The 44,781-nt window shown below is 45.9% G+C and carries 34 protein-coding genes and 2 tRNA genes (1 of these 36 running past the window's edge); 16 read left to right on the top strand and 20 right to left on the bottom strand.

Annotated features, from left to right (window positions below; all coding sequences use genetic code 11):
- Positions 1-65: 65 nt before the first annotated feature.
- Positions 66-659 carry an imidazoleglycerol-phosphate dehydratase HisB gene (gene hisB, locus GY843_RS16480; protein ID WP_297311186.1) on the bottom strand — a complete coding sequence of 198 codons (594 nt, stop codon included), beginning with the start codon at positions 657-659 and terminating at the stop codon, positions 66-68.
- Between the two features lie 143 nt (positions 660-802).
- Between hisB and GY843_RS16475 the strand changes: the two genes are divergently transcribed.
- The 10 genes from GY843_RS16475 (at position 803) to GY843_RS16430 (ending at position 11,432) form a co-directional block, all read left to right on the top strand.
- Positions 803-1,708 (top strand): GGDEF domain-containing protein, encoded by a 906-nt coding sequence (locus tag GY843_RS16475; RefSeq protein ID WP_297311184.1) that lies wholly within the window; start codon positions 803-805, stop codon positions 1,706-1,708.
- A gap of 134 nt (positions 1,709-1,842) precedes the next feature.
- A complete protein-coding gene (locus GY843_RS16470) occupies positions 1,843-3,948 on the top strand; it encodes an AsmA family protein (RefSeq protein ID WP_297311182.1) in 2,106 nt (701 codons plus the stop codon).
- Positions 3,949-3,954: 6 nt separating this feature from the next.
- Complete coding sequence (mutY, locus tag GY843_RS16465) at positions 3,955-5,004, top strand: A/G-specific adenine glycosylase (RefSeq protein ID WP_297311180.1); 1,050 nt, start codon at positions 3,955-3,957, stop codon at positions 5,002-5,004.
- An 18-nt stretch (positions 5,005-5,022) separates the two neighbouring features.
- Complete coding sequence (locus tag GY843_RS16460) at positions 5,023-5,295, top strand: oxidative damage protection protein (protein WP_297311178.1); 273 nt, start codon at positions 5,023-5,025, stop codon at positions 5,293-5,295.
- 63 nt (positions 5,296-5,358) lie between these two features.
- A tRNA-Phe gene (locus GY843_RS16455) sits at positions 5,359-5,434 on the top strand.
- A gap of 62 nt (positions 5,435-5,496) precedes the next feature.
- Positions 5,497-5,572: transfer RNA gene (locus GY843_RS16450), tRNA-Phe, on the top strand.
- An 895-nt stretch (positions 5,573-6,467) separates the two neighbouring features.
- The gene (locus GY843_RS16445) at positions 6,468-8,045 is read left to right on the top strand and encodes a PAS domain-containing methyl-accepting chemotaxis protein (protein ID WP_297311176.1); all 1,578 of its coding nucleotides are present in this window, start codon (positions 6,468-6,470) and stop codon (positions 8,043-8,045) included.
- 393 nt (positions 8,046-8,438) lie between these two features.
- The gene (locus tag GY843_RS16440; RefSeq protein WP_297311174.1) at positions 8,439-9,770 is read left to right on the top strand and encodes an arylsulfotransferase family protein; all 1,332 of its coding nucleotides are present in this window, start codon (positions 8,439-8,441) and stop codon (positions 9,768-9,770) included.
- A 13-nt stretch (positions 9,771-9,783) separates the two neighbouring features.
- A complete protein-coding gene (locus tag GY843_RS16435; RefSeq protein ID WP_297311173.1) occupies positions 9,784-10,023 on the top strand; it encodes a hypothetical protein in 240 nt (79 codons plus the stop codon).
- On the top strand, positions 10,020-11,432 hold the full coding sequence (locus GY843_RS16430; RefSeq protein ID WP_297311172.1) for a sulfotransferase: 1,413 nt from the start codon (positions 10,020-10,022) through the stop codon (positions 11,430-11,432). Before GY843_RS16435 ends, GY843_RS16430 begins: the two co-directional genes overlap by 4 nt.
- A 33-nt stretch (positions 11,433-11,465) precedes the next feature.
- Here the strand turns inward: GY843_RS16430 and GY843_RS16425 are convergent, their stop codons facing one another.
- From GY843_RS16425 to GY843_RS16370, 12 genes are all read right to left on the bottom strand, one after another.
- Positions 11,466-12,563, bottom strand: a complete 1,098-nt coding sequence (locus GY843_RS16425) for an acyltransferase (protein WP_297311171.1) — start codon at positions 12,561-12,563, stop codon at positions 11,466-11,468.
- Positions 12,564-12,709: 146 nt separating this feature from the next.
- The gene (locus tag GY843_RS16420; protein ID WP_297311170.1) at positions 12,710-14,440 is read right to left on the bottom strand and encodes a BatD family protein; all 1,731 of its coding nucleotides are present in this window, start codon (positions 14,438-14,440) and stop codon (positions 12,710-12,712) included.
- On the bottom strand, positions 14,434-16,266 hold the full coding sequence (locus GY843_RS16415; RefSeq protein WP_297311169.1) for a VWA domain-containing protein: 1,833 nt from the start codon (positions 16,264-16,266) through the stop codon (positions 14,434-14,436). Before GY843_RS16415 ends, GY843_RS16420 begins: the two co-directional genes overlap by 7 nt.
- Positions 16,266-17,249: a VWA domain-containing protein gene (locus tag GY843_RS16410; RefSeq protein WP_297311168.1), complete on the bottom strand. Its 984-nt coding sequence runs from the start codon at positions 17,247-17,249 to the stop codon at positions 16,266-16,268. The genes GY843_RS16415 and GY843_RS16410 overlap by 1 nt, the downstream gene beginning before the upstream one ends.
- Positions 17,242-17,715 (bottom strand): DUF4381 domain-containing protein, encoded by a 474-nt coding sequence (locus GY843_RS16405; RefSeq protein ID WP_297311165.1) that lies wholly within the window; start codon positions 17,713-17,715, stop codon positions 17,242-17,244. Before GY843_RS16405 ends, GY843_RS16410 begins: the two co-directional genes overlap by 8 nt.
- The gene (locus GY843_RS16400) at positions 17,715-18,656 is read right to left on the bottom strand and encodes a DUF58 domain-containing protein (RefSeq protein WP_297311163.1); all 942 of its coding nucleotides are present in this window, start codon (positions 18,654-18,656) and stop codon (positions 17,715-17,717) included. Before GY843_RS16400 ends, GY843_RS16405 begins: the two co-directional genes overlap by 1 nt.
- 10 nt (positions 18,657-18,666) lie before the next feature.
- Positions 18,667-19,674, bottom strand: coding sequence for a MoxR family ATPase (locus tag GY843_RS16395; RefSeq protein WP_297311161.1), 1,008 nt, complete (start codon positions 19,672-19,674; stop codon positions 18,667-18,669).
- Between the two features lie 338 nt (positions 19,675-20,012).
- On the bottom strand, positions 20,013-22,079 hold the full coding sequence (locus GY843_RS16390) for an EAL domain-containing protein (RefSeq protein WP_297311160.1): 2,067 nt from the start codon (positions 22,077-22,079) through the stop codon (positions 20,013-20,015).
- Positions 22,080-22,592, bottom strand: a complete 513-nt coding sequence (locus tag GY843_RS16385; protein WP_297311158.1) for a YfiR family protein — start codon at positions 22,590-22,592, stop codon at positions 22,080-22,082.
- 89 nt (positions 22,593-22,681) lie between these two features.
- Entirely contained in the window at positions 22,682-24,664 is a 1,983-nt protein-coding gene (locus tag GY843_RS16380) for a TonB-dependent receptor (protein WP_297311157.1), read from the bottom strand.
- Between the two features lie 284 nt (positions 24,665-24,948).
- Entirely contained in the window at positions 24,949-25,272 is a 324-nt protein-coding gene (locus GY843_RS16375; RefSeq protein ID WP_297311155.1) for a thioredoxin domain-containing protein, read from the bottom strand.
- 11 nt (positions 25,273-25,283) lie between these two features.
- Positions 25,284-25,874, bottom strand: coding sequence for a carboxymuconolactone decarboxylase family protein (locus GY843_RS16370; protein ID WP_297311154.1), 591 nt, complete (start codon positions 25,872-25,874; stop codon positions 25,284-25,286).
- 153 nt (positions 25,875-26,027) lie between these two features.
- On the opposite strand from GY843_RS16370, the gene GY843_RS16365 reads away from it, so the two are divergent.
- From GY843_RS16365 to GY843_RS16350, 4 genes are all read left to right on the top strand, one after another.
- Entirely contained in the window at positions 26,028-26,804 is a 777-nt protein-coding gene (locus GY843_RS16365) for a LuxR family transcriptional regulator (RefSeq protein ID WP_297311153.1), read from the top strand.
- A gap of 310 nt (positions 26,805-27,114) precedes the next feature.
- Positions 27,115-27,597, top strand: a complete 483-nt coding sequence (gene purE / locus GY843_RS16360; protein ID WP_297311152.1) for a 5-(carboxyamino)imidazole ribonucleotide mutase — start codon at positions 27,115-27,117, stop codon at positions 27,595-27,597.
- On the top strand, positions 27,597-28,697 hold the full coding sequence (locus GY843_RS16355) for a 5-(carboxyamino)imidazole ribonucleotide synthase (RefSeq protein ID WP_297311151.1): 1,101 nt from the start codon (positions 27,597-27,599) through the stop codon (positions 28,695-28,697). Before purE ends, GY843_RS16355 begins: the two co-directional genes overlap by 1 nt.
- A 205-nt stretch (positions 28,698-28,902) precedes the next feature.
- Positions 28,903-30,486 (top strand): methyl-accepting chemotaxis protein, encoded by a 1,584-nt coding sequence (locus tag GY843_RS16350; protein WP_297311149.1) that lies wholly within the window; start codon positions 28,903-28,905, stop codon positions 30,484-30,486.
- A 188-nt stretch (positions 30,487-30,674) separates the two neighbouring features.
- Here the strand turns inward: GY843_RS16350 and GY843_RS16345 are convergent, their stop codons facing one another.
- Positions 30,675-33,176: an EAL domain-containing protein gene (locus GY843_RS16345; protein ID WP_297311148.1), complete on the bottom strand. Its 2,502-nt coding sequence runs from the start codon at positions 33,174-33,176 to the stop codon at positions 30,675-30,677.
- A 312-nt stretch (positions 33,177-33,488) separates the two neighbouring features.
- Between GY843_RS16345 and GY843_RS16340 the strand changes: the two genes are divergently transcribed.
- On the top strand, positions 33,489-34,763 hold the full coding sequence (locus tag GY843_RS16340) for an HD domain-containing phosphohydrolase (RefSeq protein WP_297311146.1): 1,275 nt from the start codon (positions 33,489-33,491) through the stop codon (positions 34,761-34,763).
- A gap of 4 nt (positions 34,764-34,767) precedes the next feature.
- Here GY843_RS16340 and GY843_RS16335 read toward each other — a convergent pair whose 3' ends face one another.
- The 4 genes from GY843_RS16335 to GY843_RS16320 form a co-directional block, all read right to left on the bottom strand.
- Positions 34,768-37,722 (bottom strand): ATP-binding protein, encoded by a 2,955-nt coding sequence (locus GY843_RS16335; RefSeq protein ID WP_297311144.1) that lies wholly within the window; start codon positions 37,720-37,722, stop codon positions 34,768-34,770.
- A 14-nt stretch (positions 37,723-37,736) separates the two neighbouring features.
- The gene (locus tag GY843_RS16330; RefSeq protein WP_297311142.1) at positions 37,737-38,471 is read right to left on the bottom strand and encodes a hypothetical protein; all 735 of its coding nucleotides are present in this window, start codon (positions 38,469-38,471) and stop codon (positions 37,737-37,739) included.
- Positions 38,472-38,615: 144 nt separating this feature from the next.
- The gene (locus GY843_RS16325) at positions 38,616-40,238 is read right to left on the bottom strand and encodes a methyl-accepting chemotaxis protein (protein WP_297311140.1); all 1,623 of its coding nucleotides are present in this window, start codon (positions 40,236-40,238) and stop codon (positions 38,616-38,618) included.
- Between the two features lie 275 nt (positions 40,239-40,513).
- Positions 40,514-41,113 (bottom strand): acyl carrier protein phosphodiesterase, encoded by a 600-nt coding sequence (locus GY843_RS16320; protein ID WP_297311138.1) that lies wholly within the window; start codon positions 41,111-41,113, stop codon positions 40,514-40,516.
- Between the two features lie 84 nt (positions 41,114-41,197).
- Between GY843_RS16320 and GY843_RS16315 the strand changes: the two genes are divergently transcribed.
- A complete protein-coding gene (locus GY843_RS16315) occupies positions 41,198-42,205 on the top strand; it encodes an HDOD domain-containing protein (RefSeq protein ID WP_297311136.1) in 1,008 nt (335 codons plus the stop codon).
- Between the two features lie 60 nt (positions 42,206-42,265).
- Here GY843_RS16315 and GY843_RS16310 read toward each other — a convergent pair whose 3' ends face one another.
- Positions 42,266-44,023, bottom strand: a complete 1,758-nt coding sequence (locus GY843_RS16310) for a sugar phosphorylase (protein WP_297311135.1) — start codon at positions 44,021-44,023, stop codon at positions 42,266-42,268.
- Positions 44,020-44,781, bottom strand: partial view of a glycosyl transferase gene (locus GY843_RS16305; RefSeq protein ID WP_297311134.1) — the 3' portion only. Its footprint extends 465 nt past the window's final position; 762 of the gene's 1,227 nt are visible here — the last part of the coding sequence; the start codon falls outside the window, past its right edge; its stop codon occupies positions 44,020-44,022. The genes GY843_RS16310 and GY843_RS16305 overlap by 4 nt, the downstream gene beginning before the upstream one ends.

Below are 44,781 nucleotides of genomic sequence, written 5' to 3'. Positions count from 1 at the left end.
AGTGCTTTGGCAACCGAGTGTAGGTTGCCCATGCCATAGTCGATTACTGCAACAGTCGACATAACTTACAAACACCCCTTAGTGGATGGCATTACATCCGCTGCGCGCGCATCAATTTCCAACGCAAAACGCAGGGCACGACCAAACGCTTTAAAGATTGTTTCCGCCTGGTGGTGCGCGTTAAAACCTTTCAGATTATCGATGTGCAAAGTCACGCCCGCGTGGTTCACAAAACCCTGGAAGAATTCCCAGAACAGTTGCGTATCCAGCTTGCCAATACTGGCACGGGTGAATTCCACATCCATCTCCAACCCCGGACGGCCAGAGAAATCGATTACCACACGAGACAGCGCTTCATCCAATGGGCAATATGCGTGGCCGTAACGCATGATGCCTTTACGATCACCTACCGCTTCTTTGAATGCCTGACCCAGAGTAATACCGATATCTTCCACTGTGTGGTGATCGTCGATGTGTGTGTCACCTACCGCATGGATATCCAGATCGATCAGACCGTGACGGGAGATCTGCTCCATCATGTGCTCTAAGAAAGGCACACCGGTTTCTGCCTTAAATTGGCCAGTACCATCAATATTTACCGACACAGTAATCTGTGTCTCCAATGTATTTCGGCTTACCTTGGCTGTACGTTCCGCCATGGTTATCTCCCGCTAGTTTGAACAGAGCGCCGATTATACAACCATCCCCAAATTCATGCACTTTTCAGCATACAAATAGAAGCAAAGCCCTCATCTCTGCACTATCTTTTAAGTAATCTTAATTTCCACGTAGAGCTTTGCCGATGGATGAAGTAAGCCTTCAGCAACTCCTTAAAGGCAATCACCGGGCTCTGTTATTGGTGATTGATGCCTTGCCTTTTCCCATTTATTACAAAGATCGGGAGGGATTCTATCTCGGTTGTAATAAAGCTTATGAAGAGTATGTCGGCGCAAAACGCGAAGAGATTATAGGTAAACAGGTCTACGATCTGTTCGACAAAGTTCCAGCCTCTATTTTTGATGCTTCAGATAAGGAACTGATCGACAATCCCGGTGTTCAAGTTTACGAAACTCCTGTACACCGCTCCAAGCAAGAAACCCGCTACGTTAAATTTGAAAAAGCCACATTTGTGAATGAGAAAGGAGAAGTGGCAGGTTTAATCGGGGCAATCATAGACATCACCGAGCAGAAAAATCTGGAGGCCAAACTCAAACGCCTCGCCTCTTATGATGATCTAACCGGCATCTACAACCGCCGAGAGGGTCGTAAACAGCTTAAACGTTTGTGCAAAGATGCCGCCCGTAAAGAACGCCCCATCTCCGCTATCCTACTGGATCTGGATAATTTCAAAGCGATCAATGATGGCTACGGTCACGACACTGGTGACATCATATTAAAAACCGCTGCTGAGTGCCTAAACCGTTACTCACGAGCGAATGATGTACTCTGTAGGTATGGTGGAGAAGAGTTTTTAATCATTCTTCCAGAAACCTCGCTGGAAGATGCTGCCGTTATTGCAGAGAGGTACAGAGAAAAGCTATCCCAAATCGAAGTTCAGATAACCAGCTCCGAAACCCTGCGAGTAACCGCCAGTTTTGGTGTAGGTGAACTTGATCTTGAGTTCACTGATCGCGACCTGATGCTAAAACAAGCTGACCTAGCTCTTTACCGCGCCAAAGACCAAGGCAAAAACCGGGTCTGTTACTAGCTTAGCTGTAACAATTGCCAGACTTTTTCACAGATTGCCAAAATATTCATTCCCCCTTCAGCCTGTAGCGTTGAAACTTCATCAATTCCGTTTATGCTTCCTCTTATCTTTCAGTCTTACCAAGGAGAGAATTAATGAAAGGTTTACTGAAACTCGTCGCAGGGCTCGCCGCACTGATTGTTGTGGTCATTGTTGCTGGCGGCGCTATTCTCGGTGCTTTTTTTGACCCGAACGAATACAAACCAGAAATTGAAACCGCAGCACTGGATCAAGGTGGGGTTGAGTTAAAAATCAACGGTGATATTGGCTGGTCTGTTTTTCCTTGGTTAGGCCTGGAAGTTAATAAGATTGACGTTAAATTCCCGGGCAAAGCTGACCTTGCAAGTCTCAATCAGGCTCGTATATCTGTTCGCCTACCGGCACTTATGTCTGGCAACGTTGAGATGGAAAGCGTTGTCGTTGATGGTTTAAAACTGAATCTGGTTAAAGAGAAAGATGGTTCTGCTAACTGGGCTGCAGAAGTAAGCACCAATCAGGGTAAAACCGCAGCCGAAAGCAAACCTGCAAACGCGGGTGAAGCAGCAGGCGGCGCCGCAATCGCTCTGGATATCGACAGCATTCAGATCACTAACGGTTTTATCAACTATCAGGATAAGACAACTCAGACTGAAGCCACTCTGAACGACTTCAACATGACCTCCGGTCAGGTGGTAACCAATGCATTCTTCCCAGCCGAGCTTAGCTTTAACGCAGTGCAGTCGGTTAAAGGTGAAGAACAGATCAAAGCCAACGCTAAACTGTCTGCTGAATTCTTTCTTGATCTGGAAAACCAGCTGTACAAGATCAAAGGTCTGGACAGCAACCTGACCGTTGGCGGCAAACCATTCGGTGGCAAATCTCTTGAGCTGGCAACTGCAGCAGATATTGAGGCAGATCTGGCTAACCAGTCTGCTCAACTGAATAATCTTAAATTCTCTGTAGCTAACCTGAATGCAACCGGCAACGTAACTGTTAAAGATTTTGCAGCTCCGCAGATCAGCGGTAAGTTGGATGTGGCCTCATTTGAATTGAACAAACTCCTGACCGCTGTTGGTCAGGCAGAAGTTAAAACCACTGATCCTGCCGTACTTAAAGCGATCAGCTTTAATACCGTTCTGGAAGGCCCTGCAAATACAGTTACAGCAAAAGCGATCACTCTTAAACTTGATGATACGACCTTTAACGGGTCTGCAGGCTTTAACCTGGCCAACGGAGCGATCACGCTAAACCTGCAAGGTGACAAGATAGATGCTGATCGTTATATGCCACCTGCAACGGAAGGTTCTTCCGAGAAAGCCACATCGACTACTGGTCAAGGTTATTCAAAAGCTCCGGTTATCCCGGTTGAGGCACTAAAAGCACTAGAACTCGATGCAAAACTAGGTCTTAAAGCTCTGCACGTATCCAATATGGATGTAAGCAACATTGCATTGCAGGTAAGTGCTCACGGCGGGCTGATCAAGGCTAGCAAAATCGATGCAGACCTATATGGCGGTTCGGTACGTAACAACGTAACTGTAGATGTTCGTAACAAAACACCGCTCATAAAATCCAACAAAACCATCAGCGGAATTCAGATTGGCGATATGCTGAAGGCCGCTGCACAGGTTGAACAGTTAACAGGTACATTCAACTCAAAATCCAATCTGACACTACGCGGCAACTCGGTTCACGACTTTGTGAACAGCGTAACCGGTACCGCAAATGTGAATATGAAGGATGGTGAGGTGCATGGCATTGATATGGCTCAGACGGTTTGCCAAGGCATGAACAATGTTAGCTCTTTGGGTATCAATACCAAGGAAGTTGACCGCTCTACGCCATTTGCCAATATGGGCGCTTCTGCAAATATCAAAAACGGTGTTATCAGTAATAAAGACCTAAAAGCAGCACTGGATGCGATGGTCTTGAGCGGCAAAGGCACTGTCAACCTGCCAAAACAGCTTCTGGATTACCGTCTAGGCTTTATGGTTGAGAAGAACCTGTTCAAAGAAACCTGCTCCTTCCCGGATAAACTGGAAGGTGTAGAGATTCCAATCGACTGTAAAGGTAGTTTCAACACTCCACCAGCTGAGCTGTGTAAGCCTGACTTCAGCTTCATTACTAACGCAATGAAGAAACAGGTTAAAGAGAAAGCGAAGAAGAAAGTGGAAGAGAAGCTGAAAGGCAAACTAGGCGACAAACTTAAAGGGCTGTTCTAACCGCAAATGACACCTGAGCAATTCTCCAACGCCGTGCTGGAATGGTTTGACCAGCACGGCCGTCATGACCTGCCCTGGCAGGAAAAGAAAACAGCCTATAACACCTGGATATCCGAGATTATGTTGCAGCAAACTCAGGTTGCAACTGTGATCCCCTATTACCAGCGTTTTATGGAACGCTTCCCTAACGTAGAAGCATTGGCAGAAGCCGAGCAGGATGAGGTGCTGCACCTCTGGACCGGTCTGGGCTACTACGCCCGTGCCCGTAATCTGCACAAGACAGCTCAAATAGTCGCTTCAGATTTTCACGGCTTGTTCCCGGAAACCGTTGACGAATTGGAGGCCTTACCCGGTATCGGCCGCTCAACAGCTGGCGCAGTATTGTCTATCAGCACAGGAAAGTGGGCCCCAATACTGGATGGTAATGTAAAGCGAGTGCTGGCCCGTTTCTACGCACTGGAAGGTTGGCCAGGAACCACTGCGAACCAGAAACTGCTCTGGGGGTATGCAGAACAAAACACGCCTCGTGACCGTACAGGCGAATATACCCAGGCGATGATGGATCTAGGGGCTACGCTCTGCACCCGAAGTAAACCCTCTTGCCTACTCTGCCCTCTTCAGAAAAATTGTGAAGCGCTGAAGCAAGGTAAAACCGATCAGCTACCGGCCCCTAAACCAAAGAAAACCATCCCGGTAAAACAAACCTATATGCTGATGCTGCAACAAGGCAATCCAAAAGAAATCTTGCTCTATCAGCGTCCACCTACAGGGTTATGGGGAGGTCTATGGAGTTTTCCACAGGTTGCAGATCTACGTGACACACTAAATGAAACCGGACTAGAACTGGATGAAGATAGCATCCAGACACTGGAACCAATGCGCCACACCTTCAGCCACTTCCATCTGGATATAACCCCAGTCAAAGCCAGGGTAAATACCCCTACAGACTCTGTCATGGAAGGAAAACCGTTGCTCTGGTATAACATAGAGCAACCAGAAAACGTTGGCCTGGCAGCACCAGTAAAAAAACTGCTGCAACAACTGGCTGACTCTTGATAGTTTGGAGCAAGACACATGAGCCGCACCGTTTTATGCCGTAAGTACAAAGAGGAACTGGAAGGTCTGGATCGTCCTCCATATCCAGGTGCTAAAGGCCAGGAGATCTACGACACAATTTCTAAAAAAGCTTGGAAAGAGTGGACTGATCACCAGACCATGATCATCAACGAAAAACACCTCAGCATGATGGACCCATCTACCCGTGAATTCCTGCAATCCGAAATGCAAAAATTCATGGATGGCGGCGATTACGAAAAGGCTGAAGGCTACGTTCCACCATCAAAATAGTTTTTTTGTAACAAGTGGTTGACAGTTTTCAATGAAGACGGTTTAATACGCGCCACTTGAGTTGCCCAGATAGCTCAGTCGGTAGAGCAGGGGATTGAAAATCCCCGTGTCCGTGGTTCGATTCCGCGTCTGGGCACCACTTACTTTCCAAGGCTTGTAGAGATGATTGCAGGCCTTTTTTGTCTCTGGAAGTACTCATATGCCCAGATAGCTCAGTCGGTAGAGCAGGGGATTGAAAATCCCCGTGTCCGTGGTTCGATTCCGCGTCTGGGCACCACTTCCTTGCTTAGTAATTCCCCATTCTTATTTTTAACATATCTCTGCTTGAAATTTATCTGGGCGGAACGAACACGTTCGATTATTCGAGCATTGCGCTTACCCTTCGGGCCATTGCCTACCCGGCAATGTTGTAATGACTTTCGGTCATTGCTCCGCGTCTGGGTACCACTTATTCCCTTCTAGATTCTCTCTTGAGTTAAGTACCTAGCAAGTTTGTATTTCTCAGGCGTCATCGAACCTAGTTAGATTATTCGCTTCGCTCACCCTTCGGGCTATCGTCGTTGCACTCCGATGTGTGAATGCCTACGGCATTGATCTGCGTCTGGGCACCACTTTCCTGCTTAATAACTCCCCATCATTATTTTGACTTTTCTTTACCTGAAATTTATCTGGGCGGAAAGAACACGTTCGATTATTCGTGCATTGCGCTTAGCCTTCGGGCCATTGCTTAACCGGTAATGTTGTAATGACCTTCGGTCATTGCTCCGCGTCTGGGCACCACTTTTTTAAAGCCTTGCTATAAGCGGGGCTTTTTTGTGCCCAGAGGCTGGATGAGAATCACGACTGTGGTTCGACAAAATGCGCCCAAAGAAGCATTTTGAACAAGCAAGTCTGCTTGCGCAGCCCTCTCGCCAAGGAGGGGCTTAATTTCCCAAAAGGGAATTAAGATCATTCCACCTTATAACTCATTCCCCATAAATATATCCCCCGTACCACAGGTCTTCTTCCAGCGATTTCAAACAGGCAAATGAGCAAGCAGATTTTAATTCAATGAAAAATAAGGCCAGAAATATGATGCTTTCGATTTATCAAACATAATCCTAAAGAAGGATACAACCACACTAAAAATGTGTATATTCGAAAAAAACAAAAATAAATCCCAAGTCGCAAACATGAAAAAAAATCTGCCGGTTACTCAAGTAGAAGAGAACTACAGTAGCTCTCTAAACATCCTCTCAACAACGAACCTGAAAGGAGCTGTCACTTACGTTAATGATGACTTCATTAAGGTCAGCGGTTTCACTCAGGAAGAACTCTTAGGTAAAAACCACAATATCGTCCGTCACCCTGATATGCCCCCAGCAGCTTTTGATGACCTCTGGAGTACCGTAAAGGATGGTAATTCCTGGATGGGAATTGTTAAAAATCGTTGTAAGAACGGGAATCACTATTGGGTTGATGCCTATGTAACCCCGATTGAGCGCAATGGTGCTGTCGCAGAATATCAGTCTGTTCGCCGCAAGCCAGCCCAGGAATATGTTGACCGGGCAGAAAAGATCTACCCCTCATTAATGCAGGGAAAAATCCCTAGCTGTGTAAAAGCAGGTTTGAGTCTACCGAATAAAGTTTTACTTGCTGTTCTTATTCCCGCATTAATAGCTTCCGTTGTGGCTTTTCTGACTAATCCCGAGCCGATCACCGTTGCTGTTTATTATCTGATTGCAATGTTCATTAGCCTAGCAACCACGTTTGTATTTTTTAATCCTTATAAACAGCTAGTCAGCCATTCACAAAAAATCGCCAACAACCCTGTAGCCAAATATATCTATACCGGACGCAATGATGATATTGGCCAGTTACTACAAACGATAAAAATGCTGGAGTCGGAAACGGCGGGTTTAGTTGGCAGGATTTCAGATTCTGCTGGGACCTTAACAACGGGCGCCTCTGGTTTAAGTGCTGCTGTAGGCCAATCTGAAAGTGGCGTTAGAAAACAATTTGCAGAAACAGACCAGGTAGCTGCAGCGGTGAATCAGATGTCTGCCAGCATTCAGGAAGTTGCAGGCAATGCCCAGAACAGCTCCTCTGCAGCATCAGGCGGTTTCGACGAGGTGATAAAAGGCAAAAAGGTGGTTGATGCGAGTGTTCAGTCTATCCAGAGGTTAAAAAATGAGATCGCCCAAGCCGCCGAAGTTATCTCTGAAGTGAAAGAGAGTAGTAACAACATATCGACAATACTTAATGTGATTGGAGAGATTGCAGATCAAACCAATCTTCTGGCTTTAAATGCGGCAATTGAAGCAGCCCGAGCGGGGGATGCTGGTCGAGGCTTTTCGGTAGTCGCTGACGAGGTTCGCTCCTTAGCAAGCAGAACACAGACGTCCACTGAAGAAATTCGTCAGATGATCGAACGATTACAATCCAGTGCGAGCAAAGCGGTTGAGGTTATGCAATCTGGTCAGCAACGTACTGATGACTGTGTCATCCAAAGCGAACAGACTGCTGTATCCTTGGATGAGATTCATGCTTCGATTGAACTGATTAATGATATGAACACGCAGATCGCCTCCGCAGTTGAACAGCAAAGCTCGGTCGCCGAGGAGATCAGTCGCAGTGTTTACAGTATCCGAGATATGTCAGAACAGAACTTAGAGGCAGTGGAAACAAGTTCGAATACCAGTAACGAGATGCTGGAAATTTCCACAGGGTTCTCTGAATTGGCTGCTCAATTCTGGGCCAAACAGCACTAAGCTAACTGAGATGAGATCCCATCTTCTGGAGCTCTCCCAACTAAGCAGAAATCTAGAACTAATTACCTTATAATTAAGCAAGATTGTCCGTCCTGCACACTGGCGTGTCAGCATGCAGGCGGACCACCTCTTCCCTCGCCATATCTGATCCACAAAAGCGATATTCCAAACTTTGAAGGTGTGAGGTGTAAACACCGCAAGATTGCTAGACACCTCGCAGATATAGAAAGCGGGTTTATAATTGATTCTTATGTAGACCTTGAGCTCACCAGAATAACCTCAGCTCAGCCTTAAAAGACATAATGCGTATTCATCAATAAATCGATACAATTCTTCCCAAATTCTTACCCTAACCACTTAATAAAGTAACTCATTGCATGTAATGGACTACTAATGGAAAAGAATACTTTTGAAAAGCTACTAACAATCAAAATTGAAGCATGGGTTATCTTACTGCTTGTTTTGATCCTTCTACCATTTCTGGTCTTTTCTACATGGGCTGTATGGCATAAAGCAACAGGCGGAAACGATAGCGGTAAAGTAGGTGATACTCTTCAGGACTTAGCCAAGCACACAGATCCATATTTCAAACTGCTCTTTTCCGAACAAAGCATTCAAGAGATCGTGCAACCGCAATTAATGTCTTTCGAAGAGTTCAGCGGTTTTAAAGTTTATGACAATGCTCAAGTGGATTCTGGTAGCTTGCTGGTATCTGCATATAGCGATGAGAATTCAGTCAGCTCAGTCTATCTGTATGACATTTCGGAACAAAAGATCCTGCATGAGTGGGTTCCGCCAGTGAATGAACTGTTGAACCAGACCTCCTTTAGAAATGACCAAAGTAAGAAGTTTAATTTCCGCTCTCAACACCCGCTTTTACTTGAAGACGGAAGCATTGTAATAACAAGCGGTGAAGGCCCCCTTTTAAAAATCGATTCTTGCGGAAAATTACAGTGGTCAGCCGATAGGCATTTTCACCATACCATTGAGCCATCCGAAAGTGGTGGATTCTATGTTCCAATAGTTTCCAGCGAGATTAAATTACCTTTCCCACTGCGTAACGATGCAATAGCGAAAGTATCTGCAACCGGCGAAGTCCTTCAGGAATGGTCTATCTACGAGTTACTGATACGCCATGGATATGCAGATCTTCTTCATGGTTTCGGCATGATGGAACGGGACCGCATCCATTTAAATGATGCTGAGGTGATTTTCCAATCAGATAATTTTGTCCAAAAGGGCGACTTGATGTTAAGTGTACGTAACCTCTCCATGGTTTTAGTATATCGCCCTTCTACTGATGAGATAGTGTGGTTAGAAATTGGTCCCTGGCTTAACCAACATGACGTAGATTACCTAGGTGATGGCATCTTCACTATCTACGGCAACGACATGATACGTAATAAGGATACAAGCTACTCGTTCACTGGGTTTAACACCATTTGGAAATACGACCAAACAACCGGTAAAACCAGTGAATACCTTTCCCTAAAAGAACATCAAATCAACACAATTACCGAAGGTCGACATAGGGTTTTAGATAATGGTGATATCATCATTGAAGAAACCAATGCAGGTCTTATCCATCGCGTAAATAAAGACGGAAAGTTATGGAGTTTTGTTCATAGCTTAAAACAGGGTAAAATCGGAGCCCTACACTGGAGCCGTTACCTTACAGCAGAAGAATCAGAGTTCACTTGGCTAGAAGGTTTACATTGCAACTAGAGTTCTATAACTGATGATTCGTTTATATTTATTGATCGCGCTGACTTTTCTAGCTACACCTGCATCGGCTTACCTGGGCCCAGGAATGGGAGCTGGTGCTTTTGGTGTATTCCTTGGGATTATCGCATCACTTTTTATCGCGATTTTCGCTATTGTTTGGTACCCCTTAAAGCGTTATCTGAAAAAACGTAAACAAGCAAACACTGAAGAAGAAAACCCAGGCAATGATGGCGACTGTAAGGCCGACCAGTGAGCCTACTGCTCTTAGCTATAGCTGCAGCCCTAGGTGTTTTGTTTTTCCAGTGGACACCTTATAGTAGCTTTTTCAAAGACATCGTTACTGGCATAAAAAAGTCTGTACATGTCATTACCTGTAGCAAGATCAGCGACCATTGGAAGGAGCGCTGCCTACCTTCATACTCCATCATTATTCTTGTCTCTAGCCTTAAACTCCTTGCTGCCTTTTGTACTCTCTTTGTTCCATTTGGGGCTTTGATTCTGTTTTTTCAGAGCTCAGATTTTGATCTAGTATCAAAGAGTCTGACCTTGGAAGGGATAACCGTTTCTACTCTATCAGCTCTAATCACCTTTGCCTCTCTGACCTACTTCGGTAAGCAGCCCGCAACACAAGGTTACTCCTCTGCCAGCAAGTTACTGCACCAACTCGTTTTATCGCACCCAGCTATTGGCCAGTTGCTGTTTGAAATAGAATCTACTTCCAATAAGAAACAGATCACCGAACAACAAGATCAACGGCATGTATTTGTTTCTGGTCTAGCCAGGGCAGGCACGACTATATTGATGAGGGAAATTTATAGTTCGGGTCAGTTTTCATCGCTTACCTATAACGATATGCCCTTCGTTTTAGCACCAAACCTCTGGCAGAAATTACGCGGAAAAACCGAAAAAGGTGAGCTTAAAGAGCGCTATCATGGCGACGGAATTCTGGAGGATTATGACTCGCCTGAGGCTCTTGAAGAAGTATACTGGCGCACCTTCAACAGTGATAACAATGAAGAAAAGCTGGTCCTAACTAAAGATAGAGTGGAGACTTCTACTCTACAGAGTTTCGCTGAATATATAGCATTGATTAAGCTCTGCCACAAAAATGAACGCTATCTATCAAAAAACAATAATAATACTTTACGCTTGGAAGCTCTGGCATCCCACTTCAATAGTTCTGCTTTTCTCGTACCATTCCGTTCTCCCATTCAACAAGCCTTATCACTAAAACGACAACATAGCTTTCTATGCAGTTCCCAGGCTAAAGATCCTTTCGTTAGAAAATATATGAAATGGCTCTCACACAACGAATTTGGCATAGATAAGAAACGCATGAATCCCGAAGGAGTTGCCTTCAGTTATGAAGACAAGGAAGATCTGAACTACTGGTTAGAAGAGTGGATTGCTGTTTATAGTTATATTCTTGAAATATCTGACCAGCATGAGTCAATCTTGCCAATAAGTTATGAATTACTCTGTGAAGAGACCGAGATTTATTGGCCACAACTACTGAACAAGCTAAGCCTTGTTACTTCAACTTATCCTGAACTATCGCTTTCCTCCGCACCTACAGAAATGGCCGTAGATTCCGAGCTCTTAAAGAAAGCGGAAGAGATCTACTTCCAACTAAACGATACCTTTAAGCAAAAGCTAGCTTAAAGGTATCTGATCAGTTTTGCTGACTGTCACTTCTCAACTAGAAGTTGAAGGTGTGGTGTAACGCTTACGCATTGCTAAGAATGGCTGCTCAATAGTTTGATAACTCAGAGTCGCGACAAACCAAACAGCACAAAAAATCACGCTGGTATTAATGGCAATATTGATCAAATCAAATGAAAACGGCTCGATGACGCCAACGTAAGTTGAGAATAGATAGATAACCATGCCGTGGAACAGATAGAAAGAGTAGCTAACCTCACCTATTCGGCACATAAATTTGTCGAGCAGATTTGGAATTTTGTAAGGCATTAGCATATAACCCAGTATAAACATGCCCCAGCCTATTGCTTCTTGAAGCGACCAGGTGATCCAAAACACCTGCTTAGGGTCATCGAGAAAATAGCTCGCATACTTGGCTTGAATGTAGCTGTTGAGATAAACAACACACGCCGCCGCTACGAAAAGAAACATTCCCTTAGTCTTTAACGTCTTATGATATTCAGAATAAATATAGGCGAATAACATCCCTATGATGAATTGGTCAATCCTGCCAACCAAGGTACTGTAAAACATATGGTTAGAGTTTTCGCTGACATTGAAACTTGCCAATTTGATCATCAGTATCAGGAGCAGAAGTTTAAGAACGTACAGCGCTCCTCTCTCTTTCATAAACACTGCCAAAAATGGAAATATCAGATAAAAAGTAAACTCAACAGATATTGTCCAAGCGGCACCAGTTATAAAAGTTCCTGAAGTAGGTGCCTCTCCCAAGTTTGAAAACAGGGTATAAAAAATATAATACCCTTTGAACTCGTTACGCCCGACCGAAATAGCGATAAAAAAGAAGACTAGGAACAAAGGTGCGATACGTAAGAAACGATTTCGCATAAATCGGCCGTATTCTATGGATTCGCTCTGCAGAGCGATTTTCATAAAAATAAAGCCGGACAAAACAAAGAATAAGCTAACACCTGTATGGCCTTCAGCAATAAGACCAATCCATTCCGGCTCTTGCAGGTTTTTTGTCCCTACGTAAAAGAAGTGATAAACGTGAAATAAAAAGACAAGAGTTGCAGCCAAAAAGCGTAAATGATCTAGCCGAGGCTCATAGGTGATGTTTGAGGATCTCATTGCCCATTGTTTCCTTAGTAAAGCCGCACTGTTCTTCTGAAAAAGTGGCTATTCTCGCATAAGTCAGGACAAATAGCCGTTCTAGAACTCAACCTTCGGAGTTAGCGGACAGTATTCCCGTTGAAACTTGCCCTCAGACTAAACCGTTAGCCAATATAGAGCGGTGCTAACTGTCTACCTTTAGATCCTTGGGGAACAGGATTCTTTTCTAAGACCTCAACCTGCTTCCACAACCCTTTTCCATCCCATGTGCAGGTCTCATTTGCGAAGCAGCTACGATTGAGAAATTCGATTTCATATTTGAACTCCGCGCTCACTCTCTCAGCTAAGTCATTCAAGTGTCTGCAACCCGGATAGTTTTGCTGAGCCCAAGAAAGGAGCTGAGCACGCGCTTCTCGAGCATTATTTTCAAAGCATAGTGTCTTCAGTTTCTTCAGATCATATGCTGGCTGTTTGGCTGAGCATTCTGGATTTTCAGCTTGTGGCTGTAACCGCTTTCGCTGCCATAGAGTCATCATTAGAAAAGCACCAAAAGCGCCAATGAAGACACCCAGACCTAACATCAACCAGGATGAAGAAGTGTTCGCATGAGAAACAGTAGGCGCTATTAAAGTCTGCTGATTGCTTCCTACTGACTGGGCAGTGGTTTTATGATGCAAAGGCGCAGGCGCGGGCACAGGCGATGTTACTTGAGGCGCAACGGGATTTGCCATTGCTGCTCCCTGCGCAATATTTATCTCAGTAGCAGCTAGGGAAGTCATTTCTTGCTTACTGGTTTTACTATTCCACCAATCCAACGTAATTGCTGGCAGTGTCACTTTGCCAGCCACTTCCGGGATAAGGGTTATCTCTTGAGTCATAATAAGCTGCAACTCACCATCGACAAAGCGCTGCTCTATCTGCGGTTTAGTTGCATACTGTTTAATACCTGCCACCTCAGGCAAAACTAACTCTGGCAGCTGCTCTTTCTGCACACCTATCGCTTCTAAAGTTAGTGTGCGAGTAGCCGGCTCTCCCTGTTTCCAGCTACCACTCTCCTGATCAAACGTATCGCTTAATTGCATCTCTGTTGCTGTGAGCCAATGAGCACCTGTAAAGGCTTGAGGTATAGTTTGAACCTCAATTTCATAGTCATCAGCAGGCACAAAAATTCTACGCATCGCTCTGCTATTAAAACGCCGGTAGGGATCAGCATTTTGACTTCTATCAGGCACTTGGGCACTCAAACGCGCACCATCAATTTTCAAAGTTCCGCTTTGCTGCGGTGTAATCAACCACGCCTGCTCAATTACCAACACCGGACGACCATTTAACTCTTGCTGATACTGGCGCTGCTCACCGATAGGTTCAATCAGCGCTTTTCCCTCTCTTACCTGAGGTTCTTGAATGCCGGCGTCATATATCTTTTGCCCCAGTACTAAGCTAGCCTGGTAAACAATTGGTTGCTGTACAATGGGTGTTTTATCAGACAATGATGAAAGGAACTCCACCCCGCCATCAACAGCAGAGGGCTGCTTCACCTCTATCACCTCGACGGTGTGTTCCTGGCTCTTCTCACCCTCTAACTCCAAAGCAGGTACAGTGAGCTTACCCGGCCGTTTAGGAAACAGAGTTAGCACCAGCTTTGTGCTGCTCGTTAATGACCCATTTTGAAAATTAGTACTGGACTGGTGGCTACGGCCCAGAATCTGAAAATCTTTGTGTAGGGGCTCCAGATCTACCTGACTAGCCTCATTCGCAGAGATATTTAGGATCAAACGGAACGACTGCCCCTGCTCTATTCTATTACGATCAATCTCACTACTGATCGCAGCCATCACCAGCTGACTCAAGAGCAAAAAGATTGCCGCAGTGAATACCTTAATCCCATTTACCATAACTTATCCTCACCTGCTTGCTGCTCTGAACGCTGACGATACTGATAGATAAATTTGCGTCGCCACAGACCCGCGGGATCATCTTCAATTCGGTTTAACATTTGCTGATTCGATTGCTCAGCCTCGTCCAGAGGTTTCTCTTGCTCTGGACTAGAACTCATCTGTTCCGGCTTTTCTGTATTCTGTAATTTCTCATCCAGTTGCTGTTTTAACTGCTCAGCCATCTGCTGTGCTTGCTGCTCTTTCTGTTGCTCAGATTGTTGCTGCTCTGATGAGGAGGATTGCTCTTTTTGATCCTGCTGCTGATCGGATGACTGCTCAGATGAATTACTCTGATTCTCTTTAGACTCCTGATCAGATTCTTCCTCTTTCTTCTGCTGATCAGACTGGCCTTTCTGGTTCTGATCGCCACCCTGTTGCTGCTGTTGATCCTGTTTTTGTTGCTGTTTTTCTTCTTGCTGCTTTAACAGATCTTCAACTAACTTGCGGTTATGAACCGCATCTTCAAAATCAGGCTGTTGAGATAATGCCTTATCGTAAGCCTCAACTGCTTTATCCAACGTTCCTAGCTTGGCTAACGTATTGCCATGGTTATACCAATCATTTGCGGTTTCAGGCTTTGGTAGGCTTTCCAGTGCTTGTTGATATTCTCCGTTTTCATAATAGGAAAGCTGTTTCCAACGAGGGTCTGTGAACAACTCAGCGGCAGCGCCCTTCTCGCCCTGTTGATAAACGTCTGTTGCTTGCTGATTTCGAGTTTTCCACAGGTCTTGCCACCAATCCGCATGGGCGGGTTGAGACACACCTACCGACCCAATAAGCACCCCAGGTAACAATAAATTGAAAAGGCCACGGCGGAACAACGGTAACAGGAATGGTAACGCTATTAGGACAAACCAGGGACCTTCCGCCACCCAGCGTTCAATCTCTTTCTCGACATCAACTACGGTATTTTCGCCAGACTGCAAACCCGCTATCAGATAATCTATATCCAGGTCATCAACACGAATGAGCTGCGCCTGACCTCCACCTAAACCCGCGGCCTCCTGCATGAGCGATATATCAGTTTTAGCAATCACCTGTTGCCCTTGCTGATCTTTTAACAGGCCATAGTCTGTGGGTACGGGCGCACCTGTAGCAGTGCCTACTGCAAGAATAGATATACGCCGACCTTGAGAGCGAATCCGACTTGCATCTGCAGCGACTTGAGCTGGAGAGACCTCATCACTGACCAGTAGGATATTACCGCCTTGGATATTAGCTTGAGCTAACATTTGATCAGCTAAAACCAAAGCCCTATCAGCACGGCTCCCTTGCACGGGCATAATATCCGGAGTCATCGCGGGTAACGCAGCAAGGATAGTGTCACTATCCTCAGTAAGCGGCGTCACGGCGAAAGCATCTCCCGCATAGACAATCAGGGCTATTTCCGTATCCGGCAGTTTGTTGAGCAGGTCCTTAATTTTAAAGTTTGCCCGCTGTAAGCGACTTGGTTTCAGATCCATCGCATTCATAGAAGCAGACAAATCCAGCGCAATCACCAACGCATCACTTTGCTTAAACACCGGCTGGGGTTGCTTCTGCCAAACAGGTTGTGTTGCCGCTAGTGCAAGCAAAAGCACCGCTATAAACAGGCTCCAAGGTAACCATCTGCGTTTCAGATTTTGTGCCCCTTGCTGCTTTAACAGAGGCAGCAGTTCAGGGTCGCATACCTCTGACCAGTCCTGTGCATCTGTACTGCGCTTTTGCAGCCATAAAGTCAGTAAGAGAGCTACCGGCATAACCAGTAACCAAAGGGGCTGTTGTAGTTGAAGATCAGATAACATCAGTTACGACCTCTCATACTTACAGCCAGAACCAAAGCCAATACAAAAGCCGCGTAAAGAGGCCATTGAAATAGAGGATCTATCGGGCGGAAAAACTCAGAATCCTGTTCAACCGGTTCCAGTTCATCCAGCAGAGCATAGATCTCTGCTAGTTCATCCAGATCAAAAGCGCGGAAGAAACGACCGCCGGTTTCCTCTGCAATAGTGGTGAGGGTTTTCTCATCCAGATCTGAGCCTTGAGTCAGGAAAGAGCCCAGCAAACCACCCTGGCTGCCACCACCTACACCAATGGTGTAGATTTTTAACCCTTCGGCTTTAGCCAGCTCTACCGCCTGTAACGGTTTCAATACACCCGCAGTGTTACGACCATCGGTTATCAGAATCAGGATACGCTGCTCATTCTCCATCTGCTTAAAGCGCTTAACAGCCAAACCTATCGCATCACCAATCGCCGTCGCCTTACCAGCCAAACCTACCTGCGCTTCATCTAACAGGGTTTTGACCGTATCCCGGTCATGGGTCAGAGGGGCCTGTTGATAAGCCTGTTCAGCAAAGAGAATCAGACCCACCCGGTCACCCTCACGGCGTTGAATAAAATCACCTGCCACTAGTCGTGTTGCAGCTAAACGACTGACCCAGCGACCATTTACCTCAAAATCCTGCTCCAGCATACTTTCTGACAGATCCACAGCCATCATCAGATCACGACCTTTCAGCTGTTGCGGTATCGGCTCACCCAACCATTGTGGTTTAGCTACAGAACCGATCAGTAATCCCCAAATCACATAAAGCAAAATAAGTCGCGAACGGGAGGATTGCTGAAGTGAAGCACCCTGCTGATACCCTACCGCTTGCTCCATCTGCTCAAGAAACGGCACCTGCAGCGCGGCACCACCCTGATCTGCAGAAGGTTTAGAAAAATGGCGCACCAACCAAGGAAGAGGTAACAATATCCACAACCACCACCATGCAAACTCAAACATGTGCAGGCCCTCTTACATCACTCAGCCAACGCTTGCATGCTTCGAGCAAGGCTTCAGCATCGAAATCAGGAGATGCTTTATAAGGCGCTTCAGCCAAAACCGCCAGAGGCTCCAAGTTGCTTTGCTTGAGAAGAAAATCTATCCAGGTATTTCCATTAAGAGCGGCCACCTCTTGACGCGGATAGAGGGTTAACGCCAAACGCTTTAACAGCGCATTACACTGTTCTGCTAAAAGTCTTTTATTCTGATGTTCCTGATACTGCAGCTGGATCGATTTAAGCTCCTGTAGTGCCCAACGCTTCGGATCCTGCTTAAACGCTTTTAACCACTTATAAGCCAACCAACCAATCACTGTCAGTAACACGAGAGTAAGTAGTGCTAACAACCACCAACCTGGGGCTAGGGGCCACCAGCCTATCATCTCAGGTTGTTGCATTGGCCGAAGAGGTAACTGCGTAAAATCCATCAGTTGCTCTCCTGCGGATTAAACTGGAACAGTGGGTGTTGGTCAGTTTTCCAGTGCGCAAACTCCACACCTCGCAAGTTGTGAAGGTTCTGCAACAGCTGCAAACGCTGTTGGAATTGGCCGCGATATTTTAGCTGCTGAGCCTGATTGGCAGAGATCAACAGCTCACGTCCATAACCACTGAAACGATAAGACTTCCCACTGCTGGGTAGTTGTTGCTCCAGCGGATCTGAAATCAATACTAATTTCAGTTCACAGCGCTGAGCCAAACGCATCAGGTGTAATTCAGTTTCTGAATCAACATCATGAAAGTCGCTGAAAATATAGAGAATACTGCCGCTGCTCAGGATCGACTCCAAGCGAGCTAAAGATTGTGCCAGAGAAGGTTCTGAATGGTGTTGTTCAGAATGATGTTGCTCTGAAGGTTGAACTCCTTGAGAAAGTGCCGTAACCATCTGCATCAACTGCTGGCGGCTATTACTTGGCTTAAACAGCTGTTCTTGTTGTTCACTCAACAACATACCGCCAACACGGTCGCCATTGGCCAAAGTTGTCCATAGGGCCATGGCGCTTGCATAAGCAGCTAATACCGACTTAAAGTGCCCACGGGTAGCAAACTGCATGCTGTGCCTTAAATCACACAACAGGAATACCGGACGCTCACGCTCCTCCCGATACAGTTTGGTATGCGCTTCACCAGTGCGCGCCATCAAGCGCCAGTCCAGATGACGGATATCATCACCCGGCTGATATTCACGGACATCATCATACTCCATACCGCGGCCACGGATATGGCTCAGATGATGACCTTCGCGAATAGCCATACGCTCACGGCTATTCTGTCGCGCAGGCGGCCAGAATCTTAAGCTGATAAGTTCATCCACACTGATTAGATGTCGTGCGGATGGTACAGGCCTTGGGCTTGCTTCCCCTAAGAACATAGATTGATCCCTAAGGTACCGCCACGCGGTTGATCAGCTCTGCGATCAATTTATCTTTATCCAGACCCCGTGCTTCTGCTACATAACTCAGGCCTATACGATGCCGTAAAACACTAGGCGCTATTTCCTGAATATCATCAGGTGTAACAAAATCTCGACCTGCCAGCCATGCTTTGGCACGAACGGTTCGATCCAAAGCGATACTTGCTCGCGGGCTCGCCCCGAACACCAGACTATCTTTCAGGTCATCACCGTAAGCTCCTGGATTACGTGTCGCCATCACGAGTGCGATCATATAATCCTCAAGGTTATCCGCCATATAGACCTGCATAATGCCGGAACGTGCTTCGAATAATTCCTGTTCGGTCAGCGCCACATTAATTTGTGATTCCTCACCAGCCAGCTCAGAATTGTGCTCATCTCGCACTAAACGCAGGATCTCTTTCTCCTGGGCATGGTCCGGATAATCCACACGGATATGCAGCATAAAACGGTCTAGCTGTGCTTCGGGCAGGGGATAAGTTCCTTCCTGCTCCAGTGGGTTTTGCGTCGCCATCACCATAAAGAACTTAGACAGTGGATAGGTCTTACCTGCCACGGTGACCTGACGTTCAGCCATCGCTTCTAACAATGCAGACTGCACTTTTGCTGGCGCACGGTTGATCTCATCCGCTAATAACAAGTTACAAAACAGAGGCCCTTGGCGGAAAGTAAACTCGCCTTTTTGCGTGTTGTAGATCTCGGTACCTGTTATATCACTTGGCAGAAGGTCCGGCGTAAACTGGGCACGATGAAACACCCCCTCTAATAGATCGCTTAAGGCATGAACTGTGCGGGTTTTCGCTAGTCCCGGAGGCCCCTCCAGTAGAACATGACCATCGGTAAGCAATGCAATTAGCAGATGCTCAACCAAAGCTTCCTGGCCAACTACTTTAAGTTTCAAAGCCTCTGACAGACCAATAAGTTTACTCTGCAATGACTGACTTGATGCCGAATCTGCAGTGACCTCTACTGTCATCCTAAGCTCCTGTTTTTATTAATCTTGTACAATCGAATGAGATGTCTATTTATATGCGGTTGGCATGACCCTTTTCAACTCTGCCACTAGATGTAATTTTACCCACCTAAAGAGTGAGCAACTTGGGCATAAAGTATCGGGGATAGTTCCCTAAAAGAAACGGAACCTGTTAGGTCGTTGATACGAGGCAGGAAAAGGGAATATTTTAGTAGGCCTTTAAGGGCTTTTTATGAACTGTTTTCATGGATTCGAGGTGTTAACCAAACAAGCCGAAGCCCAGATTACGACAAAGAGTTCTTCCAGAGTTTCTCTCAACTTCCTAAAGAAAGCCCAAGAATCTAAGCAATATCACCTTTCGATAAAACATCTCTAAGCTCTGTAAGAGGATGAGGTTTACCAAACAGAAAACCCTGTACCGCATCACAGCCGTATCGGTTAACAAACTGGTATTGATGTTCCGTCTCTACCCCTTCCGCCACTACCTTTAGATTAAGGTTATGAGCCATATCGATAATAGTTCGAACAATCACTTCGTCATCATCATCCTGCCCAATATCCTGAATAAAGGAGCGGTCAATTTTTAAGGTATTAAGAGGCAGCTGCTTTAAACGACTCAGAGAAGAATACGCAACACCAAAATCATCAATTGATATTTCAACTCCCAGTTCACGGATTTCACCAAGTTGTTCGTAAATACCTTCCATTTCTGAAGCGATAACAGTTTCAGTAATCTCCAGTTCGAGCTTATCGGCAGGGTACCCGGTTTCAGCAAGCATTTCCGTAACCTGTTGGGAAACATCTTTACGAAGGAAGTGCGCAGCGGAGTAGTTTACAGAGAGAAGAAGTTCCGGTTTACCATCGTATAGTTCCAACAACTCGTTGCACGCAGTTTTCATAACCCACTGATCGATCATACCGATCAGGCCACAATCTTCTGCTAAAGGAATGAACTCCGCGGGCGAAATAAACCCCTCTTCAGCATCATTCCAACGGATCAGAGCTTCAAGCCCGATCGGTTTCAAAGATCGGCAGTCCCATTTAGGCTGGTAATAAACTTCAAAGTGACTATGTCTGACTGCAGTACGCAGTTTATTTTCCAGGCGCATCCTTCGCTCTGTGCGTTCGTTCATTTCCCTGGCGTAAAAACTGAACTGATTACGACCCGCCTCTTTTGAGCTATACATAGCAGTATCAGCATTCTTTAGAATTGCAGAGGCCGTGTTACCATCTTCAGGATAAACACTGATGCCGATACTAGTGGTGACCTGAAGGTTATAGCCATCTACATCAACCGGTTCACTTATTGCCTCTATAAGTTTCTGCGCAACATCTGCGGCCTCTCGGGGTGTAGTATCCTGCAACAATACGGCAAATTCATCGCCCCCTAAACGCACCAGAGTATCACTGCTACGAAGGTTTTGTTTCAGCTTCCGGCCCAGATTAATCAGCAGTTTGTCACCGACATCGTGCCCTAAACTATCGTTAATACCTTTAAAACGGTCCAGATCAAGGAAAAACAATGACAGCTGCTGACCCTGCCGCTGAGCAAAGTTAATCGCTCCCTGCAGACTTTCATCCAGCATTGCTCTGTTCGCCAGACCTGTCAGAGGATCATGGAAGGCTTGATGCTCCAGTTTTTTGGTTAACTCGTACAGCTCATCTGTTCGCTCTCGGACCTTATCCTCAAGGTGGTCACGCGCCTGCTGCAACTCACTGTCTCTCGACTGTATTTGATGCAGCATCTCATTAAAATCATCCGCTAAAGTCCCAATTTCATCATGTGAAACTTTATCCGCACGCAGCTGATAGTCACGGGTTCTGGTGATATTCCTGACCGTATCCGCCAACTTGAGAATGGGTGTCGTAATGACGCTTTGTGCGGTGTTTGCAATAAATATGGCTACGATAAGAGCGCCCAGAAACAACCAAGCCAACGCCATAACACGCTCTAACTGCTGTTGCTGCCAGCTTTCCATCTCAGAATAAAGAACAACATAACCCAGTTGTTCGTTCTCCCAATGGATCTCGTGTTTCGTATACAGGAAGCCATCCACTAACCCACTACGGTCTGTTGGCCATGATGCTGAGGGTAGATGGTCCAGCCTTTTGAAGCTGGCAAACTCAGCCTTATCTCCATCATAAAGGTAGGCTGCCACGATATTAACCTCCTCCCTGAGAGAGGACAGTGTCCCTGTGGCAGATTCTCTATCATTGAACAATAATGCAGAAACACTGTTATTACCCACCACGCTGGCCTGAGACTGTAAGTGATTTACCAAGACGTTACGCGAGTTAATCCAATCACTTACGGCAAAACCAATAGTTGCGACCAACAAAACACTACAGCTGCTGATAAACAACAGAATAGTCAGCTTTTTTCGAATAAGGAGACTGTCAGCCAGCAATTACCGCTTCTCCTTATCCAGAATATTTGCCAATTTAAGCAGCTGCGAACTCATCTGCAGTTGACGTTCCCTTACCTGCAGCAAACTAACTTCAAACCCAATACTAGAACCACGCCGGATCAAGCTTAAAAGCACACCAGATCTGTTTTCACCATGATTCGTGCTAGCTGTGAGATCTGCCACTGTAAGTAAGCCGATAGCTGGGGGAGAGTCTGCATATTCATTAAGATAGTGAGGTAGTTCAAAATTACTGATCAATAAAATACTGCAGGCATCGACCTGAGTTAAATCCTGAACGGTGGTTTTTACTACTGATTTACCATGAACATCACGCCCAACAATTGAGTCAAAACCTTTACCTAGAAAATCGGTACGGTAAAAACAGATCTGCAGGTGATCCTGGTTTTGATAGGCGTCAGGCCAACGGACAAACTTGGCAATGTTGTAGATAAATGCAGCTTTGACCTTATTGACCTTATCTCCATTATTATCAGCCCAAGCGGAAGGAGACATGATCAGACCAAGCAAGATTAAAAGCTTGCCCAGTTGAAAACATCTACCGCCTAATACCGACAACAGAGAGGAGGGGTAACAGCGAAATATCATAAAAGGTTCTTATTCCATTTCAGCCCGAACCATATTTCCCGTTCACTGCGTTCGTTGTTGTATCTCCAAGAGCTGAAACCAGAATCTGGATCGTACACTCTCTCATCGAAGAGATTATCTACACCAAACTGATAACTCAGCCCACCGTTCAACTGCCCTGAAGCAAACAAATTAGTAATCACAAACGCATCAGAATCATCTTCTGGACTACTATTCGTATCCTCACGATTGTCGTTGTGGACTAAACTAAATCCAATCATATGATCAGAATGATACTGGTAATCCAGCTTAAAACTGCTGCTCCAACTCGCCAGGTACGGCAATTCACCTGTTTCAGTATCCGTCTTCAGATATGCCAGAGCCAAACGTAGGTTTAGCTTATCCATAGGGCGCATATTTAGCAGAACCTCAGCCCCCTGCATGCGGACTGTGCCATCGGTATTGGCAAAATACTCATCTGCTGTGTCGGGTGTCGGCACCTCACTAATATAGCTTTCCAGCTCATTATGGAACAGATTCAGGCTGATATTGGCCTGGTCCCACTGGTACTGGTAACCCAGTTCGAGAGATCTGATCTCCTCTGCATCCACCTGGGGTGGTACAAAGGTTGTTCCTTCAAGGACTTTAAGATATTCACGGAAAGTTGGGGTCCGAATAGCGGTTCCGTATTGCGCTTTCCATGTATTGCGATCATCCGGGGTATATACCGCTGCAGCTCTATAGTTAAAGTAACCACCAAAGGAATCAAACTTATCGTACCGTCCACCAAGCGTAATACTCAATTCAGGATCAACTTGCCATACATCTTGCACAAACAGAGCCCAGTCATTATTACTGATGCCTGGTTCATTCAGAAGATTACCCTTCTCTGTTGGGTCCAGAAAACCATCGCTGAAGTGGAAAAAGCGTTCCAAGTCAGTTCGTTCAGCTTTCTCATATTGCCAACTGCCTCCGACTGCTACTGTGTGCTCACCATATGCCTTAAGCCAGGTGAGGGATGCACCCGCCATCGTTGCATCCTGATACTCCTCATACCCCAATAACCTTGTGTTTTGCTCAATTTCAAACTCTCTTGTCTGATCATCCTGATAGTAGAGTTTGCCCTCAATACGTCCCTCTTGCAGATCCCCTCGCTCATACGCCAAAGAGATCGACAGGAAATCCTCATCAACAAAAGCATCTTGAGTAGATGGAATGCTCAGAAACGGAGTTTCGGATCTGTTGTACATTAGACTGAAGGTCAGCCCTGGCAGGGGTTGAGCTTTAATATGCAGATTATAAAACTCTTCATCCAGAGGCTGCAGAACTTCACCCCCAATAAAGCTTTTTCGATCTTCCCGGAATGGTGCATCCTGATCCAGAGCACTGGCGAAGATCTGTAGGTCTGACGAGTTATAAAGAGCAGTTCCCTTACCCCTTGCGTTGTCAGCGGTTTCAGCCGTGAGTTCCAGTGTATCTATGTTAGAAAATTCACGAGTGGTTACAGAAATGATGCCGCCAAAGGCATTGGCACCATATAAACTGGAAGCTGGTCCAAGAATAACTTCGACTTTTTCAATCAGTTCAAGAGGAAGATTATCTCCTAAGGAGAAATGACCATAGTAAAGATGCTGAACACGGACGCCATCAACCATTAACACCATTTTATCGTTGAATCGGTCCAACAGGCCTCTAGCCCAGATTGATCGATGTCGTTTTCGATACTGATTGAGCTGTAACCCGGGCACGAATGCCAACAAGTCGTCCAGCCTACGCACACCAAACTGTTCAAAATCCTTACGCTGAAAGCTATAGACCGTACCAGGTGCTTTCTTAGTCTGGGTTGGAAGTAGAGAGGCTGCGGTGAAAACATCCAGTTCCACCAATTCTTTTAAAGATAACAGCGTGAAATCATCTTCAACTGTTGCAGCGTACGCTTGTGAAGATATCAACGCAGATACAAAAACGGCTGTACAACACCGCGTCTGGTAGTTAGGCATCCCCGATTACCCTGTATTGTTTTTATTTTTGGTAAACGTACTGGTCTGATTAGCCCTATAAAACCCCGGATAACTTTTTCAAGTCTAAGCCGAATGAAACAGAGCGATTATTGAATTAATAAACCAGTTCTTCCTAGATACTCTTACGTTTTTGTAGCAAAAACAATTGATTTGGCACAATCCATTGCTGTAGATCAGCCATACCCATCACCTGTTACTACTTTAGATTTAGAGGCAGTAAGGATGATAGAGAGATATCAACGATATCCCTCTGACTAGTTGTTTCAGGACGCAGGTAGGTTTTGATTAAGCCAAGCTGTTATCTGACCTTCCATAACAGCACCACTGCGACGGCACAGCTCCTGGCCATTCTGGAAGATGATAAGTGTTGGAGTGGTTTTCACCTCATAACGTTCAGCTCCAACTTCAAACTCCTCCATATTCGCTTTTACGATCTGAAAACGGCCTGAAGCTTTTGCTGCCACACGCTCAAGAGCAGCTCCCACCATTTTGCATGGGCCACACCACGGCGCCCACACATACATCAACACAGGGAGCTCAGCAGAGTTCAAACTCTCTTCCACTGTATTATCAGTTACATCCAACATCGGTAGCTCCCTTAAATATGTTTCCCGGCATTCCAGTTTTTAGCGCCCACAGCACGCTCGGTCACCTGGGCAGGTAGCTCTTCCAATTCCGTCGCCATTGTGTCATTCCAGCGATTCAAGTACCCAAACAACGCTACCGTAGCAACGATCTCAACAATTTCGCTCTCGCTAAAATGTAATTTGAGATTATCAAAATCTTCAGATGAGACTTCATTTGGTAATGTTCCACCTTTAATACCAACGGTAATTGCTGCGCGCTCAGCCTCAGTGAACAGGTCACTGGTCTCAAACTCCCAGATCGCAGCGATCTTCTCATCCGGTGCCTTGTAAATACTGGATAAGTTACTCATATGCGACTGACAGTAACGGCAACCTGAAGCTAGACTGGAAGCCAAAGCCACCAGCATTTTCAGTTCTTCAGGAACTGTTCCCTCATACAGAATCACCTGATTCAGTTTGCCAAATGTCTTGGAAATCTCAGGTCTTCTCGCCATAGTTTTAACGCTATTTGGACAGAAACCACGGGTATTCTCGTAGTGAGTAAACATATCCTGAAGTTCTTGATCCACCTCATGATTTTCCAAGGGTCTTAAATGCGCCATCGTCGATACCTCTGCGTAAGGTTTTATATTTGTTATCTTTATGTACTGATACTAAGAGGGACACTGACTACTGTCTGTCCCTACAGATAGGGACACAGGCCGGAATCTAGGCGACAGATATATGATTAGTCTTCTGGTAAGTAAGGTAAGCGAATGACCAAAATAAACTGCAGCTTTTCTGATTCGCTGGCCGATTTGATCATCGCATTGGGAGGGGTAGGTTTTCCATCTAAGTTGCTAGAAGCCCTGACACCGGTAACAGGAATCAGTCATCTCTCTCTGGTCCACCTTGAAGAGCAGGATAGTGTGACCTACCTTTTCTCCGCTAGTGATGATCAGGTCAAGATCACTAAGACCATGCAGCAGCTATACCTATCTATCTATTATCGCCTCGATCCGAATAAAGAGTTTCTCGAACATTTCCATAGCGATGCTGAAGTTCTACTTAGAAGACTTCAGCCAGAAGATATTACAGACCAGGATTACCGCAGGTTGTGGTACAAGAGCATGGGAATCGCGGATCGGATCTCAATTCTCACCAGAGCAGATAAAGGCTTGTATTGCCTTAATCTATTTCAGACAAAGCAGCCCTTTTCTGATCAGGGTATAGCTCTGTTAGAGGAACACAAAACAGTACTCTCTGCCTTAACTGTCAAGCATGCACGACTTAGCGGAGCACTTTCCAGCTTTATGACCCGTGATACCCAGATCGCAACCCTGATGGAACGTCTGGAAAGCATCAATTCTCAACTGACAAAAAGGGAACAAGAAGTATGCTCTAGAATTCTGCTGGGCATGAGTTCTGAAGGCATCGCACTTGATCTTGATATAAAGAAACAAAGCGTTCAGACCTACCGGAAACGAGCGTATTCCCGCTTAAATATTTCCAGTCAGAATGAATTGTTCTCACTCTGCCTGACGACCGGATAGCGTCCCTCTTGATAGGCCAGATCAGGCAAGAAATCTATCCCTTTTTTTGTTACACTTTGCGCGCTATTTCGGTTCTGTTCTCGTTCAAAACAGGCCGTTTTGGCGCATAACTAGTCGAATTGCTATCCGGGTACGACTCCTCTATTAACTGCTTTGGTGTTATCATGCCGCCCTTGGATCCGATACAGGGTGAAACCAACGCTTTTACGTTGAGGTTTCTGGCAGAGTTATCTCCTCCCACTGTAGCGATCACACAACGCATTGATGATTGAATTTCTGGCATTACGCCAAGAGGAAACAGGTAACAAAAATGAGTAAAGTCTCCGTCAGTATCATTATGGGCTCGCGCTCTGACTGGCCAACTATGCAAGAGGCGACCAAGCCATTGGAAGAGCTGGGTGTAGAGTTTGAAACCAAAGTCGTTTCTGCACACCGTACACCGGAACGCCTGTTCCAGTTTGCTTCCGAAGCACACACTCGTGGCATTGAGGTAATCATTGCCGGTGCTGGCGGCGCAGCTCACCTTGCAGGTATGGCGGCTTCTATGACTCACCTGCCTGTTATCGCAGTACCTGTTGCCAGTAAAAACATTAAAGGCCTGGACAGCCTGCTATCCATGGTACAGATGCCTCGCGGTGTTGCGGTTGCTTGTCAGGCAATCGGTGGGGCGGGTGCCTATAATGCAGGCCTGATGGCAGCACAGATGCTGGCACTTAAAGATGCAGAACTGAGTCAGCGCCTACAAGATTGGCGTAAAGCGCAGACTGATAGCGTTCCTGTTGAGGTAGAATAATGCACGTTGCTATTGTTGGATGCGGCCAGTTGGCACGCATGATGGCTTTGGCTGGTTGGCCTCAGGGTCACCGTTTTACTTTTCTGGCTGAACCCGGTGAAGGTACTGATTGCGTTAAAGGTCTGGGTGAAATTGTTGAGCGCACTCCAGAAATGGAAGGCGAAACCCTATTTAGCGCACTGGGCAACCCTGATGTGGTTACCGTTGAACGCGAACATGTTGATGTTTCACTACTCAGCACCTTAAAGCCACACTGCTCTGTTTACCCATCCCCGGAAGCGATCAGCTATTGCCAACACCGTGGACGTGAAAAAACTTTCCTGAACTCTCTGGGCATCAAGACAGCACCGTTCCATCTTGCGAACAATGCAGAAGAGCTAAGCGCAAGCGTTAAAACACTAGGTTATCCGGTATTTGTTAAGACCTGTGAAGAAGGTTACGACGGCTACGGTCAGTGGGTTCTAAAAACAGATGAAGATTTGGCTTCTTTGGTAGCACAAGCCGACTCTTTGCCTGAAGTTGTAATTGAAGGCCGCGTTGATTTTGATCGCGAAGTGTCTCTAATTGCAGCCCGTGATGCGTCTGGCGCATGCGTATTTTATCCACTGACAGAAAACCTGCACCGTAACGGTATTCTGTGGAGCTCCATTGCTCCAGCAGAAGCGCCTGATGAGCTGCACGCCAAAGCAAAAGATATTGCCGACAAAGTTCTGAACGCACTGGAATATGTAGGTGTGATCGCTATCGAAATGTTCCAGGCAGGTGATGAACTGCTGGTAAACGAGTTGGCTCCACGAGTGCATAACAGTGGCCACTGGACTCAGGGCGCAGGCATCTCATCCCAGTTTGAAAACCATATTCGTGCGATCTGCGGTTTAGGCTTAGGTCATACCATCAACAGCCAACACGCAGGCATGGTTAATCTACTGGGTATTGAAGCCCCTAAAGAGATCATCAGCGAAAGCAATGTGCAGCACCATGTGTACAACAAGTCGCTACGTCCGGGCCGTAAGGTTGGACACTTAAATCTGGTAAGCGATGATCGTCACACACTGGAAGTTAAGCTAAAGCGCATTCGCGATACTCTTTACGAAGATTAAGCATAACGCCCAACAAAAAAGCCCGGTTCTTACCGGGTTTTTTATTACCTAATAGCTTACCCTTCCTGTGAGGGCCGCCGTTTTCTTCCTTACCTACTTAACTAAATATTGACTTGAGTAATGTACAAGGTCGTTTCTTGATATAAGCTGTAACGCATACTGACGAACCGGTCGGGCTAGTCTTAATAAGGGAGTGTACCAATCAATGGCTGACTTAATCGATAGAATCTTGAGACTCATCGGCTTAAAAACGTTACAGAGCCAATTTACCTTTTCCTATGCACTTATCTTTATCCTTGCCGCATCCTCAGGCATATCACTTTATTTCAGCCTTTCAATCAATCCGCAAACGATCAATGTTGCAGGCAAACAACGTATGCTCAGCCAAAGAATGGCAAAAGAAGCCTTACTTGTTGCAGCAGGGGCAGAGAACGAAGCAACTCTGCGTAAAACCATGCAGCTTTTTGAGAAATCGCATACTGACATCATCAACGGCGACAAACAGTTAGGAATGAAAGCAATCTCTGATCCTGAAATTCTTCAGCAGATGAGCCATGTGGAAAAACTATGGAAAGGCTATAAACAGGTCATCAATGATCACCTGAAACTAAATAACGAACAGACCCTAGAAGCGATTAAGAAACAATCTCCTATAGTTTTGCGTGAGATGAACAAAGCTGTAGGCATGATGACCAACGTTGCCAGTACCACCATGCACAACCAGTTGATGCTCGCGTTTGCTTGTGTACTGATGATCCTGGTGCTGGTTATATTCGGAAGAATCTTCGGCCTGCGCATGCTGATGGATAACATTAGACGTCTGCTATCCCGTATGTCAGAAGTAGGAGAAGGAAACTTCTCACACCGTTTCAATATCGCCCATACGGATAACGAAGTTGGTCAGATGTTCAGCTCATATAACAATATGCTTAATCATGTAGGCGACCTTCTTAAAACCGTTCAAGGTGTTGCAATTAACACCGAAAAGCATATTCAAAATGTGATTGATGCAACATCAGATACGAATCATGGTGTTAACCGACAGTACGAAGATATTGAGTTGGTTGCTGCGGCTATGACCGAGATGAGCTCGACTGTGCAGGAGGTTGCTAAGAATGCTCAGGAAGCAGAAGGTGCCGCAAACATAACCGACCAGCAAGCGAAGAGCGGCGGTGTGGTTGTAGGCCAATCTGAAGATCAAGTTCAACAAATGATGCAGAATCTCGATCAGACAGCGTTAATCCTGAAAGAGCTCGAAACAGAAACACTTTCGGTAGGTAATGTTACCGCGGTTATCAATGATATTGCTGATCAGACCAACCTTCTGGCCCTAAACGCTGCAATCGAAGCAGCGAGGGCTGGTGAGCAGGGCCGTGGCTTCGCAGTTGTTGCCGATGAAGTACGTACTCTCGCACAACGCACCCAGCAGTCCACTCAGGAGATCAGGGATATTATCAACCGCCTGCAAAGCAAAGCGGAAAGTGCTGTAAATTCTATGAATACCAGCACTCTACTGGCAGAGAAGAGCAATGAACTGGCACAAGCGGCTGCAAATTCGCTCGACCAGATTATCGAATCTGCTAACACCATCTCCTCCATGAATACCATGATTTCTACTGCAGCTGAGCAACAAAGCAGCGTTGCATCAGAGATCGATGCCCGCATTGTAAGTATCTCGGATTCAGCTGGTCGTACCAAAGAGGATACAAGCCGTGTGGTACAAGCTACAGAAGAGATAGGCAGAGAAGCTCATCAGCTTAGTCAGTTAGTAAGACGTTTCCAGCTTTAGACACAAAATAACGGAGAGGGGTGATTCTCCTCTCCGGATCCTCTCTTAAGAGTGATAGTTTTTAAGAGAGAACTTTAAGAAACCCTCAATGCCTGAGCGAGATCACCCCGTAAAATAATTTCTCTCACATCCTTCACCTTCTTCGGAGGACAAAGGCAGCCTTGCTTAAATCACACACCGAATACTGACTAACAGCCTTCATCATCTTCTGATTTTTCAACACAAGAGCCCTGCTCCGATGCAGAAGCTAAAGACTCAGCTTTCTGTATCAAAAGCCGCTTAAGGTCAGGAACACATAACGGTCTGTTAAATAGGAACCCCTGCAGATAGTCACATTCATGGGAGATCAGGAAGTTCAGTTGATCCATGGTCTCTACACCTTCAGCCACAACTTTCAGGCCAAGGTTATGTGCCAACGAGATAGAAGCCATACAAATCTCTTCGTCACCCACATCTGAACCTATATCACCCACAAAGGCCCGATCGAGTTTAAGAGTATGGATTGGCAAACGTTTCAGATATGCAAGGGAGGAGTAACCTGTACCAAAATCATCTATTGCCAGCAGGATTCCCAGCTTATTCAGGGCATTTAGTTGTTGTACTGCAAATTCCGGATCCTGCATCGCTGCAGTCTCAGTAATCTCAAACTCCAACTCACCCGGCTCAATCTGGTATTTCTCTATAACCTTTTTAACCTGCGGTACCAGCTCAAAAGATTGCAGTTGTTTAGCAGAAAGATTAACCGCCATTTTAATTTTGTGCGGGCTCAGTTTACGTATCTCTACGAGCTGTTTACATGCTTGATCCAGAATCCAGTTTCCCAGTGGCAGGATAAAACCAGTTTCTTCTGCAATAGGAATAAACTTATCCGGCGGCACAAAACCACGTACAGAATCATTCCAACGGATAAGGGCTTCAACACTGAACAAACTCTGATCTGAGGCGTAAAATTGAGGTTGGTAGTAAAGTTCAAACAGCCCCTGCTCCAACGCCACACGCATATCCTGTTCAAGTTCGAGACGTTCATGAGCCGCTATAGACATAGCAGGAGAGAAGAACTGATAGTTATCTCGCCCTTTTGCTTTTGCTTGATACATGGACACATCGGCGTTTTTAAGCAGAGATTCAACCGTAGACGCATCATCCGGAAATAAACAAATGCCGATACTGGCACTGCTTTCAAGAACTTTGTTAGCAAGACGGTAAGGTTTGCTCACTTCATCAAGCACTTTCTCCGCAATTATTGACGCTTCAACCCCTTCGTGAAGGTTGGTCAGAACCAGAACAAATTCATCCCCTCCGATACGCGCCACTATATCCTCTTCACGGACACAGGATTTCAAGCGTTCCGCTACCTGTATCAAGAACTGGTCACCTACCTGATGTCCAAGGGAATCATTGATATTTTTAAAGCGATCCAGATCGATGAAAAGTACGGCCAATGAGCGCTGACTGCGCTTGCTATTCAGTAAAGTTTGCTCAAGGCGTTCTTCCAGACTATACCGGTTGAACAAGCCGGTAAGGAGATCATGGTGTGCCAGATGGGAGATTTTCTCTTGTGCGGCTTTCTGATCGGTAATATCGGTATAACTGGCTATGTAGAAAGAACCAAGGTGTTGCTCATCCGGAATACGGGTAATAGAGGTCCATGTGGGGTGTGTATCTCCATTTTTTTTCCTGTTCCATAACTCTCCATGCCAGAACCCATTCTCCCCTAAATCTCGCCACATCGCCTCATAGGTTTGAGCCGATGTACTACCACTACTTAGCTTACTTGTTTCCTCCCCTTTGAGCTCGGCAAGCTCATAGCCGGTTAAACGGGCAAATGCAGTATTGATATTAAGTATGCGGTTATCACTGTCAGCAATCAGAATCGCATCACCACTATTCTCAAAAGCATTCGCATACATACGCAGAACCTTAGCGGCCTGCTCTTTCTCATCTTCGCACCGAACTCTTTCAGCATTACTCACATAAACCAGATAACCAAACAGGAAAATGACAACACTACCAATTGACCAGATAATTGAGTGAGTCAGGAATAGGTTCTTTTCAGCGATCTGAATCATCTCGTAATAGGAAGTTAGAGGCAGATTAAGACCCGTAGCCCCTCGCATATCGCCATTTTTATAACCCAGAATACCGTGGCACTTTTCACATCCCGGCTCCATATACATGGCCCGCAGATAGCGCAGATAGGGTGCATTATCTATGTCAGTAATCGACCAGATCTCTTTACGCTCACCACGAGTGAAGGCTTCTAGCTGCTCCGTTTCCCACTTGTCTGGTTTATTACCAGGATTAAGATACTTAAGGCCGGTTATACGACCACGAATACCGTATTCCTCAGCATAGGTATCCATCATCTGCCGTAACATGCTGGCTGGGTTAAGTAGCGTCAGTTCACGCCCATCTGTGGTGACCACATCCCTACCCGGAACGTGCTTCAGCCAGGGAACCGATTTCTGTGTTTCGGTAACGGGGACATATACGCCACCATGACTGGTTCCCCAACGGCGAAAGGTGATGTCTTTATTCAGATTTGCGCGTGCCTCAGCATAGGCTTGCTGAATGATCTGTTCACGAATGGTATCGGTGTTCCAAAGGTAGGATGCCATGAGCAACAGAGACCACACTGATAACAGAGTCAGTGCTAATCGGAACTGTTTTAACCAACGCGTAAGCCGCACCCCACCTCTCCTGAAAGCAACAACATCCTCAAGCGGCCCGCCCCCGTGCAAGCGAAAGGCGGCATATCCATTCCTTTGAACCAATCCTACAGAATCGCTCTCGATTTAGAAAAGACATAGATCAAACGATGATTACTAAACCACAAACCTACCGTCACAATTCACATAACAGCTTACTTGCTATCCGATTAAGCCTCCAGTATCAGACAATAGTGGCCCTAAACGAAGAAGTTGCAAAAAAACAGCTATAATCGACTAGTTAGAAAAAACTATTTACTGCTCGACCTAAACGACACGAACTGGATTCTCTAAATGCTAAGGACGCCATTGGAACACATCTCAGATGCCTTTCAGGGAATGGATATTGATGTAGGCCGTGCTGCTCACACTGTAACCAAAGCCCTTGACTACGTTGGGGTTGATGATAAAAGCCATGGCCGCCGCGTAGGTCTTATCTGCCATCGCATTGCACACCTTCTTGGCTGGGACCGTCACCGCCGTCACTTTATTCTACTTGCGGGAATGCTGCATGACTGCGGTGTATCGTCTACAGCAGTACATCAGAAGTTGACAGACGAAATCGAATGGAATGGTGCTGAGGACCACTGTATTCGCGGTGAGATTTTTTTACAGAGTTTCAGCCCCTTCGAGTCGTACGCCAAAGCGGTCCGTTACCACCATACCCGTTGGGAACACCTTCCTGAAGAGCTGGACCAGGAAACCCGGGAATACGCCAATCTGATCTTTCTCTCAGATCGGTTGGATGTAATCTTTGCCTCTTTCAATCTTGGCCACCACCATCACGAAGTCCTTCTGCACCGGGAGAAGATACTTGGAGAGCTTAGGCCCTATATTGGTAGTTTATTCGCGGAACATCTCTTCAAAGCCGCTGAACTGGCGGCCCAAAAAGACAGTTTCTGGCTGGAACTTAGAGATGAGTTTCTTGATGATGCCATCTTCGAAACATTATCTTCCAGTGATTACAAACTATCTCTCAGTTTCGATGATATCGAATCTCTAGGGGAACTCATCTCATATGTGGTCGATGCTAAAAGTCCATTCACTCACTACCACAGTTTACGTGTAGCGGATTTAGCCTACTCCATAGCGGGGCTTGCCGGATATGACAACTACCACAGACGTATACTGCGTATCGCCGGACTACTGCACGATGTAGGTAAACTCAGGACCCCTGATGAGGTTCTGGAGAAGCCAGAAGCACTATCAGACGATGAACTTGCTCAGATACGCAGCCACCCTCTGGACAGTAAACGGGTTCTAAAAGCGATTTTTCCAAATACTCCGATTGCCAAGTGGGCCTCTGAACATCACGAAAAATTAGATGGATCGGGTTACCCCTTCGGCTGGAGTGGTGACCAGATCGACATGCCTACCCGGATACTCACCATTGCCGATATTTTTCAGGCCCTGTGCCAAAAACGCCCTTACCGTGACCGCCTTCAAGTAAATGAAGTTCTGGAGATTATGGACAGAATGGAGAAGGATAGTCAGATTGACACTGATATCTATAACCTCTTGAAAGCGAATAAGCTGGAGCTATATCAAACTGCTGTCAGAGAAGGCTAGTAGATTACCTTAGCAGCTGCTGGAGGAGATCCTCAGCCTTTTCAAACTCAAAATCAGAGACGGCGTTGGTAATCTGCTCAATCATACCCGCATTAGCAGAACCAGCGGATTTAGATTTGACAGTTTCAGCCATACTCAGAGATCCCGTATCTCCGGTGGTAACCAGGTCCAATAACCGCTGAAGATCAGATAACAGTTCACCCTCATCGACAGTAAGGGGCTCACCTTCATCGGGTGAACTGAGGCCCACCACCTCATACAACGATTCGATACCCTGCTTCAAAGTCACAATGGCCTGTTCTAAATCCTGCAATAGCTGCTGACCTTGGTCCTCAGGCAGCGCCTTTAACTGCTCAATTTCAGCCGCCACGGCTGAGAGGTCATCAGCCCCCAGATTGGCAGCTACACCTTTTAGCCCGTGTGAATATGCCTGTAAACCAGCCAGATCTGCCGTGGTAAACAACAGTGAGGCCTTGTTCAGTGCATCTCCATAGCTCTGTTCAAATTTATTCAACAAGTTACAGTAGAGTTGAACATCATTAGATAACCGACTCAGACCCGCTTGAAGGTTCAAGCCCGGTAGTTGCTCTGGGACACCCTGCGTACCACTATCGACCAAAACTACTTTTTCACTGTGCCTCTCCCCGGGTTTTATCCATTTAACCAATGCGTTTAACAGCTCGTCGGGGTCTATAGGCTTAGTGATATGCCCGTTCATCCCCAATTCTCGGCTACGCTGCTCATCTCCAGCCATTGCATGGGCAGTGAGAGCTAAAATTGGTAGCTCATCAAAGCGACTATCTGATCTGATCGCTGCCGCCGCCTCATATCCATCCATCACCGGCATCTGCATATCGAGCAACAGTAGATCAAACTTCTGCTTGGAGAGAATTTCCAAAACCTCTTTGCCATTTTCAACACAGGTCGCTTTAACACCCATTTTCTCAAGAATACCTTTTGCCACCTCAGTATTGATCGGGTTGTCTTCTGCCAGTAGAACCCTTGCACCCAGAATATCCTCTATCTGATTGCGAGAACTGCTGCGGAAATCAACCTCATAATCATTCTGCTCCGAAGCTAATGCATTCTGTAAGGTATCCAGCAACAGAGATGGGGTATAGAGATCAGTGATCGTGAAAAGGTCATAGTTATGATCAGACTGTATCGCTTTTGCATTACGTGGCGTAGTGATCAGAACCGTCGGGTACATGACAACTTCGGGTATTTTCCTACGTAATTGAGCAACATAATCGATCAGATCCAGCTCATCCCTTTGATCAACCAGAATCAGGCAATCCACCAGATTGCTCCTCAGATATGTTTCCACATCATGTAGTTGATCCATACCGTAAGCTTTGGATTCATATGACAAACGCAGACTATGCAACAACGCCACAAGCTCTGGGCTAGAACCAATAACCAGTAGACGCTTGTCATTAAGTAGGTACTCTTTTTGTTCCATTGCAGATGAAATTGGGAAAGGCAATTCAACACTGATGATCGTTCCTTTCTCGGGAGTACTTTCAAGATCGATATCCCCATGCATCAACTCAGTCAGTTGGCGCGTAATGGAAAGCCCAAGCCCTGTCCCTCCAAAACGGCGTGTAGTACTGGCATCAGCCTGAGTAAACGCTTCAAAAAGAGACTCGAGTTTATCCTCGGCAATTCCCAAACCAGTATCACTTACCTTGATACACAATCTGATCTCCTCATCTGCAATAGCAACTGGACTGATATCCACTTGTACTCCACCTTTTTCAGTGAACTTAATTGCATTGCTGATCAGATTAGTGAGAATCTGATTCAGACGAACCACATCCCCCTTAAGAATGTTCGGAATGGAAAAATCCCTATGGATACGGAAGTAGATTCCCTTATCTTCCGCTCGAATATAGTTAACGTCGTAGACACTCTGTAGTAGTTTATCCAACTCAAAGTCAGCCGACTCAATTTCAAGATGCCCAGCCTCTATTTTTGAAAAATCGAGAATATCATTAATGATGTTGAGTAGATTTGAAGCCGAAGTATTGATCTTCTTGAAATAGCTATGTTGCTTAGCACTATCCTGATCCGAGTCCAGAGCCAGATGACTTAAACCGATAATTGCATTCATCGGTGTACGAATCTCGTGACTCATGTTTGCGAGGAAATCACTCTTGGCACGGTTAGCGTCTTCCGCTGCATCTTTCGCCTGAGCCAACTGATCCAGAGCACCTTCAAGCTTATTGGTTTTCTGATCCAACTCGGCAAACGCCAACTGATTATTATTGGTCAGCCAGAGAATAACGGAGAAAGCTCCCATAAAGGACAGGATAATAAAACCGATCAGATAGGATAGCCCAAGCTGATTGCCCATTCCCGTCGCAGTCAACGGCATATACACAACCTGTAAGCCTCGCACATCCCCCATTTTCCAATCACGCTTCGGGCTTTGCGGATGGCTATTGTGACAAGCAACACAGCTCTCTGACATACGCATCGGTGAGGCAAAACCAAGGAATTCCTCACCATCAATATCCAAAGTCTCGCTATACGTGTGTTCTGCACTACTGTTAAACCAGGTAAACGCCTGCCTTTCGAAATGGCTCAGATCACGCTTTGGCCGCCAGGGGTATGGATGTTCACTGATCACAGATACATTGATGTGACCATCACGGCTATTAATTTTTCTGGCAAGATCGATGGTCATGGTTGCCGGAATAGGAATCGTTGCAGGCTTACCTTTGTAGTCATGACTAGCGGTTACACCGCTGCCATGTAATTTACTCAACACCTCAGCGGAATAGAAACTGCGAAATGCCCCAATGGCATGGGAATATGAAGCAGCAGCACGCTCCAGAGCAGCTCTTTCAATGTTCTTAGTATGCCAGTAAGCAATAAACACCATGGTTGCACCAACCATAGCAGCTAACACAAAAAGCAAAGTCGCCGCTCTTACGGAAATCCCTTTAAATAACATACAGCCTCATAAGATCAGATATCACTTTCATTCCTTTGTAATAATTCCAAGCGTAGGTGAGTCACATAGGAGGTAAAGCGCCATACGATCACTGCCACCAGGAATAAAATGCTAACTAACGCTGGTATTAGTTCGCTTTTAAGCTCAGTAATCAGCTCTTTAGAGTGCTGGACTTCAGTGGAACGGTCGGTATAGAGCTCAGCTACACCAACAATATCATCACTGCTATCGCGAATTGGGATATAACTGGCAACCAGGTCACGATCAAAAACCTCTCCATCCAGTGCAGAAAACTGCCCTCTGTGCGTCACCTGACTGGCCGGAATACCGCGAGCCGCATCAGAAAAACCTTTATTGCCCGTTTTATCATCCCCTATCTGGGAGGCTTCACTTGAGTATAGGGTTATACCATTGATGTTATATATCTTAGCTTTGAGAACATTGGTACCGAACATAAAGCGCCGAACACGATCATCAACCCTCTGAAGTTCCGGCTCACTCAGTTTTGATTTCACCTTCGTCGGGACACTTGTTAATGCCAGATCAGCATGCAGTTCGGGATAAACCTCATTGATAAATATCCGAGTGATATCACTATTACCTGCTTGGGTTGCCTGAATGATGGCAGACGAGAGTGCACGTTCCATGGTCTGAGACAGTACAAAATAGATCCCTATAATCACCATTAGATTAAGGATTAAAAAAACGTACGGGAATCTCAACGACTTCTTGTTTGTTTGCAAGAACATCTAAATCTCCAAATCAAAGCCAAGAGTATGCTGTAAGCATTAGCTAAGATTAATATTATAGACACTCTGGCTCAAGCCTAGACCCCTCATGGTAGGAGGCACAAAAAAGGGAGCTTAAAGCTCCCTTGGTAATTAATTGTTCATCTAAATGCGGAAACGACTGATCTGTTTTTCCAGCTCCGTCGCCAGTTGCGATAATTGCTCACTGTTGGCCGCAACCATCTCCGACGATTGCGCTGTTTCTTCAGAAACATGAGAGATATTAACCAGATTTTGGTTCATCTCTTCTGCCACCTGACTCTGTTCTTCAGTTGCTGCAGCCACCTGAACCGCCATATCACGCACATGGCACATCTGATCAACTATACGGCTCAGTTCCGATCCTGCAGTTGTAGCAGCGTTTACACTCGCATCTGCACCTTCCGTTGAGCGCTGCATAGATGCTACCGCTTCTTTCGCACCGGAACGTAGACGTTCATTCATATCGCGAATCTCATTGGTTGAATTCTGAGTACGCATCGCCAACTGGCGAACTTCATCCGCAACCACCGCAAAGCCTCGACCAGATTCACCCGCACGAGCCGCTTCAATGGCGGCGTTCAATGCCAGCAGGTTGGTTTGTTCTGAAATCCCCTGAATCTCGGTCAATACCTTGCTGATCTCTTCTGTATCAGCTTCCAGTGTTCGAATTACATCGGCTGATCTATCAACTTCCTGCTCCAGAGCCTGAATTTTATTGATGGTAATATCTACATTCTTATTACCCGCTTCAGCTTCATCATCCGCTGCATCAGAAGCTTTCGCAGATGCTGCCGCACTGCGGGAGATCTCCTGCACAGTCGCAGTCATCTCATTCATTGCCACAGCCAGAAGCTCGGTTTCAGTCGCCTGTTTCTGGGTGCCTGAACGCGTCTGCTCAGCACTGGCGGATAATTGAATAGCACTACCATGTACCTGACTTATAGAATTGGATAACTGGCTCACCAAGTCCTGAAAGCTTTGCAAAGTCTCATCGATACAGCGCCCTACGCGCCCCAGTTCATCATTACTGGTGAGATTAACGCGCTGAGTAAGATCCGCGTTCGTAACCTCGTGCATCACCTTTTCAATACGCTTAAGCGGTTTAACAATACTGCTGATAATCGGAAGCGCAATAGCAAGAAGCAGAGCTGTGACCAATACAGCCAAGACAGTAAATTTGATCAGCTCAGTATAGAAAACCTCGTCAAGGTCATCTATGTAAACACCTGTTCCAACCGCCCAGCCCCAAGGCGCGAAAGAGCGTGCATAGGTAATTTTAGGCTGAGGGCTGTCGGCCCCTGCTTTAGGCCAGTCGTAGGCAAAAAAATCGGATGTATCTTGCTGAGTTGCCAACGCAGCCATACGAACAAAGACAGCATCCCCGGCCTCTGTTTTAACCCCACTCAAATCCTTACCACGGAATTTTGAATTACCACCATGGCCCACCAGAACGGCATTCCGGTCCAGTACGAAAAAGTATTCATTGCCACGATATTTCATCCCTTCAAGGAGGGAAAGCACATTCTCTTGTGCCTGACTTTCTGAGATCTGTCCGCTCTGGGAGAGTTGATACTGTTGAACGATCACCCCATGAGCAGATTCGATAAGGGATTGGATTTCTGTTTTGCGGGCTTCTTTCAATTCATGCTGACTTTCATACAACCCAAATATCTCGATCAGCATAAGAGCCATTACCGCTACCGCGATAAGCAAGCTTAACCGGTAACGTACTGATAGGTTCTTCATTCTGCCTTTTCCTTTAATAAGCTATTAAATATCCGTTGGCCTAATACTTCCTCCCCTCTTAAGAAGCTGCCACCAGCTTTGCATCGCACAAAAAATATCCAACAACTAGACTTTATGTCAATAGCATAGCAAGAGAATTGTTACATTTTGGTGCATAAAGCATTTTACATAATGAATAAAACCCTGATTATTCAATAATGTAAATTAACTTGAATTACTCCGGCATAGAGGGTAAGGCTTAATCTAAGGAAAGAAAATCAACGCACTTAGCGTTGCTAAGAAGATAGGTTGCCAGCCTCTATTTTCTGCATTGCAACATTGCCAATTAACTCTGGAAAAAACTTCAGGAAGCTCTGCTCAATTTGACCCTGTAATAGTAATAACTCGTCAATTGAACCTGCAAACTCATTTTGAAAACGAATACGACCAGCAATACGGTCCAACGCAAGCCCAATGCCTTCAATTGAAGCGTAGGAAGAAAACCAATCCTGCTCGATGATTCGACTTGTTATGGTGCGCATTCTTTCCGGCATCAAGTCAGCCCCCTGATACAAAGAGAGATAATACTCCTTGCAACTGGCCTCAAATGGCTGGGAACTAAAACGGTCCCAATGTTTAATCAGATAATGATCAAAGGCCATATCCAGCATAATGCCTGCAAATCTTCTCCTTTGAGGAGAAACCAACGCTTTAAGTTGCTTCACTGCAGGGTGGGAATCGGTATAGCGGTCGACCAGACGGTGGTTTTCCAGTCCTTTCAAAATAGGTTCAGGTAACAGCTCTGTATTCACTCCACGAGCAAAATCTCCAAGCAGATTTCCTACTCGGGATTCAACCGTTGGTTGCGCCAGAAACAGATGAGCTAGATAGTTCATAAATTACCTTAAGGTGTATTTGGCAAAGTAGATAATCCATCCCATAATTCTATGATTGTGTTACTGATACAGAAACTCTGAGATATGTTTAAGTCATTATTTAAGAAAACTCGTAGCTTATTTGGTAGTCCAGAGAAAAAAGTTCAAGCGCCTGATGTTCAGGTAGCTAAACGAGCCCTTCCCTCGCCTGCTGCCTCTCCTGAAGAGTTATCTGTTCTACTAACTTCATTCCTACTCGATGAAAAAGCCGATATCCACAATGATCAAGCCAATCAATTTGATGAAAAGCTAATCAACAGTATTCAAAAGAAGCTGCAGTCATTCCAACCCGACGATATCCCCAAGCTCGCTCAGGCATCAATGAATCTGTTAAATATGCTGACCGACATAGAGACACCAGCAGATAAAATCACCCGTGTAATTGAGGAAGATCCTGCACTGCTGGGCAAAGTTCTACAGCAGGCTAATTCAGCTCTTTATAAAAGCAGTGGTGCCGATATTGAGGACCTGTCGGCAGCGGTTGTGCGATTAGGAAATGATGGTGTGAAAAAGTTAGTACTATCAACACTGATGGCCGACAGATTTAAAATCCAACCTCTCTATTTCAAAGTGTTTGGAGCCAATATCTGGAAACACTCCCACGATGTAGCACTACTTGCCTCAACCTATGCACCTAAAATGGGGGTTAATCCCTTTCACGCTTATCTAAATGGACTGATCCATGATGTAGGCAAACTGGTTATTTTCCGTAAGCTAATTGAGCTAATGGAAACTGAAGCTCCGGGAACTTACCCCAGTGCCCCACTGTTTTCGTACATACTCGAACTCTACGGTAACAGAATCACCTTAGCTGCAGTTAATCATTGGCAGCTTAATCCAGACTGGGTCAAACCACTGCTGGAGCCAGAAAAGCACACCGACCTGCATGTTATGTCACCAGAGCATCAGGTATTCCATGTAGCCCACAGCTGTGCCGAACTGTATTTCCTGAGCCAGAAAGAACTACTTGATGATGAACAGCTACAGCTGCATCTGGCTAGCCATCAGATCCCTATAACCCTCTACCAGCAATTAACCAGTAAACTCTCTTAAGACAGAACCTTAAGCTACCTCTTAACCCTTAACCCTTAACCCTTAACCCTTAACCCTTAACTACACGTTAGAAAGCCAAATACTTTGATAGGGCTGCAGGATCAACGTTTCGTGATGATCCGAGAATCTATTCTCGGAAAGTAGATCCGACCATTCATCGGTACTGATCAGGTTAAGATCAGACAGTAATAACTCTGCGGGTTTATCACTGATATTGTTAAGACAAAAAATACTCTGACGACGGTCGATACTCTGACGCCAGAAACCAAAAATCTGTTCGCCAAGGTGTAAGGTAAACTGTGTAGCATTCGGATGAAAAGCGGGCTGTTGCGTGCGGATCGCTATCAGTTGTTTCATCGCTTCAAAAATCCGGTGATGATGCGAACACTCATTCTCCAACTGTTCTACCAGCTCATCATACTGCCAGTGATGGCGATTAATGGAACGGTAATGACCTGTCATGTTTACCCGCTCATGGTCATTATTGCTTCCTAGCAGACTCTGAATATAGATTCCAGGAATCCCCTCCAATGCCAGCATGATACGATGAGCACAGAGGAAACGCTGCTCTCCCCACTGGTCCTTACCTTTTACCGTACCCTGCAGGGCCTCAAATAAAGCAATATTGATCTCGTAGGGTTTATTTACACCGCTATCCAATGCCCGCCATGAAACATGCCCGCCAAATTCCTGCATAGTTTCGATAATCATTTCAACCTCTTCGTCTTGAAGAATCCCCTCCACAGGCCGCAAGCCGATACCATCATGGGAAGCAATAAAGTTGAAGTAAGCAGTACCATCCTGGGCTGGAGGCATACTCATCATCCACTGTTTCAGGTAGAAGCTGTTCCCAGTAATCAGTGCATGAAGTAGTAGCGGGGGCAGAGAGAAGTTATAAACGCAGTGCGCCTCATTGGCATTACCAAAATAGGAAAGATTCTCTCTGCTCGGAATATTGGTTTCGGTAATGATCATCGCAGTATGGCAGGCGTATTCGATCAAAGTACGCAGCAGACGGACAATTTCGTGGGTCTGTTCCAGATTCAGGCAGTTGGTTCCCACCTCTTTCCAGAGGAAAGCGATTGCATCCAGACGGAAAATATTCACACCCTGATCCAGATACAGACGGATGATCTGGACAAACTCCTTAAGAACTTCCGGGTTACGGAAGTCCAGATCGATCTGGTCATGACTGAAAGTGCACCACACATGCTGTTTCCCACGCGACGTTTCGACCTCACGCAGTAACGAACTGGTACGTGGCCTTATGACCTCACTCAGATCATCTTCTGGACTGGCAGTAAAGAAATAATCACGCCCCTTTCCTTCGCCTCTGATGAAATTCTGGAACCACTCCCCTTCACCAGAACAGTGGTTAATTACCAGGTCGGACATCAAGCGAAATTCATTGGAGATCTGACGAATATCCTGCCAACTACCCGCGCTCTCACGAACAGCGTAGAAGTCACTGACAGCAAAACCATCATCAGAGCTGTAGGGAAAAAATGGCAGAATATGTACGCCATTAATCAAACCAACACACTGCTCGTGCAGAAAGTTATATAAAGTAGTCAGAGCTGACTCGGATGGATGATGCAGACAATCGCCATAGGTGATCATAATCATATCCGCCTGATCCCAGTGGTTCTGATGTGGGATAGGTTGTTCAGCAACAGTCTCCAGCCGCATCAGGTCGATCAGTTCCAACGCAAGCAGGTCAGTGTTTACCTTATCGGTTAGGTACACCAGATCCAGATGACTCTTTACCTGAAAATGCAGCTGTTCCGCCGCTTCGCTCGTGTCCCGGTGTTCAATCACAGTGCACCGTACTCCTTGTTATCCAGCTCCACAGCTTCCATTAATCGTTCAAAAACATCCGGCATGGCACTCGCTACCCGGTTCCAACTCGGAATAAAAGGAGTCTCCATCGGATGGGTCAGGAACTGCTCACCTGCCGTCATAATGTTGCGGGCAAACATCTCCACCGCTTCCTCTTCACTATGGATATCCAGCTTCAGGCCATTCATCAGCGCATCATTGTGATAGGTTTCGATAAAATCCAACGCTATGCGGAAGTAGGTTGCTTTTAATGTACGGAAAGTTTCCGGGCTGAATGTATGCCCCTGAGTAGCCAGTTTGCGGAACAACGCTTTGGTGATATCGATAGACATCTTTGATAGCCCCGCGTTGGCATCTTCCAGAGAGAGATTTTGGTGCTTGTGATCATAGCGATCAGCAATATCTACCTGACACAGCCGGTTATTAGCATAGTTACGGTGCATCTCAGACAAGACCCCGATCTCCAGGCCCCAGTCACTTGGGATACGGATATCGTTCAGCACATCCCGGCGGAAGGAGAACTCTCCCGCCAATGGATAACGGAAGCTATCCATAAACTGCAGATACTCAATCTCACCAAAAACTCTTTTCAACGCACGTAGTAGTGGTGTAACTAGCAGGCGGCAAACCCGACCATTAATCTTGCCCTCAGCCACACGTGCATAGAAACCTTTGCAAAACTCATAGTTAAACTGAGGGTGGGCAACAGGATAGATCAGACGGGCCAGTAACTCCCG

Source organism: Neptuniibacter sp., assembly GCF_024231755.1.
Lineage (GTDB): Bacteria > Pseudomonadota > Gammaproteobacteria > Pseudomonadales > Balneatricaceae > Neptuniibacter.
The sequence above is the reverse complement of the archived record's forward strand: the minus strand, read 5'-3'. Positions and strand labels throughout refer to the sequence as shown.

What these genes read in the sequence shown, in the direction of transcription:
- GY843_RS16355 (WP_297311151.1), top strand. Translation starts at nt 27,597, where the DNA reads ATGCACGTTGCTATTGTTGGATGCGGCCAGTTGGCACGCATGATGGCT.
- GY843_RS16470 (WP_297311182.1), top strand. Translation starts at nt 1,843, where the DNA reads ATGAAAGGTTTACTGAAACTCGTCGCAGGGCTCGCCGCACTGATTGTT.
- GY843_RS16370 (WP_297311154.1), bottom strand. Translation starts at nt 25,874, where the DNA reads ATGGCGCATTTAAGACCCTTGGAAAATCATGAGGTGGATCAAGAACTT.
- GY843_RS16320 (WP_297311138.1), bottom strand. Translation starts at nt 41,113, where the DNA reads ATGAACTATCTAGCTCATCTGTTTCTGGCGCAACCAACGGTTGAATCC.
- GY843_RS16415 (WP_297311169.1), bottom strand. Translation starts at nt 16,266, where the DNA reads ATGTTATCTGATCTTCAACTACAACAGCCCCTTTGGTTACTGGTTATG.
- GY843_RS16475 (WP_297311184.1), top strand. Translation starts at nt 803, where the DNA reads ATGGATGAAGTAAGCCTTCAGCAACTCCTTAAAGGCAATCACCGGGCT.
- GY843_RS16440 (WP_297311174.1), top strand. Translation starts at nt 8,439, where the DNA reads ATGGAAAAGAATACTTTTGAAAAGCTACTAACAATCAAAATTGAAGCA.
- GY843_RS16340 (WP_297311146.1), top strand. Translation starts at nt 33,489, where the DNA reads ATGCTAAGGACGCCATTGGAACACATCTCAGATGCCTTTCAGGGAATG.
- GY843_RS16420 (WP_297311170.1), bottom strand. Translation starts at nt 14,440, where the DNA reads ATGGTAAATGGGATTAAGGTATTCACTGCGGCAATCTTTTTGCTCTTG.
- GY843_RS16460 (WP_297311178.1), top strand. Translation starts at nt 5,023, where the DNA reads ATGAGCCGCACCGTTTTATGCCGTAAGTACAAAGAGGAACTGGAAGGT.
- GY843_RS16405 (WP_297311165.1), bottom strand. Translation starts at nt 17,715, where the DNA reads ATGGATTTTACGCAGTTACCTCTTCGGCCAATGCAACAACCTGAGATG.
- GY843_RS16445 (WP_297311176.1), top strand. Translation starts at nt 6,468, where the DNA reads ATGAAAAAAAATCTGCCGGTTACTCAAGTAGAAGAGAACTACAGTAGC.
- GY843_RS16380 (WP_297311157.1), bottom strand. Translation starts at nt 24,664, where the DNA reads ATGCCTAACTACCAGACGCGGTGTTGTACAGCCGTTTTTGTATCTGCG.
- GY843_RS16330 (WP_297311142.1), bottom strand. Translation starts at nt 38,471, where the DNA reads ATGTTCTTGCAAACAAACAAGAAGTCGTTGAGATTCCCGTACGTTTTT.
- GY843_RS16400 (WP_297311163.1), bottom strand. Translation starts at nt 18,656, where the DNA reads ATGTTCTTAGGGGAAGCAAGCCCAAGGCCTGTACCATCCGCACGACAT.
- GY843_RS16335 (WP_297311144.1), bottom strand. Translation starts at nt 37,722, where the DNA reads ATGTTATTTAAAGGGATTTCCGTAAGAGCGGCGACTTTGCTTTTTGTG.
- GY843_RS16325 (WP_297311140.1), bottom strand. Translation starts at nt 40,238, where the DNA reads ATGAAGAACCTATCAGTACGTTACCGGTTAAGCTTGCTTATCGCGGTA.
- GY843_RS16375 (WP_297311155.1), bottom strand. Translation starts at nt 25,272, where the DNA reads ATGTTGGATGTAACTGATAATACAGTGGAAGAGAGTTTGAACTCTGCT.
- hisB (WP_297311186.1), bottom strand. Translation starts at nt 659, where the DNA reads ATGGCGGAACGTACAGCCAAGGTAAGCCGAAATACATTGGAGACACAG.
- mutY (WP_297311180.1), top strand. Translation starts at nt 3,955, where the DNA reads ATGACACCTGAGCAATTCTCCAACGCCGTGCTGGAATGGTTTGACCAG.
- purE (WP_297311152.1), top strand. Translation starts at nt 27,115, where the DNA reads ATGAGTAAAGTCTCCGTCAGTATCATTATGGGCTCGCGCTCTGACTGG.
- GY843_RS16395 (WP_297311161.1), bottom strand. Translation starts at nt 19,674, where the DNA reads ATGACAGTAGAGGTCACTGCAGATTCGGCATCAAGTCAGTCATTGCAG.
- GY843_RS16315 (WP_297311136.1), top strand. Translation starts at nt 41,198, where the DNA reads ATGTTTAAGTCATTATTTAAGAAAACTCGTAGCTTATTTGGTAGTCCA.
- GY843_RS16350 (WP_297311149.1), top strand. Translation starts at nt 28,903, where the DNA reads ATGGCTGACTTAATCGATAGAATCTTGAGACTCATCGGCTTAAAAACG.
- GY843_RS16435 (WP_297311173.1), top strand. Translation starts at nt 9,784, where the DNA reads ATGATTCGTTTATATTTATTGATCGCGCTGACTTTTCTAGCTACACCT.
- GY843_RS16410 (WP_297311168.1), bottom strand. Translation starts at nt 17,249, where the DNA reads ATGTTTGAGTTTGCATGGTGGTGGTTGTGGATATTGTTACCTCTTCCT.
- GY843_RS16365 (WP_297311153.1), top strand. Translation starts at nt 26,028, where the DNA reads ATGACCAAAATAAACTGCAGCTTTTCTGATTCGCTGGCCGATTTGATC.
- GY843_RS16385 (WP_297311158.1), bottom strand. Translation starts at nt 22,592, where the DNA reads ATGTCTCCTTCCGCTTGGGCTGATAATAATGGAGATAAGGTCAATAAG.
- GY843_RS16425 (WP_297311171.1), bottom strand. Translation starts at nt 12,563, where the DNA reads ATGAGATCCTCAAACATCACCTATGAGCCTCGGCTAGATCATTTACGC.